We start from the raw sequence: 57,671 nt of genomic DNA, 5'->3' as shown, positions 1-57,671 counted from the left end.
TGAATAGGTTACTAAAAAGGTTTTCATCATCTGAACTAGTTGCTTTTCCTTTTAAGTCCATTAAAAGGTTGGCTACTGTTAAGTTTTTAATGTCTTCAGAAGAAATTCCGTATTTGGTAGCAAAGTCTTTTACTTTGTCTAATAAGTTTCCTTTTACATCATCACTTCCTAAAATAGCATCTTTTACATCTTGAATGTTATCACTGTGCTGTACTAGTCTATCAAATCCTTTAGCTTTTGTGATTTGTCCAATGATTTGATCGAAGAACATAGTTTCACCACCAACAATATCAATATTTGCAGCTTTCAATGCGTCACCAATAACTTGTGCTTGTGCATCTGCAATATCTTTCTGAACATTAATATGAGCTAAGTCTACTTTTAATTCTTTTTCTAAGCGTAACTTGAATTCTTCGTGTTCTTTACCAACACCGTCAAGTTTCTTCATAGCTTCTGCTTTTTCTTCAATTCCAGCAGCTTCAGCTAAAGCAATCTCTTTATCACCAGTTGCTTTTGCTAGTGCTTTTTCTTTGATTACTTCTGCTTCAGCAATACCTTCTTCTTTAAGAGCTTCTGCTTTGGCTAAGGTTCCAGCTGCTTCTGCTTTTGCTTTTTTCTCAATGATTGTAGCTTCTACTAATCCTTGACGCTCGTTAGCATCTGCTTTAGCATGCATTACTTGTGCTTCAGACATACCAATAGTAGCTTCTTCTTTTGCTTTAGCTTCAGCTAATGTTTTTCTTGCTTCTGCTTCTTTTTCACTAGCTTCTTTTTGAGCTTGAGCATGGATGTTAATTTCTTCTGCTTTTTGCTTAGCAGCTTCTTTTTCTGCTTCTGCTAATTTAATTCGCTTAATTAATTGCTCTTGAGCAGACTTCTCAGCTAAAGTAATAGCAACTTGCTTTTCACGATCGGCTCCTTTAAAAGCTTCGATGTCTTTCATGTTTTCTTTTTCTTCTACAACACCTTTTTCTAACATTACTCTATCGCGAATTACATCTTGAATGTTTTTCTTTTCAACCTCTACAACTTTCTCTTTTTCAATTTGAGCAAGTGTAACAATACGCTCACGTTCTGTAGCTTCTAAAGCTCTGTCTTTTTCAACTCTTTCCGTTTCAACAGCTTCTGTACGTATTTTGTTTTTCTCAGCAACAATGATTTGACGTTGCATATTTTCTTCTGCAACTTGTACTTTTTCTTCTGTAGCTATTCTTGCTGTTTCAGATTTTAAACGTTCTTCTTCTGCAACTTTTAATGTTTCTGCTTCTTCACGTGATTTTATATTAGCAATTTCACGTTTTTGTTGTTCTTCTTTTTCGGCTAATTGCTTGTCTAACTCTAAAATAGCTTCTCTAGCTTCTACGTCTTGTTTACGAATAGTTTTTTCTTCGTCACGCTTAATTAAGTTAGATTTTATGTTTTGTGCAGCAGTTAATTCGGTAATTTTCTTAATACCTTCTGCATCTAAAATATTATCAGCTTTTAAGTAATTTACAGGAGTTTGCTCTAAATAGTCAATAGCACAGTCATCTAAAGCATATCCATTTAAATCTGTACCAATAATATCCATAATAGCTTCTCTAAATTCTCTACGAGCTTCGTATAATTCTATAAATTCGAATTGTTTACCTACGGTTTTTAAAGCTTCCGAAAATTTAGCCTCAAATAAATTATCTAAGGTTTCTTTTGCTGATGCTCTTTCACATCCAATTGTTTGTGCAACGTTAATGATGTCGGCAACTGATTTGTTGACTCTGACAAAGAAAGCTACTTTGATGTCAGCTCTCATATTGTCTTTACAAATTAACCCATCGCTTCCAATACGTTCTACCTCAAGCTTCTTTACGGAAATATCCATAATCTCTTGTTTGTGAAGTACAGGGATTACCATACCAGCATTAAAGAAAACTTTGGTTCCTCCAAATCCAGTTCTAACAAGTACTTTTCCTTGAACTATTTTTTTATACATGGATATAATCCAGAATAATAGTCCTAGTATAACAATAGCAATAAATGCTATGATTACCATTGAAGAAGTTTCTAACATAAGTTTAGTGTTTTAATTGATTGTTTCTAGTTTTTTTATGATGTAATATTTGAGATCTTTTGATTCATCAATAACTACTGCTTTTTCTCCAGTTTTTATTGTTTCTCCTGAATTAGATTTTACATAAATCTTTATAGGGTCTCCTTTTACCATAATCTCAAGTTGACCTATTTTATTATCCTTTACTGAAGCAGTAATTTTACCTTCTCTTCCTAAAAAGTCAATAACTTCTTCTCCTTTATGGTTAATCATTCTATAAACCTTTACGAGAGGTTTTGTTAAGAATTTAGCAACAAAAAGGCTTGCAAAAAAGATTGGGATTAGTAAAATAAACCCAATGAAGGTTGGAAAGCTTAAGTAATGATTTAGGTTTATAGATATAAACCACATAACAACGACAACAATCGAAATTAAGAACATGAAAGGCAATTCGTCAAATCCGAAGTATTTTAAAAATTTTATAAAAAAACCTTCTGCTGCGTTATTATCTGGTATGTCTACATCTATTTTGCTATCAACATCAGCATCAATATCCACATCTGAATCTATGTCAAACTCTACATCAAAAAAATCTAAATCAATACCTGTAAGTATCGTTAAAATCCAATACAAAGAAAGTATGATTAATAAGATGCTCAATGTAGCATTAACAGGTGAGAATGCATTGTTTAATAGCTCTTCCATTTTAATTTTTTTTACATTTATTTAGTTCTAAGAATTGTTAGTCTCGTCACTTTTATCCATTCCTAATTGCTTTTTAAGCTTTTCTAAATCGCTCATAGCACTAGCTTCAGTTGTGTCTACAATAGCGTCTAGTTCTTCGTCTATACTCTTAGATTCATTAGCAATATCTCCATAAGCTTCTGCTAATGCTTCTTCTTGTTGTACTTTTTCTTTCATACGCTCTAACATAGAAACTGTACTAGAGCTATCGATTTCAGCCATTTGCTTGTTTAAGTTTTTAGTAGCATTACTAACCTTAACTCTGGCTTTTAAAGTTTTTAACTCATTTTCCCATTTACTGATGTTCGATTTTATTTCAGAAACATTTTTCTCTAATTGAGCAACTGATTTGTTAAATCTTTCAGCTTCTTCTGTAGTTCTGGTAATGTGGTTTGTAGCTTCTTCTTTTTTAATTAAAGCTTCTTTTGCTAAACGATCAGCTTCCGCCATATCTAAATCACCATTTTGAGCTTTTTTCAAAATAAGCATCGCTTTGTTTTGATAGTCTTCAGCTTTAGATGTGTATTGTTCTTTATCGTTATTGGCTCTAATAGCCATCGCTTTAACCTGAGCCAATGCTTCAAGACTTTTGTCTAAGTCTTTTTTCATGTCTCTTATTCCTTGCTCTGTTAGTTTAATAGGATCTTCCATTTTATCAATGGCAGAGTGAGCTTCGGCTTTTCCTATGTTAAATAATCTTCTAAAAATGTTCATAATAATATTTTTTAATATTTTGAATATGTAATAATTTGTTCAGAATATTCGCTTAGTAATAAACTCAAAGAGTTTAAACTAGCTTCTAATTCGTTTAAGTCTAAATTTTCTAACTGTAAAGTGTCTCTAAAAATTACACGCTCATAGCTGTCGTCTAAAACAAAGGCACCATGAACAATGTCTCTGTTCTTTTTTAGTAAACTCTTAAAAATTTCTTCGTTTGGTTGATTAACTTTAAAGATGAATTGTTCAATAATAACTATTGGGTAAGCAACTCCTATAATTAAGTTTTTGATTCCAAAACTTTCTTTTTCAATAACAAAAATCCCCTCAGTTTCGTCTTCCTTTATAATGTTTACATTAAGCTCCTGTAAAAAGTTTTTTGTTTTTAAATAGTGATTGTTCATTAGCAATGAAATTAGTAGTTTATAATTTTGTTTTCTTCTCTTTTTAGCGCTTGTAATATTACAAAAAAGATTTGAAAACAAGTCCGGTCATACATATAGTAAATAGTATCATAGTTGTTAAAATTTGGTTAGTTGTTTCTTTGTTTATTTTGATTTTTAACTAAAAAAAATAGCAAACATCAAAAATATTAGCTAATATTGTTAGTGTAAAGATAGGTAAAATAATTTAATTTGCAAATAAAATTAGCAAAATATGTCGTTTTTTGGAAAAAATATAAAAAAAATAAGAGGGGTTAAAGGATTGAGTCAGCAAGTTTTTGCTGAGATTTTTGATCTAAAGCGCGCTACTTTAGGGGCTTATGAGGAGGGTAGGAGTGAACCTAAGATAGATACGATAATAAAGATTGCTAATCATTTTAGTATTAAGGTGGATGATTTGCTAACTTCTGAATTAACTGTAAATAAGTTGTTGCAGTTTAAGGATGATATTACGTTGCAAGCTGATGATATGGATAAAGAAGTGTTTGCTTCTGTTCCATGTATTACTGAAAAAAAGGTTAGTGATTATATTAAGTATTACAATAAAAAAGCATTTGTGGGTGATTTGCCTGTTTTGAACTTACCTATTAATACAGAGAAAGTATTTAGGGGGTATACTGTCAGGAATTTAGAAATGACAAACCATGATAAAGGTTTGTTTCCTAAAGATGTTGTTGTTGGGGAGTTTGTTCCTAAAAATGTGATAGAGAAGTTAAATAACGGTGTATTGGCTTTGGTGTTGGTAAACGATGAACTTATTTTAAGAAGATTATATGTAACAAATGATGAAATTGTTTTAAGGGCAGATCATAAAAATATAGAAGATAAAACTTATGCATTATCTGATGTAAAAGAGTTATGGCGTATCCGTTATGCTTTTTTTAAAAGATTACCAGAGTTTAATGATGTATTAGAGGAGAAATTATTGTTTTTGGAACAGGAGTTTACAAAACTTAAAAATAGGCTGTAATTGAAAGAGTATTATAAGTATAATTTTTTCAAGCATACCTATTGTGAGTTTGAGAAAAAGGAAATCGATTTTTTTAAAGGAAAGTCTGCACATTATCAAAGTAAATCGGGAAGCTTGTATTATTATACGGAAGATGGTGTATATCGATATTCTAATCATTGGGGTAGAGTAGCTAATTGTAGATGGAAAATAAAAGGAATTGAAAATTATAGAAACCAAAACTATTATGTTGGTTATGCTAATTGGAAGGATTTTTATCCATTAAATGATGTTGATAAGGTTTTTTATTTGGAAGTAGACTTTGAAAATAAGCAAGTAAAAATCCAAAGAATAGGTAGGGAAGTGAATGAAAATATTTTTTTAATGACTTCAGAATTGGTTCATAAACGCTTAAAGCAAATTCAAACTTTATTTAAAGAGTATAAGTGGGCGAAATACTACGATGAGGATATTGATGTATTGCGAAAAGAAATAATATTAAACTTGATGAGTTCAAATAAATCCTTGCAGTTACTTAAGCAAGATTTGAAAAGGGAATATCATTAAAATTCAGTAAATTTGTGTTTAGATTTTAACTTTAATAAATCTAAATGAATATACCACAAACCAGTTTTCCTCGAGTTGTAATTATAGGAGGGGGATTTGCAGGATTGGCTGCTGCTAAAGGATTAGAAGATCAAGAACTTCAGGTAGTTTTAATAGATAAGCATAACTATCATACATTTCAACCATTATTATATCAAGTTGCTACAGGAGGGTTAGAGCCCGATAGTATTGCTTTTCCGCTTCGGAAACGTTTTAATGATGTAGAGAATTTTTACTTTCGTTTGGCGGAAGTAACTAATGTCGATGCAAAATTGAATGTGATAGAAACTTCGATAGGAAGTTTAGAATACGATGAGTTAATTATTGCTACAGGTTCAACTACAAACTTTTTTGGAAATATGAATATTGAAAAATATGCAATGGAAATGAAGTCAGTTCCCCAAGCATTGAATATTCGTAGTTTGGTGTTAGAAAATTTTGAAGAAGCTTTATTGGAAACAGATCTTGAAAAGAGAAGGGCTTTGATGAATTTTGTTATTGTAGGTGGAGGTCCAACTGGTGTCGAATTAGCTGGAGCTTTGGCGGAAATGAAGAAAGGGATTTTGCCTAAAGATTACCCAGACTTAGATATTCGTCAAATGAAGATAAATCTTATTCAAGGCACGAATGAGTTATTAAGCGGAATGAGTAATAAGGCATCACAAAAGTCAGAGGATTTTTTAATTAAGCTAGGAGTTGATGTATGGAAAAATCTTAGAGTGATAGATTATGATGGTGAAACAGTAACGACTAACGGTAGTGATCATTTTAAAGCGGAAACGGTTATTTGGGCAGCTGGTGTAAAAGGTGATGCTATAGATGGTTTAGAACAAGATTGTTTGATAGAGAGAGCGAATCGTTTTAAGGTTGATGAATATAGTAAGGTAGTTGGATATGAAAATGTATATGCTATAGGTGATGTTGCTTGCATGCAAACAAAAGATTATGAACGTGGGCATCCAATGATGGCACAACCAGCAATTCAACAAGGTGAGCTGTTAGGAAAAAATATCTTAGCTAAATTAAAAGGAAAAAAACTAAAACCTTTTAAATATAATGATAAAGGTTCTATGGCGACTATTGGAAGGAATAAAGCTGTAGTCGATTTACCTAAGTGGAAGTTTCAAGGAGTTTTTGCTTGGTTTGTATGGATGTTTGTACACCTGTTCTCTTTAATAGGTTTTAGAAATAAGGTAATTGTTTTTATGAACTGGGTGTATAGTTATATTCGTTTTGATAGGGAAACTCGCTTGATAATTCGTCCGTATAGAAAACAAAATAAATATTCATTTGTAAAAGAAGATGCCTAAAGTATCAAAAAACATCAAGTGTACTAAATGTGGAGTGTTTACTGAAAACTCTGATTTTTGTAAAAATTGTGGAGGATTAATTTCTTTTAAGAAAAAGCAAGAAATAAAACAAGAAGGAGAAAGGCAGAAGCGAATTGATGAAGCTAAATATGAATTAGAGAATCCTAACTTAGCTGAGCGCTTAAAGCAGCATCCATTTTTTCTTTATAAGATAGTGGGTTGGATATTGTATTCAGTGTTTTTGGTAGTAAGTGCTATAGGAGCTATGCTGGCTTGGTTTATAGCAATGGTAGCAGCTGGGTAAGGTGAGAAAAGCACTTCATATATATTTTGTGTTTTCACTGTGTTTAGGAGCAATTGTTTATTTAGCTTCTAAATATGAAGTTGAGTTACCAAGAGTTATTCGGTTTTACCTAAATGATTTTCTTATTATACCAATAGTATTGTCGTTTAGTTTGTATGTACTTAGATGGAGTAGAGGAGATAAGAATTATGAAATTCCTATTTGGGTAATTTTTTACATGTGTGCTATGTATTCAGTCTTATTTGAATTTGTGTTGCCTAAAAGCCACTCTAGATATACAGCAGATGTGATTGATGTAATTCTTTATTTTTTGGGAGGTTTAGTTTTTTATGGACTTCAAAAGAAATCAGTATCCAGAGGCTAAAAGTGAGGGCTGTTTGTAGAGTGAAAGTGTGTGCTATATAGGAATTATAAAATAGATGAAAGGAACTGTGAATTTTTCGAATAAAACAATAACTAGAATAGGTAAGGCAATAGATTATGTGGAGTCTAATCTAGATAAGAAACTAGTATTAGAAAGAGTAGCAAAAGAAGCGCATTTTTCTCCTTTTCATTTTCATAGATTATTTAAAATTGTAACCAACGAGACGTTAAATGATTTTATTGTTAGAAAAAGAATTGAAAAAGCGGCATTTTTTTTATTGAAGCAAAAAGAAAAATCAATAACAGAAGTTTCTGAAAAAGTAGGTTTTACAAGTTTGTCTTCGTTTTCAAGAGCGTTTAAGAGCTTTTACGGAATGAGTCCTGCGGAATTTAAAAAAGAAAGTGCTAATAAATATAGCAAGATATGTAAAACAGAAAGCAAGAATGGGCAAATAGAAACTAGGTTTGAGCAATACATTTGTAATATAAATGAAAATTTAAATTGGTTAAAAATGAATGCAAAAACAGAAGTAAAAGTAGTTCCAGAAATGCAATTGGCTTACTTGAGTCATAAAGGAGGAATGGATTTAATAGGAAGTGTGTACAATCGTTTAATTCAATGGGCGGCTCCTAAAGGTTTAATGAGTCAACCAAATTTAAGGATGGTGACAATTTATCATGATAGCCCTAAAATAACATCTCCAGACCAGGTGAGACAGAGTGCTTGTATGGTTTTAGATCGTAAGGTAACTACAGAAGGAGAGGTGAATTTAAAAACTTTACCGGCAACCAAATGTGTGGTTTCTAGAGTTGAGGTTGTGGGAGAACAATTTCAAAAAGCATGGGAAAGTAGTTTTGTGTGGATGAGCGAGCATGGTTATAGAAAAGGGGATCAAGATCCGTTTGAGATTTATTATAACAATGCAGAAGAGCATCCTCAAAAAAAATGGATTGTAGATTTATGTATACCAGTAGAATAAAAAACAAAGCCTTTCACTAACAATGAAAGGCTTTTTTATTAGAATGATTTTCTGAAATCATCAATCTTAGCTTTAGCGTCAGTGTCTATTTCTTTGCCGTCTTCAGTAAACCATGCGTGAGTATCTCCAATATAGTTCATGCCTAAATAATTTGCACTTTCAATAAAAGGCATGGTGAATCCGTCTTTTAAATCATTGGCTCCAGAATTACTAATCATAGCCATGTTTTTGCCACGTAACTGTCTTCCAAGTTCTTTTTTATAATGAAGAAGGTCAGATAGCCTGTCAAAAAAATGTTTTAAAGTCCCGCTCATAGAGTACCAATAAACAGGGGTAGCAAAAATGATTGTGTCATATTTTTCAATAATGGTTTCCATTAAAGGAATAAAATCATCATTTGCGTTACTAAAATTATATTCAAATGCTCCGATATTCTTGGTTTTTAAGTCTATAATGTCAAAATCACTATTTTTATTTAAGTAGTTGATAACAGTGTTTGTGTTACCATTGCTTTTTGAGCTCCCTTGTATAATTACAGTTTTATTCATTTTTGTTTGTTTTATGTGTGATAAAGCTCACAAATTTTATTAAAAACCAATTAAGAATCTTATTGTTAAAAATGATAATAACCAAGAAAAAATCAATGATTAAAGGGGATATTTTTTGTACTTTTATCGTATAAAAAGCATTATCTATGAATACAGACATGTTTAAGTTTTCAGAAGAGGTTGTGTTAAGCGATTTTGAAACGAAAACAGTAGAGGGGGAAGCGAAAAAAAAACTTAAAAAATTAAGGAAAGAAATAAGTAAATTACAAGATACTATGTATGCTGAAGGTAAGTATAGTATGTTAATTTGCTTACAAGGAATGGATACCGCTGGGAAAGATAGTTTGATTCGTGAAGTATTTAAAGATGTAAATGCCCGTGGAGTTGTAGTGCATAGTTTTAAGGTGCCAACAGAGTTAGAGTTGAAACACGATTTTTTATGGAGACACTATATCGCACTTCCTGCAAAAGGAAAAATAGGAGTTTTTAATAGGACTCATTATGAAAATGTGTTGGTAACAAGAGTGCATCCTGAATATGTTTTTGGAGAAAATATCCCAACAGTTAAAAGTTTAGATGATTTAAATGACGATTTTTATCATTCAAGAATGGATCGAATAAACCAATTTGAAAAGCATATTTCAGAAAACGGAACAATTATCTTGAAGTTCTTTTTAAATGTGTCAAAAGAAGAACAAAAAAATAGGTTATTACGTCGCTTAAATATTCCTGAGAAGAATTGGAAGTTTTCTTCGGGTGATTTGAAAGAACGTAAGCTATGGGATAAATATCAAGCATGCTATGAAGATTTGTTAAAAAGAACATCAACATATTATGCGCCATGGTATGTTGTCCCTGCTGATGATAAACCAACAGCAAGATATATAGTTGCAAAAACAATTAGTGAAGAGTTAAAAAAGTATGGGTTTAAAGAACCTACATTAGCTCAAGAAGATTTAGATAAGATAGACGAGTTTAAAGCTCAATTAAATAATGAATAATTCTCTTAAAATTAGATGAAGTTAAACTTAGCAAAACCAATCGTATTTTTCGATTTAGAAACAACTGGAGTTAATATTGCAAAAGATAGAGTTGTTGAAATATCAATATTAAAAGTGTTTCCAAACGGAAATAAAGAAAGTAAAACATGGTTGGTAAATCCTGAAATAGAAATACCAAAAGAATCATCAGATATTCACGGAATAACAAACGAAAAAGTAGTTACAGAACCTACATTTAAAGAGTTAGCACCAAAAATCAATGAGATGATTGCTGGATGTGATTTGGCAGGGTTTAATTCAAATAGATTTGATATCCCTCTTTTAGCAGAAGAGTTAATGCGTGCTGGAATTGATTTTGATATGAAAAATCGTAAAGCAATAGATGTACAAGTAATTTTTCATAAAAAAGAGCAAAGAACATTAAGCGCAGGATATCAGTTTTACTGTGGTAAAGAATTAGTAGGAGCGCACGGAGCTGAAGCTGATACGAATGCAACCTATGAGATTTTAATGGCGCAGATAGAAAAATATGATGATATAGATAATACAGTAGAGGCTTTAAGTGAATATTCAGCGCATGGAAAACGAGCAGATTTTGCAGGTTTCGTTTTGATGAATGATAAAGATCAAGAAATTTTTTCTTTCGGTAAATATAAAGGACGAACAGTAGAAGAGGTTTTTAAAGAAAATCCTGGATATAATGCATGGATTCAAAATGCAGATTTTCCACTATACACTAAAAAAGTCTTGAGAGAAGTGAAAGAACGTATGTCTTCACCTAAAAAGAAGATGACAGATGAAGAGAAACTACAAGCACTGCAACAAAAATTTAATTTAAGGTAATCTTTAACACTCGTTTAAGATATAAAATCTTGATAGTTTTTTAATTTAGGAATTATAAAAGAAAGGAAAAATGTACACGGAATATAATAATTTACCAAACGATTCACGAGTTTGGATTTACCAAGCAGATAGAGAGTTTACAGTTGAGGAAGTAGAACATATTTGTGCAAAAGCAATACTTTTTATTGAAAATTGGACACGTCATGGAGATGATTTAAAAGGATCATTTACTATAAAATACAATCAGTTTTTAGTGTTAGCTGTAGATGAAGGTTTTAATAATGTATCAGGATGTTCTATAGATTCTTCAGTTCGTTTCGTACAAGAATTGGAAAAAGAAATGAATGTAGATTTAATGAATAAAATGAATGTAACTTTTAAAGTTGGTGAAAACATTAATATAGTAAAGTTACCAGAGTTTCAGCAATTTGCTAAAGAACAAAAAATAACTTCAAATACCATAGTTTTCAATAATATGGTAAATACCAAAGAGGATTTTGAAACGAATTGGGAAGTAACAGCTGATAAAAGTTGGCATAAGAGGTTTTTGGTATAAGAATTGATTTCATGTAGTAAGAGATTTTTAAATATGATGAAGAAAGTACTAGTTTTTTTAGCGTTTGTTTTTGTTCAAGTAGTAAAAGCGCAACAAGTAGATCCGTTATTGGCAAAAGATAAGGAATCGCAAACAATTTGGGTAGATAGTATCATGAAATCAATGTCCATTGATGAGAAAATAGGGCAGTTGTTTATGGTGCAGGCTTATTCTAATAAGGACAAAAAGCATGAAAAGTTTATTGCAGATATGATTAACAAGTATCATGTAGGTAATTTAATATTTATGCAAGGAACACCTGAAAAACAAGTAGTCCTAACTAATAAATATCAAGAAATCTCAAAAGTTCCTTTAATGATAGGTTTTGATGGAGAATGGGGATTGGATATGCGACTTAAAAAAACATATCGTTTTCCTTGGAATATGGCTTTAGGGGCTATAAAAAATCAAGAACTTTTAGAAGAAACTGGTAAGAGAATAGGAGAGCACTGTAAACGAGTGGGGATTCATATGAATTTTGCACCTGTGGTTGATATCAATACAAATCCTAATAATCCAATAATAGGAAACAGGTCGTTTGGAGAGCGTAAAGAAAATGTAACAGAAAAAGCAATTGCATTTACCAAAGGAATGCAAAGTGTTGGGATTTTAGCAAATGCCAAACACTTTCCGGGGCATGGAGATACGGCAACAGATTCTCATCATACTTTACCAACAATCAATTTTAATGAACAAAGAATAGATTCAATAGAGTTATATCCTTATCGTGAAATATTTAAAGAAGGAGTTGCCAGTGTAATGACAGCGCATTTAAGTATTCCAGCTTTTGAACCAAACCCTAAGTTACCAACATCCTTATCAAAAAATGTAGTAACAAATTTATTACAAGATAAACTAGGTTTTCAAGGCTTGGTAATTACAGATGGGTTGAATATGAAAGGAGCGGCTAACTATTCAACTTCGGCTGAAATAGACTTAGCAGCAATTTTAGCGGGGAATGATATTTTATTAATACCGCAGGATGTTCCTGGATCAGTAAAATTATTGAAAGAAGCTTTAGAAAAAGGTGATTTAACAGAAGAAAGATTAGATTTTTCAGTAAGAAAAATATTGAAAGCAAAGTATCTAGTAGGTTTGAATAAATTCGAGCCAATTTCTACAGATAACCTTAACAAAGATTTAAATTCAATATCAGATGAGGTATTGCATAGAAAATTGATAAAGAGTTCAATTACAGTAGCAAAGAATGAAGCTGAGATTTTACCAATAAAGAATTTAAAAGATAAAAAAATAGCCTATGTTTCTTTAGGAGATGCAAAAGGAAAGCATTTTTCTAATATGCTTAAAAACTACACTAAGGTAGATGTGGTTTCAGATAAACATTTGAGTGTTTTAATGCAAAAACTAAGAAAATATAACTTGGTAATTGTAGGTTTTCATAAATCAAATAAGCATCCTTGGAAAAGCTATAAATTTTCTAATAAAGAATTAGTTTGGTTGCAAGAGATAGCGAGAACTAAAAAGGTGATTTTAGATGTGTTTACAAGTCCTTATAGCTTATTAAAACTAAAATCTTTTACTAACATAGAAGGAGTTGTAGTTTCATATCAAAATAGCAAGTTGGCACAAGAACTTTCAGCACAGGCATTATTTGGAGCATTTGATTTGAGCGGTAAATTACCAGTATCAATTAATGAAGAGTTTAAAGAAGGGGAAGGAATTTCGGTAAAAGGATTAAATGTTTTTGAATACACAATTCCAGAAGAAGCAGGAGTGTCTTCAGAAAAACTTTCTATCATAAACAAAAGAATTGATACTATTTTGCAAAAGAAAATGGCTCCAGGGGGTCAGGTTTTAATAGCAAGAAACGGTAAAGTATTTTATAACAAAAGTTTTGGATATCATACGGGGTTAAAGAGAAGAAAAGTAAAGAAAACTGATATTTATGATCTTGCATCATTGACTAAGATTTTAGCTTCGTTGCCAATGATTATGAAGGCAGAAGAAGATAAGAAAATTAGTTTGTACTCAAGTTTAGGAGATGTGTTGCCAAGGTATCACGAGTCAAATAAGGATACTTTATTATTGAAAGAAATACTTTCTCATTACGGAAGATTACAATCGTGGATTCCTTTTTATATGAATACAAAAGATGAAGAAACTGGAAAAAATTCATCTAAATATTATAGAAAGAAAAGATCCAAAAAATACAATATCAAGGTTGCTAAAAATTTATATTTAAGTAAAGCGTATAGAGATACAATTTATAAGCATATTGTTGAGGTAGATCAAAGAGAAAGAGTTGGCTACAAGTACAGCGATTTAGGCTATTATATTTTTAAAGAAATTATAGAGAAAAAATACAAAACACCTCTAAATAAATTGGTTGATGAGGAGTTTTATCAATCATTAGGAGCGAATAGAACAACATATTTGCCGCTTAATAAGTTTAGTAAGTCAGAAATAGTACCTACAGAAAAAGATACTTATTATAGAAATCAATTAGTGCATGGTTATGTTCATGATATGGGAGCAGCAATGTTAGGAGGAGTTGGAGGACATGCAGGTTTGTTTGCAAATGCAAATGATGTAGCTAAAATTATGCAAATGTTCTTGCAAAATGGAGAGTATGGAGGTAAAAAATACCTTGAGCCAGAAACTTTAGAAAAGTTTAATAAAAGGTATTATGCAGACAAAAAAGTACGTAGAGGATTAGGTTTTGATAAGCCTCAAATAAGACCTGAAGAAAAGCCAACTTGTGGATGTGTTTCTGAAAAAAGTTTTGGTCATAGTGGTTTTACAGGAACTTATACTTGGGCCGATCCTGAATCGGGAATAGTTTATGTGTTTTTATCTAACAGAGTGTATCCAACAATGAAAAACTCTGGCTTGGTTAGAAGTAATATGAGAACTAAAATACAAGCAGATATTCAGAATGCAATAATCCATTAAAAATGGAAGCATATAAAACGTTACGAGCTTATATAAAGAAAGAAGGAATTGCTACTCAGAGAAAAGTTTTAAATCGAGAAGAGTTCTTAAAAAGAGCTCATAGCGTTGATACCAATATTTATTTTATAGAAAAGGGAAGTGTTCGAGTTTTCTTTGTTGAAGATTTTGAAGAGCATACTTTTTATTTTGGATATAAAGAATCTATCATAACAGCGTTAGATTCTTTTTTTTCGGGTAAAAATTCTCAATTAGAAATAGAGGCTTTAAAGAAAACAGAAGTAAGTTATTTGTCTAAGGAAGAGTTTTTAAAGTTTATATTTTCTCGCCAAGAGTATCAAGAATTGTGGTATAAGGTTTTGGAGGAGATTATAGTGCATCAAGCAGAGCGAGAAAAAGATTTATTAATTTCATCTCCTGTAAAAAGATATCAAAGAGTTCTAAAAAGAAGACCAGAGTTGTTTCAAGAGATTCCAAATAAATACATAGCATCTTATTTAAGAATGAGCCCAGAAACATTGTCAAGGGTGAAGAAAACGTTGATTTAAATCAATGTATATGTTTGTAAGTTGCCGTTATTTTACAAAAAAATAAATGAGTATGATAATGGACGATTTTAAAGTACAATTATTAACAGAAAAAGAAAGTATTCTTTTTTTTGAATTAATTAATAAGAATAAAAATAGGTTAGAAGACTTTTTTGCTGGAACAGTAAAGTATACACAAACATTGCAAGATACAGAAGAGTATTGTAAAAAAATAGATGTACGAGTAGAAGAGAAAACTTATTATCCGTATTTAATAATAGATAAGAAATTAGGTAAAGCGATTGGTTTTATAGATTTTAAAAATATAGATTGGGATGTTCCTAAAGCCGAACTAGGAGCTTTTATAGATGTGTCCTATGAAGGAAAGGGGGTTATAACTCAGAGTTTTAATTATATACTAGAGAATACAGTAAAAAAGCATCAGTTTAAAAAGTTGTTTTGTAGAATTTCAAAAGAAAATACAAGAAGTATAAATCTAGCCTTACGATGCGGGTTTGAACAAGAAGGAGTACTTAGATGTGATTATAGAACAACCAAGGGAGAATTGGTTGATTTAAACTATTATGGAAGATTGTTTTAAACGCAATCTTAGGTTTTGAAATAGTGGCCAAACTCACTAAACCTTGTTGTTTTTAATGGGTTTTTAGAAAAATGTTCAATGATTTTAGCAATCGCTGGATTTCTTAAGCTTTTTCTTGGGTAAGCCAAACCAACTTCTCTAAAATAACGAGGCCCTTTATATTTTTTTACTTCAAAACCATACCACCCATCAACAAACGATTCAGGTAAAAAAGTAACGCCTAATCCAGCCATTAGCATGGTTAATGTTTCGGTTTTGGTTGAGCAATTGGCAACTGTAACCATTTTGTTTGTTTCGTGGTTTAAAATAGATAAACATTGCTTGTGAGCTTCACAAGGAGGGCAGTGAATAAATGTTTCTTTTTCTAAATCCTTTAAGCTAATAAGGTCTTTGTTTATTAAAGGATTGTCGTTAGGGATACAAAGAACATAGTCTTCTTTCCAAAGAGGTAAAAACAAATCTTCTTCCTGCTTCCATTCCCTTACTAATAAATTAAGTTCATTTTTTCTATCAATTTCATTTACTATCCATTCTACGGAATCACAAATATTAGATGAAGTTCTAAAAAATTGTTGTTTGTGTTCTTGAGGCAAACTCTCTGCGATACCAATTTGTACTTTGTTTTCAAATTTTCTAACCTTAAAACTATGACTCAAATTATCTATTTCACTAACCAAACGTTTAGCAATTGGATATAAATAATGAGCCTCGGTTTTTAATTCAACACCTTTTTTATGACGCTCAAACAAAGTTTTTCCAAGTTCTTCTTCAAGTTGTTTAATTCCATTAGAAATGTTGGGTTGAGAAACAAAACATTGAGAAGCAGCTCGAGTTAGATTCTTTTGTTCGTAAACAGCGATGAAAAATTTAAGTAGTCTAGTATCCATAATAAATAATTATGATAAATATAAAAAAATAGTATTTTGATGACCTTCTCTTTAGTTATAGATTTGCTTCAGATTATAGTCATATTTTATTTCAACTTGCAAGTTAATTATTTACTAATTATTATAAAAAATAATTATGATGAATAGAATTTTTAAGAAAAGAATAATAACCGTATTAATTTTAAGTATGATGTTTAATGTAAAAGCGCAAACAAAAAAAGAGGATGCCATATATAGAGTAAATTATGTAGAAGGGATAAATAAAGTTAGTTTTTTAAGTGAAGGAACTAGAATAGCAGCAAACTTATTTATACCTAAAGATTTTGATATTAATGGAAAATTTTCTGCCATAGTTTGTATAACGCCAGCAAGTGGAATAAAAGAACAAACAGCAGGGATTTATGCTGAGAAATTAGCAAAAGAAGGCTTTGTAACTTTGGCTTTTGACCATAGAACTTATGGTGAAAGTGGAGGATACCCAAGAGCTATGGAAAATGCACCTATGAAAGTAGAGGATATCAAAAATGCTATTTCATTTGTAAGAACAATACCAGGAGTGGATATAGAAAAAGTAGGGGAGTTGGGAATTTGTTCAGGAGCAGGATATAGTATTCAAACAGCAATTTTTGATCAGCGAGTAAAATCAGTAGCAACGGTGAGTGGTTTTGTTGATTTTATTGATTACGGATTAGGAGGAGCTACTCAATACAGCGATGTTTTAAAAGGAGATAAAATAGCTCAGTTTCAGCAACAAATAAAAATGGGGAACGAAGCAAGGCAGAAGTTTTTTGAAACAGGAGAAGTTGTCTTGGTTGATGGAATTCCTGTGAAAAATTCTGGAATGGGAGAGTTTTGGGATAGAGCTGCTGATTATTATAGAAATCCAAAAAGAGGTGGTCAATTTGCTACTTATTCACCTTTAAGAGCAGCAATGTCTTTAGATACCCGTTATTTTTTCAACCCAAGTGAACAAATGGAGTTAATGGCTGATAGACCATTCTTAGCAATAGTAGGAGAAAAAGCTTTGTCAGCTTATTTTAGTGAAGTTGCAGTAAATAGAGCTAAAGGACAAAAAGAATTATTTACAATAAAAGAAGCAACGCATTTTGATTTATATGATCAAGAGGAGTATGTTAATCAAGCTGTGGTAAAATTAAAGAACTATTTTACTGAAACTTTAAGTAATATTTAAAAGAGTAAATTAGTTTTTAAAAAAGAGCTGTTGTTGAAAACAGCTCCTTTTTGCTACAAAAGAATTAAAATTATGAGCGGTTTTTAATTAAATTGACAGTTTCCTTTATTACAAACCAGCAGAAATAACCAATACCAACAGAGAACACAACATCGCCAATAACGCGCAACCATTTAATAGTTTGCACTGTTGGAGTGTATAAAAGTTCAGCATCTCTGGCGTAAGAATATCCTTTTGTTATAGAGGTATATGCTTGGATAATACCTAAAGGAAGTAAACTCAACACCACCATAAGAACTAATCCGATATTAAGTAACCAAAATGCATTTTTAATAAGCTTTTCGTTCCATAAGCGTTTTGAGTATAAGCGTAAACAAGTAATAATAAAGCCCATTCCAAGCATACCATATACTCCAAATAAAGCAGTATGAGCATGCACAGAAGTTGTATTTAATCCTTGTATATAGTACAGAGCAATTGGTGGGTTAATTAAAAATCCAAAAACACCGGCTCCAACCATATTCCAAAAAGCAACAGCTATAAAGAAGAAAATTGGCCATTTGTATCGTTGGATCCATTCGTTTTCTTTTAGTAAATTCCAGTTTTCTCTAATTTCAAAGCCCATTAAAGTAAGAGGAACTACCTCTAAAGCACTAAAAGTAGCACCTAATGCAATAGCTTGTACTGGAGTTCCTGAATAGTATAAATGATGTAGTGTACCAATAATACCTCCAGCCAAAAAGATAGTTGCAGAAGCTATAGAAGTTTTTCCAGCTGTTTTTACTGATATTATTTTCATTCTTGAAAATAGGTAAGCAATCGTAACAGTAGCAAAGACTTCAAAGAAACCTTCAACCCATAAATGTACTAACCACCATCTCCAGTAGTTGATAACAGGTAAGCTGCTATTTTCTCCATACATTAAACCAGAAAAGAAAAACATTCCTATGGCAATAACTGCTACAAGCAAAATGGTTAGTAAATGTTTATCATCATTCTTTTTCTTAATTCCATACACAATATGTCTTCCCACCATGAACATCCATAAAATTAAGCCAACAGCAAGGAATAACTGCCAAAATCTACCCATATCCATATATTCATATCCTTGGTGTCCAAAGAAAAAATTGGTAGATAATTCTAAAAATTGATGTACTCCAAGCCATTCACCAAGCATTGAACCTAAAACAATAATTAAAGCGGCAATAAATAAAAAGTTAATACCAAAAACTTGATACTTCATTTCTTTACCACTAATCATAGGAGCTAAAAATAAACCAGTAGCTAACCAAGTAATGGCAATCCAAAAAACAGCCAGTTGCGTATGCCAAGTTCTAGAAATAGAGTAAGGCAAAAATTTTGATAGTTCGAATCCAAAAAAAGACTGCCCTTCTACAGTATAATGAACGGTAATTATCCCTAAAACTACTTGTAAAGCTATTAGAAGAGAAACAACAAAGAAGTATTTTAAAACTGCTTTTTGTGATTGAAATAAAGGCATATTAACAAGTGGGTCTTTACTAGGGCTTGTTACAGCTTCACCTTTCTCGTGATTTCTTATGTAATAATAAGCAAGAATTCCGATGAATAATAAAAGAAGAATGATAGAAAAACCAGACCAAATTTGAGAGTCAGCGGTAATAGTATTATTAATCAAAGGTTCGTGTGGCCAGTTTGATGTGTACGTGTAGTCTTTATTTGGTCTATTAGTACTTGCTGCCCAAGAAGTCCAAAATAAAAAAGCATTAAGTTGTTCAAGTTTTTCAACGTTTGTTAATGCTCCTTTTTGTATCGCATATTGTTCGTGACCTTCAGAAAAAATAGAGCTGTAGTAAGTAATATTGTTTTTAATAGCAAGTAATCGATCTTGTGAAATACTAATACTTTCAGTTTCTTTATTATAAGTATTTGTTTTTATTTCTTTAACCAATCTAGCTTTTAAAGCACCTTGTTTTTCTACATCTAATTTTTCGAAATCATTATTGTAATCTTTTTTAGCCCAATAGTTTAATAAAAACTCAGCTTCTCTGTGAATCCAATCAGCAGTCCAATCGGGAGCAACGTAACTTCCATGTCCCCAAATAGAGCCTACTTCCATTCCTCCAATAGATTCCCAGACATTTTGACCTATTTGTATATCTGCTTTAGTATAGATTATTGAATTTGTATTTTTTACAACTACTTTTTGAGGGATAGGAGGTTGTTTTTGGTAGATCTCAGTACCTACCCATATAAGAGCAGCAAATGAAGATGCTACTACTAGTATAAAAATTGTCCAAATTTTTTTCATTAGTTCTTGTTGTTTAATTTGTTTTCAAGAGTTATGGCTCTTTTAAAAAGAATATTGTTTTCTAAGTGAATATGTTTGTGTAAGTCTTCTTCAAAGTCTTTTAGTAAGGAAAAAGCGATTTTATATGTATTGCATGCGTCGCTGGGAATTTTGTAGTTATTTGTTAATTCTGAAATTTTTCTAAATCGCTCACCTTCATTATCATGGTCGCTATGCATAGCTTCAATAGGGTTTGATACGGAGCTAAAAGGAGGGGTGTTTAGATGTTCATTGTTCTTATATGAATTTGCTATTTTTTTTATGTAAGGAAAAAGAATTAATTCTTCCTTTTTCATGTGAATAGTTAAGTCATCTAAAGCTTCTTTAAAAAGTAAAGCTACTTCATAAAGTTCAGGATGATTTTTACCATGAACAGAACTAATCTTATTCAGATAGGCTAATATTTCAGGACCTTTTCTTTCTATGTAGGTATGGTGATTTTGATATATATAATCACTCAAGAAATCTAGTTCCCAGTTTTGAAAATTTTCATGATTAGCATTTATACTTTTCTCATTGTCATTTTTAATTTTTGAAATTAATATTGATAAATCAATTTGTTTTTTTTCAGATACTTCTTGTAAACTTCTGTTACCGTTGCAGCAAAAATCAATACCATAAAGCTTGAAAGTTTCTGCTGTTTTGTAGTTTTCAGATACTATATCTGAAACTAGCGTATTAGGATTTATATTCATTGTTATATGTTATTTGTATACCTATTAAAATGAGTGTTGTTATTTTTAGTAGTTCTAATAAGACATAGACTAAGTGGTCGTAATTTTTATCTACTGAAATGCCTTGTATAATTTGTATAGCTCTTGAATCTAAAACTGGTAAGAGGTAAATACTTTGTATTACTAAGATGAAATAGGGAGGTAGTAGTTTTCTTAACAAGTTGAAGTTCTTGCTAATTAATATTGAAATAAGAATTATAAAAGCTAAACTTATTTCTACTGTGTTTAAGGCTTTAAAAACTAAACGTCCAATAGATAGTCCAATTTCAGTAGTTACTCCCTCTGCTTTAAATTTTAACCATGCTTCCATAAAACTTATAGAAGCTATAAAGCCAATCCAAATAAAGATGCAAACAATTTGTATCGTTGTTATTTTTTTTAGGTTAATCATTTTATAGCGGATATTTTTATCCTTTTTTATTTTAAAGAGTTAAACTTTTCTATTATTAATTATGTAACCTTATAAAGGATGTTTTTGTCCTTTATGTTTTTAAAAAAAGGAACAGCCTTTTTTAGTTTATCTTTTTAATTGTAGAATTTTATTTTCACCAGTTTCTGATTTGATTAAATCATATATAGTTGTTGTTTCTAGCATTGTTTTTAAATCTCTTCTAATGTCAATAAATTTATGATGAATAGGGCATGGGTTTTTTGCATTACATTCTCTTAAACCTAAACCACATCCAGTATAAATTTCATTACCATCAATAACTTTTACAATTTCGCTAAGTTTAATAGCTTGAGCTTTACTTTCAGAGATTAAAAAACCACCATAAGGGCCTTTAATAGAGTTTACAATGTTGTTTTTTGTTAGTTTTTGCAAAATCTTAGCTGTGAAAGCTTCTGGCGAATTTGTAGCCTTAGCAATCTCTTTAACACCAGTTTTATTGCCGTTAAAGCTTTGCTTGGCAATATATAATATTGCTCTCATGGCATATTCGCAAGATTTTGAAAACATATAAAATATTTTTACAAAGGTAGTGTAATTTTTATAACGGATACAAATATCTTTTATAAAATATTTTGTAACTCAAAAGAAACTTTAATTTGTAGTTTCAGTTTTGCACATATGGGTTTTAGTGTATAGCAAAACCAATAATAAAGAAAGTACAAAATAAGATAGTGCTATTTCCCAGTTGAAAAATAAATAAACAATCCAACTTTGTAATGCATAAAAAGTAGGAAATAAAATTGTGTTAATACTAAAACGAAAAGTGTCAATAAATTCAATTTCAGTAACTTTTTTGCCTATCTTTTTCCATAGATAATATGGAATTAGACTATTTAAAATCACTAAATAATATAAAGGATTAAAAGTGTTTTTAGAAGATTGTTTTAGAGGTGGTAAATTCCCGTTTTTTATTATTTTATTAATCTCTTTTACTTGAGTAAAATCAACTTGAGCATTATTTAGTTTTTCTAGAATAGATTCATAGTTTTCATCATCTTTAATATGAACTACTAAGTTTTCTAATTGTGAGCTCACTTTTTCTTTTAAAACTTTAGCTGAGGCATTTAGATTGTCTTTTTTATAAAAGTCGTTAGATACAATAGGTTCACCAAAGTTTACAGCTACTTTTGATGGGTATTGAGAAGAATTCTGATAAGTAATACCTACAGGGATAATATAAATTTTTGTGTCTGGGTAATTATTTAGAGTACCAAATATTATTCTGGTAAAGCCTTTACTAAGAGGTCTGACAGTTCTTTTTCTATTATGACTTCCTTCAGGAAAAATAAGTAATGCTTTATTGTTCTTTAAAAGTTGTTGGCATTGATCAAAGATTGCTTCATTTTTAGAAAGCTGTTTTATGCCATCTCTAATACGATAAATAGGCATCATGCCTAATAAATTAAAAAAGTTAGAAACAGATTTACTTGTAAAAACACCAGCTTGTACTAAAAAATGTGTTTTTCTTTTAATATGAGTTGCTATAATTAAAGGATCAATTAAACCGTTTGGGTGATTAGAAGCTAATAAAATAGCACCATCTTTAGGAATGTTTTTATTTCCAGTAACTTTTATTTTATTAGAATAAAAAAGCAAACCAGTTTTGATTAGTACTTTAAAAAAATAGTAAACGAAGTATCTCATTAATTATAGTTTTTTTCTACCCCAATAAGTTGCTAAAGCCATTCCCGAAAAAATATCCCATACACCCCAAAAAGCAGCTAATAGTGCCATACCACCAAGGCCATCGAAGAAGCTAAATACTAGGAGAAGTCCCAATCCACTATTTTGAATACCAGTTTCCATAGAAATTGTTTTCGTGTCTTTATGATTAAGTTTGAATGATTTTGCAGCTACATAACCAATAATAAATGCAAATACATTATGAAAAATTACTAAAAATAATACTAAATGAATATAGTTTTTAAATATATCAGCATTATCATAAAGAGCAATTACAATTAAAAGTAAAAAGAAAACTACAGAAAAAGGACGAAGTATCTTATTAATTTTTGTAGCCATTTCTGAATGAAAATGATTGACTAACATTCCTAAAATTATTGGGATTCCTAATATTAATAATACAAGTTTAAATAATTCAAAAGGATTTAAAGAAACACTTTTTAAAATAGCATTAGTAGGCTCATATAAGCTTCCCCATATTTGTAAGTTTAAAGGGGTCATAATTAAACATAATAAAGTAGCAAAGGCAGTTAGACTAACAGATAAAGCAGTGTTTCCTTTTGCCATTTTACTAAAAAAATTTGAAACATTTCCTCCAGGACAAGCAGCAACAAGCATCATACCAAGAGCAAAACTAGGGTATGGTTTGATTAGGTAAATAGCTATAAAAGTTAGAAATGGAAGTAAAATAAACTGAGATAATAACCCAACTAAAACAATTTTAGGGTTCTTTAATAATCTTTTAAAATCTTCAATTTTAATATCTAAAGCAATACCAAACATGATAATAGCTAATGCGATGTTTAACATCCATAAAGCATCAGTATCAAAATTTATTTTAATACTGTCTATTTGAAAATTATTAGTTTTTAAAGGCATATTCTATAATGTTTGAACCCATTTTTAAAGCTTTTTCGCGTACTTCTTTAGGATTATTATGAACAGATGAATCTTCCCATCCATCACTTAAGTCACTTTCATAATCGTAAAATACAATTAAACGCCCTTTGTAAAAAAGACCAAAGCCTTGAGGTGGTTTTTTATCGTGTTCATGGATTTTAGGTAACCCATTAGGGAAAGAAAATGTTTGGTGATAAATAGGGTGGTTATTAGGTATTTCTTGAAGTTTTAAAGAAGGAAATACTTTTTTAAGCTCTCTTCTAATGTATTTATTTAACCCATAATTATCTGAAATATGTAAAAAACCTCCAGAAATTAGATAGTTTTTAAGGTTTTCAGCATCTTCATTGGAGAAAAAAACATTACCGTGTCCAGTTAAAAATATAATTGGATAATTATTTACTGTTTCATCATCTAAACTTACCGTTTGTATGTTTTTATCAATTAGGGTTTTTGTGTGAAGGTTAGAATATTCAATAAGATTAGGCAATGCAGTTGGATTTGCATACCAGTCGCCACCTCCTTGATATTTTAAAACAGCTATTTGTTGAGGAAAAACGATGAAGGAGTTTATTAAAAATAGAATAGCTAAAGCCTTTTTCATTGTGTATATTATGTAATGAAGAGCAATATAATAAAACAACAATAAAAAACACCAATATGACTATTGGTGTTTTCTTTTTCCCCTTACTGAAGTTATTTTATAAATTAAAAATCCCCTTATTATTTTCAATAATTACATAACTTCTTGTACCAAATATATAATAGGGTAAAAATAAATGAGTTCTAAATCGTCCAATTTGGACGATTTAGAACTCGTTTTTTATAAAAAGCAATGTGTTTGTGTTTAAGGATTAAGCATGGTTATAAAATAAAAACACCAATAGTCATATTGGTGTTTTTAGGACAAACCTTTTCTTTTTCATTATTGAGTTTGTTACTCAATAAATATTTTAAAGAATATTTAAATTCAAAATAGAAAACCCCTTCACAATTTTCACTTTGGATTTCAAATTTCTCGTTATACAAATATAAAGGCTATTAAGAATTTAAGGGTTCGAAAACATCCAAATTGGATGTTTTCGAACCCTTTTTTTATAAAAAGTAACAAATTTAATTAACTGCTACTGTGATGTTTTTGAATTCAACAGGAGTATACCCAGTATGTTTTTTAAAAACAGTATAAAAAGTAGATTTTGAGTTAAATCCAGATTCTAACCCAATAGAAGTAATAGTGTAGTTAGAATAATCTAAATCGAGTAAAAGGCTTTTAGCTTGTTCTACTCTCATTTCATTTAGATAATCAGTAAATGATTTACCAGCAATATTATTAATGATAAGAGAAAGTGTGCTAGAACCTAATTCTGTATCTAATGATAAATTTTGTAAAGTATATTTAGGTAATAAATACTTTTTACTCTTTTTTATAAAATCATCTATTTTTAAAAATTGCTCTTTATGTTTTTCAGAAGAGGTGTCTTCTGTTGTATTTAAATTAATCGCATTAACATCAATATTACCATTCAATTCAATAGATAAAGACTCTCTAATATGTTTACGTTCTTTTAGTATTCGAATTTGTCTTAGTCCTTGATATCCTAGCCAGTATATAAGGATGGTTGTGTAAATTCTTAAAGGGTAATATGAAAATAAAAAACCTGAAAAATTCATTTTAACTTTTATAATCAAAGCTAAAATCCACAATGAGTATCCAACAGTAGTCAATTTAAAGAAAGTGTGTATCCATTTTAAATTATCAAATGATAATATTTTAGGGAAAAGTTTTTCCTTTTTATATAAGATATAGAAAGAGTATATGAAAATGCTTAGTGATACTACTAAACTAAAAATTTCTTCAAAAGAAGTATATCGTTCGTATAAATAATCTAAATCATTTTGAGTAAATGTGCTATTACTATAGTTAAATACAAAACTTACTTGAGCTACAACGATTATTAAAAATAAAGGAATTATAACTTTTAGTAGTTTATAAGACTTATCTGCTAAATTCAAATAATTGACTAAAAACATATAAAGAAAAGGCATGGCTAAAAAGTGCCAGGGTATTTGAATATAGTCTAAAGCAAACCTATGTTGAAATAAATTCTTTTCTAAAGCCCAAGACTGGAAGTTGTTTAAAGAAATAGCTAGTATTAATAAATTTAAATATAGCATACTTTTTTCTCTTCCATTTTTAGAGCAAAAAAGAATTATACTAAAGGCAAAACCATGTAATGCGCTAATAAGTAAGAAAAAATTGAAAAAGTCAGCAGTATTCAATAGATGTATATTTATTTAGAACTTTAAATATACAAAAAATGACTTACTGATGGATAAAGGCAATATTTTGTACTACGCTTAAACCAGCTGTTTCAGTTCTTAGTCTATTTTCTCCTAATGAAATAGGAGTGAAGTTCTTATTCAAACAACTATCAATTTCTTTTGTAGAAAAATCACCTTCAGGTCCAATTAGAATAGTATACTTTGAATTTGGTTTAACAATGTTTTTTAAAAATACTTTTTCTGTATTTTCTTCACAATGCGCAATAAAGGTTTGTTCAGAAAAATCACTCTTAATAAACTCAGAAAGTTTTATAGGTGAATTAAGTTTTGGGAGTGTAAATTGAAGCGATTGCTTCATAGCAGATTGAATTATTTTAGATAACCGTTCTATTTTAACTACTTTTCGTTCAGAATTATCACAAATTATAGGAGTAATTTCATCAATACCTATTTCTGTAGCCTTTTCTAAAAACCATTCTAAACGATCGTTGTTTTTAGTTGGAGCTATTGCTACATGCAGATAATAATTTCTATGGTTAGTTTTTTCTTCTTTTTTTATAATAGTAGCCAAACACTTTTTATCGTTTGGAATTACTATTTCAGCAAAGAATAAATAACCATTACCGTTGGTAATGTGTAAAATATCTCCTTCTTTTTTCCTTAAAACACGAACAATATGTCTGCTTTCTTCTTTTTCGAAAGTGATTTCTTTAGTATCGGGAGTAATATTAGGGTTAAAAAATAGCTGCATTATAAATCTAACTTGTAAGTTCTTCTTCTTTTGTGTACTGAAGGATTAAAAGTTTTCCATATTTGTTGTATGGCAATATTATCTTCTAATTCAGGAGTTCTTATGCAGTTTTCAATATTTTTTTTAGCGAAAGTTTCTGCATAATGTTCAAAAATTATAGCAGTTACTCCTTTGTTTTGATACTCAGGATGTACTCCAATTAAATAGAAAATAACATCTTTAGAATTACGTCTAGCATTTAACAAATGAAAAATACCAAAAGGAAATAGTTTTCCATTGGCTTTTTGTAAAGCCTTAGAAAAAGAAGGCATCACAATAGCAAAAGCTACTAATTTATTGTTCTCATCTAGAACAAATTTTATGTATTCAGGATTGATAAAACTAATGTACTTTTCTTTAAAATGCTTTATTTGTGCATTAGAAATAGGTACATAAGTAGAGAGTTTAGAATATGTTTTGCTAAATAAGTCGAACATTTCATCAACATAAGGCATAATGTCTTTTGTTGAAGTAAAATTTAAGGCTTTTAAATTATACCTTTTTCTAATTATGTTACTTGCTTTTTTATATTTCGCAGCATTCACATTACTAAAACGAAATTTATTTTCTAAATATTCTTTCTCTTTTTTAAAACCTAACTGTTCTAAATGTTTTGAATAATATGGATGATTATACCAAGTAATCATAGTCCCTATGTGATCAAATCCTTCTACAAGAACTCCGGTTTTGTCTAAGTTATTAAAACCAACTGGACCTTCCACATACTCTAGGTTATTTTGATAACCAATTTCTTTAACTTTTTCAATTAGTGATTTAGTAACATTGATATCATCTATGACATCAAACCAACCAAAACGCATCTTTTTTATGTTTTGTTTTTCAACCTCATATGTGTTGATGATTGCAGCAACACGTCCAACAATTTCATCATTTTTTAAAGCAATAAAAAAACGAGCGTTTGCATGTTCAAAAACAGGGTTTTTGTCTTTGTCAAAACTATTTAGTTCGTCGTTGATAATTGGAGGTACCCAATATTTATTATTCTTATAAAGAGAAAAAGGAAACTTAACAAATTGTTTCATTTCCTTTTTGGTATTTATTTCTTTAATTTCAATCATACAGCAAATGTATCATTTTTATTTATCCTTCTTCTTTTCTTTTTCTTCTTCCTTTTTTAATTCTTCTTCTAGCTTTTTTATTTCTTTAGCAAGCTTTAAACGCTCTTTTTCTTTACGTTTAGCTTCTTTTTCCTTTTCTTTTTTAAGATCTTTTTCAAGCTTTAAGCGTTCTTTTTCTTTCTTTTTAGCGGCTTTTTCTGCTTCTTTAGCTTTGTTTCTAGCATCTTTTTCAGCTTTCTTTTTAGCTTTTTTTGCCGCTTTCTTTTCAGCCTTAGTAGTTTTCTTTTTTTGTTTTTTATCTTCCTTAGCAATAACATCTACTAAAGATTTTTGACGTTGTCTTCTTGGTTTTTCAATTGTTATTTCTTCTTTCTTCTCACCATCATCAATAACAATAGTTTGCTTTTCTTTTTTCTTAAACAGTTTTTTTACTTTACTAAATAAGCGTCCAAAGAACCCTTTGTTTTCATCGTATTTAGTTTCTTTTTGTTCAACAATTTTATTACCAAATTCATCTACTTCTACAAATTCATCTTTATGTCTGTTTATTCTATAAGAAACTCCTACACCAGTATAAAATCCAATTTCGCTTTGTTGACGCATTATTCTAGCAGTGGCATTAAGTTGTAAATTTTCGCTATATAAATAAGCTGCTCCAAAGCCAATATTGCTTTTTCGTTGGTACTTTTCAAAAGATCCTTGTAATTCAGCAAAACCAGACCAATAATCATTAAAATTATAAGTTCCAGTTATAATGTATGAGAATTCAGAAAAATCACTTCCTATATAATCATAATATAAGTTACTTATTACATTCAATTTGTCAGAAAATTCATTTTGTAATAAAACCCCAACTTTTGGTGTTACTCCACCTTTTTTATGATAATCATTTAAAATGCTGCCAAAATTCAAGCCAGCATAAACACCTACGTGTGGAATCCATCTTTTCCAATCAAAAGAGTGTCTAGCTTTCCAGCTTCTAATTTCCTTGCTTTTATCATCATATTTAGGTGTATACACTAAATATTTTGCTCCTAAAGTTAAATTACCAAATCCTGTTTGAGTATATGAAGATTCAAAAACATTTTTGAATGCGTTTTTATCGTTTTGTAAACTTGTATTTAAGTTGAATTCTAGTTTTTCGGAAAAGAAACTTGTTCTAAATAACAAATTCAATCCTATAGCTTGAGGATTACTAAAAGTAGGTGTAGCATTAATTTTTCTAAAAAATAGACTTGATTCAAATTGATATACACCAGAACCTACACTGTATGGACTTTCTGAGAAACCTGGACGGTTAGAATTTATAACCGTCGTGTATTGTGCGTTTACAAGTAAGGTTGAGCAAAAAGCAAAAAACAAAAAAAGTTTCTTAATCATGTTATAAATTCAAGTTATAGAAATTATACAAACATACGTAAAAATACGAATTACCGTATAATTTAAGTTTTGTAAAGTCTTAACGCTTCCTTTTGCTTCAAATTGTTATTTTTGATAGATTTTTTTATTTACAAGAAATAGATGATACATATAAATGAGGCTGGACCTATGAATTTTTTAAGAACTTTACTAATAATCCTTGTAGCATATTATGCTGTTAAGTTTGTTGTGAGGTTGTTTGCTCCATATTTAATTAAAAAAGCTGTTGATAAAGTACAGAAAAGAGCTGAACAACAATATCAAAATCAACAACAAAAAACAGATGTTGAAGAAGGAAAAACAATTATAGATAAAAAACCAAGAAATAATAAACAAAGCAATGATTCGGTTGGAGAATATGTTGACTTTGAAGAAATAGACTAGCTATGAATTTTAAAAAAATACTGCCATTTGCAATAGCAATAGCTGCTTTTGCTGTTATATCATTGTTATATTTTAACCCAGTTTTAAGTGGGAAACAAATTAAACAGAGTGATATTACTCAGTTTATAGGAATGTCTAAAGAAGTTTCTGATTATAGAACAGAAAAAGGAGAGGAACCTTATTGGTTGGGAAATGCATTTAGTGGAATGCCAGCTTATCAAGTTAGTGCTTATTATCCGAATGATTTTGTAAGATATATTGATAAAGCTATTCGATTTTTACCAAGACCTGCTGATTACTTGTTTTTATATTTCTTAGGATTCTTCTTATTGTTAAATGCATTGAAAGTAGATTGGAAACTAGCTATATTAGGTAGTTTGTCCTTTGGTTTTTCTACATATCTAATTATTATTTTTGGTGCAGGACATAATGCTAAGGCTCATGCAATAGGGTATATGCCATTAGTAATCGCAGGAGTATTATATGTTTTCCAAAGAAGATATTTACTAGGTTTTGTAATTACTTCTTTAGCTATGGCTTTAGAAGTGTATGCAAATCATCCTCAAATGACTTATTATCTTGTTTTTTGTTTGTTAATATTAGCTATTGTAGAATTTATTGAAGCATTTAAAACAAAAACATTACCAGTTTTTGCTAAACAAGCATTAGTATTGATTGTTGCAATGTTTATAGGTTTAGGAGTTAATTCTACGAGATTATTGGCAATGAAACAGTATGGAGACTTTAGTACTAGAGGAAAGTCAGAACTAACTATAAATGCTGATGGAAGCCCTAAAGAAAAAACTACAGGACTAGATAAAGCCTATATTACAGAATATAGTTATGGAATAGGAGAAACATTTAACCTATTAATACCTCGCTTTATGGGAGGTGGAACTATTGAAAAATTAGGAGAAGACTCTAATTTTTATCAAGTTTTAGAGCAAAATGCTGGTAAAAGTGTTGCAAAAGATTATTCAAGTCAAGTGCTTACTTATTGGGGAAAACAGCCTATTGTAGAAGCACCAGCTTACATAGGAGTAATTTTATTCTTCTTATTCTTTTTAGGAGTATTTTTAGTAAAGGGAAGATTGAAATATTGGTTAGTTTCTGCTACTATTTTTTCTATTATATTAAGTTGGGGTAAAAACTTCCCAGTAATAACAAATTTCTTTATCGATTATGTGCCTTTGTACAATAAGTTTAGAGCAGTTTCATCTATTCAAGTAATAGCAGAATTATGCGTACCATTATTAGGTGTTATAGCTTTAAGAGATTTCTTTTCAACTAAAATTTCTTCAGAAGAAAAAGAAACGGCTGTTAAAAAAGCTTTTTATGTGATAGGAGGTATAACTGCGGCATTTGCTTTATTTGGTTCAAGTTTGTTTGCTTTTGAAGGGCTTAGAGATAACCAATATCAACAATTACCAGAATTGATTGATGCTTTAATTTCTGATAGAAAGGATATGTTGTTTAATGATAGTGTAAGATCATTCTTATTAGTTTTAGCAACTGGGGGTTTATTATGGTTTTATTTAAAAGGAAAATTAAAACAAATTCCAGTTTTAATAATTATTGGTGGGTTAATAGTATTTGATTTGGTTTCTGTAGATATTAATTATGTAAATAAAGAAGATTTTACATCAGCAAGAAGAGTATTAAAACCATTTTCGCCAAACCAAGCTGACAAGGAAATTTTAAAAGATAAAGATTATTATAGAGTAGCTAACTTTAGTGTAAATCCAATGCAGGATGGAAGAACTTCTTATTTTCATAACTCAATAGGAGGGTACCATGCAGCAAAAATGAAGAGATATCAAGAGCTGTTTGATTACCAAATAGCTAAGAATAATATGGAGGTGTTGAATATGTTAAATGCTAAATATATTATTATTGGTGAAGACAAATTTCAAGAAAATAAAGATGCCAATGGAAATGCTTGGTTTGTTGAAAAACTTAAAGTTGTTGATACAGCAAATAGAGAAATAAAGGCTTTAGATAGTTTAAAAACGAAAAAAGAAGCTGTGTTAAACTCAAAACATTTAAAAGGAGAGTTATCTTCATTAAGGTTTCAGAAAGACTCTGTTTCATCGATAAAATTAGTTAAGAATGATGTAACAGAATTAGTGTATAAAACAAATACAAAAGAAAATAGTTTTGCTGTGTTTTCTGAAATCTATTACAAGGATGGTTGGAATGCCTACTTGGATGGAAAACAAGTTCCTTATCACAGAGTAAATTATGTGTTAAGAGGAATGGAGATTCCAAAAGGAAAACATGAAATAGTATTTAAATACGAACCTACGGTTATAGCAACAGGAAATGTAATTACACTATTTTCATATGCATTATTACTTTTAGTTCCAGTAGGCTGGGTAGCTTTTAAGAAAAGAAAATAATAATATTTTAATTAATCAAGAGTTTTTAAAAAAGCAGAAGGAGTAACACCTACTTGCTTTTTAAAAGCTCTTGAAAAAGCAGAGGCATTTGTATATCCAACTTCTTGTGCTAAACCTTGGATGGAATATTTTCTATATTGGCCATCGGTTCTTAATTTGTTAATGATATAATCTATTTTACGTCTAGTAAAATATTGTTTAAAAGACTCCTTGTAATGTTTGTTAAATACAAAAGAAACGTAAGTAGAATTGGTTTCTAGATCTTTAGTTATACTTGAAATTGAAAAATTAGAATCTAGGAATTCAAAATTTTCATTAATATCTTTAATCTTATCAAGGATTTTATTTTCTAAGGCATCATCAATATTATACTCCTTTTTCTCTACTTCAATAGGTTGTTGTTGATTATTGATTTTTGTAATTAATTTTTCTTTTTTGTTTTTTTCTTTCTTGTAAACATAAAGAAGAACAAAGGCAAGTATGATAAGTAATATGAAAAAAGAAAGAATCAGTTTACGCTCTTTATTTTTCCCATTTTCTTTTATTTCTGAGTTTAATTTCTGAGCTTTATTAAAATTATTATCGTAAAATAAATTAAAGGTTTTATCCTTGTTTTTTCTAGCTAACTCGTATTGTTTGAGGTTTAAAGAAGAATATTTGTATGCACTATCAATTTTATGAATCTTATTGTATTGATTAGATAGGATATCATACATTGTAATAAGCTTACTCGTTTTACAATATTTTTTATCTTTTATTATTTTAGAGGCATAATGTATTGCTGAGTCTGAAACATTCAGGTTATGAAAACAAATGGCTTTTTGAAAATATTCGCGATGTTTATATTCGCAACCATTATTGATGTTTTTATAATTATTGATTAATTCTATAGCTTTCTTGTATTCTTTTTTGGCTAATAAAATTTCAGTTTTTCTAAAATTATAAAATAGTTTAGAGTCTTTATGTATTGGAGTTAATAGTTTAGATGTATTATAGGCTTTATCGTAATAATATGTTGCAGAATCTAATAAAACTTTGTTAGGATTGGTATTTTTACCGTTTAAAGCGATATAGGTGTTTCCAAGGCAATTATATACATTAGCCTGCCATTGAATAAAGAAATCGTCATTGTAATAGTCTTTTACAATTGGATTTTGAATTTCAGCAATAGATTTTAATAATAAAACCTTTGCTTTATCATGCATGCCAAGTTTGTTTTTTATAACTGCTTTGCTAAGCTTTAATCCTAATTGATTTCTAAAGTTTAGTTGATCCTTTACAGGATGGTTTGATATTTGGTTTTCTTTTTCAATAAGAATAGCATAAGCATCTTCATATTTTTCCTGATTTTTTTTAATCCAAAACAATCTATTTAAAGAAGATATTTTTCTATCTATAAGGCAAGGTTTTTCTAAACTCTGATTCAATGAATCTACAAAGTTGATAACCCCTCTAATTATTTTTTCAGATTTTTCATAGTTTTTTTGAATATAGTAGCCATAAGCTCTTCCAGTTTTAGCTTCTAATTTTTTACAAATATTGTTAGAGTTTTCTAGTTTGTCGCAGTAAAAAAATAAGCTATCAATATTAGAGTTTTTAAAGAAGTCTACTTTGCTTAAATTAATAGAGTCTAATTGTCTCGTTTGAGAGTAGACTTTTTTGTTGAAAAAAAGAATAATGAAAAGAACAAAGTAAAAATTTTTATGCATTCTAAAATATGTAAATATAATAATGCTTTTTATGAAAAGCGTATAAAAACAAGTCCAAATATAATGCTTTTTATAAAAGGAAGGGTACAATGTTTTTATGATTCGAGAAAGAGTAATATGTTTGTATCGCTTCTGTTTACTGCTATACACAGAAGATGAATAAGAAAGAGTTCATAACATTGTTATGAAAAAGTAAAAAAGTGGAGATTGATCTCCACTTTTTTTATTTTATAATAAATTCAAGAGTTTTAAACTGATTATTCAAAGAGATTGCTATTGTAAAAAATAAAATAATAATACATTTGTTTCAAATTATTATTTATGTACTCTAAATTACCAGAGAAAAGATATAATCACACCTTAGAATTTTTAAAAAAGCATGTTTCAGCTCCAGCAGTTATTTTAGACTTAGGAGTTCGTAATCCTTTTTCAGAAATAATGGAGAATAATGGTTATACAGTTTATAACACAAATGGCGAAGACTTAGATTTATTACCAGAGATAGTAAAAGAATATAAAGTAGATGTTGTAACAGCTTTCGAGATTTTTGAGCATTTATTAGCACCGTTTAATGTACTTAGAGAAATTGAAGCTCAAAAAATAGTAACAACTATACCTTTGAAATTATGGTTTACTAATGCCTATAGAAGTAAAACGGATATGTGGGATAGACATTATCATGAATTTGAAGATTGGCAGTACGATTGGTTATTAGAAAAAACAGGTTGGGAAATTCTGGATAGAAAGAAATGGACAAGTCCAATTAATAAAATAGGATTTCGACCAATTTTAAGAAAATTCACTCCTCGTTATTATGCTGTTTACGCAGAAAAAAAGAAGTAGCAGTGAGGATAGGAATGATTTTAGATAAAATATTTCCCCCAGACCCAAGGGTGGAGAATGAGGCCATTGAGTTAATCAATAATGGTCATGAGGTTTTTTTATTTTGTCTAACATATACAAATCAAAAGAAAGAAGAAGAGGTTAATCAAATTACGATAAAAAGGTATAAGAGTAATAAGCTAGAATATAAATTATCGGCATTAGCTTACACAATTCCATTGTATTCTATTTTAATGGAAAAGAAAATAAATCATTTTTTAAAAGAAACTAGAATTGAAGCCATTCATATTCATGACATGGTAATTGCAGAAGCTGTTTTTAAGGCCAATAAAAAACTAGGGTTACCAATTGTTTTAGATTTGCATGAAAACAGACCTGAAATAATGAAGTTTTATCCTCATTTAAAAAGATTTCCTTCTAATGTGCTTATTTCTCCCAAAAAATGGAAAGAAAAAGAAGAATCCTTTATAAAAAAAGCTAATCGTGTTATTGTAGTAACAAAAGATGCTAAGGAAGAAATTGTAGAAAGAACAAAAATTGATTCAAACACTATTTCAGTAGTTCCGAATACAGTTAGATCTTCATTCTATGAAAAAAGTCTAGTTGAAGTTTCTGAAAATAAAAAGAAAGACAATTTTGTATTATTGTATATAGGAGATACAGGAGAAAGAAGAGGTTTGAAAACCGTTGTTAGAAGTTTGCCTAAATTAGCAAAGGCTATAAAAAATATAAAATTAGTTATAGTTGGTAAAGTAACGAATGAATTAAAATTAGAAGTGGATAAATTGAAAATAACTAACTATGTTAATTTTCAAGGTTGGCAAAATGAATCTACTTTTGTAAAGTATATTCAAGAAAGTGATGTTTGTTTATCACCATTGCACAGAAATATTCATCATGATACAACTTATGCTAATAAATTATTTCAATATATGAGTTTAGGTAAACCTTTAATAGTGAGTAATGCCACAGCTCAGAAAAAATTAGTAGAAGAATATAATACAGGTTTAGTTCATAAAGAAAAAGACGTAGAAGATTTTGAAAATAAAGTTTTAGAATTATATAATAATCCTTTATTAAGAGAGCAATTAGGAAAGAATGGAAGAGGTTTTGTTCAAAACGAATTTACTTGGGATAAAACATCTAAAGAGCTAATAAATTTATACGCTGGTTTATAATTGAAAGTATTAATTGTAACATATTATTGGGTGCCAGCGGGAGGTTCTGGTGTTCAACGCTGGTTGAAGTTTGTAAAATATTTACGAAACTTTAATATTGAACCAGTAATCTATACTGTAGATGAGGCCAATTACCCTATTATAGATTCATCTTTAGAAAAAGATGTTCCAGATAGTGTAGAATTGTTAAAGAATAGTATTTGGGAGCCTAATGATGTACTTTCACGTTTCAAGAAAAAGAGTACGAAAACAAGTGCAGGTTTTTTAAATCCTAATCCAACTTTTTTTGGAAAAATAATGCAATATATCAGAGCTAATTATTTTATTCCAGATGCAAGAAAGTTTTGGATTAAACCTTCAGTAAATTATTTAAAAAATTATTTAAAAAATAATTCCATTGATGTGGTAATTACTACAGGACCACCACATAGTTTACATTTAATAGGATTACAATTAAAAAAAGATCTAAATATAAAATGGGTAGCTGATTTTCGTGACCCATGGACAGATATAGATTATTTTCATCAATTACCGCTAACTGAAAAAGCGAAAAAGAAGCATTTTGAATTAGAAAAGGAAGTATTGAAAGAGGCCGATGCTAGTTTAGTAATAGGGAAAACGATGAAAGAAAACTATAAAGAATATTCAAAAAATATTCATGTAGTTACTAATGGATATGATACAGAACTTGATGCAGTAAAGGGAGAGGAAATAGTATTAGATAAAAGTTTTTCAATTACTCATATAGGTTTGATGAATGCAGATAGAAACCCTAAGATATTATGGGAAGCATTATCTGAGTTGTCAGAAGAGTATTCAGACTTTAAAAACGATTTAGAAATAAAGCTAATAGGAAAAATTGCGAGTGAAGTTGAAAGCAGTTTAAAAAACTATAAATTTCAAAATGTAACTAAAATAAGTTATGTCCCTCATCAAGAGGTGCAGCAGTATCAAAGGAAATCTCAGGTGTTATTGCTGGCGGTAAATAAAGTACCTAGTGCTAAAGGTATTATTACAGGGAAAATTTTCGAATATTTACAAGCAAAACGTCCTATCTTAGCAATTGGACCAGAGGATGGAGATTTAGCTGAAATTTTAAATAAAACTCAATCGGGAACTATAGTTAATTTTGAAGCAAAAGAAAAAATAAAGCAAGTGGTCTTAAGTTTGTATCAAAAGTACAAACAAAATGATTTGAGAATATCTTCTCTAGGTATAGAAAAATATCATAGAAAAGAATTAACCAAGCAATTATCAGTAATACTAAAACAAGTAGTAAGTTCTTGAAAAAAATAGTAACTATATTAGGAGCCCGACCTCAATTTGTAAAAGGAGCAGTTTTAAGCAGGGTTATAGGGAAGTATAATGAAGTAGAAGAAGTGATTGTTCATACAGGACAACATTTTGATGAAAACATGAGTGCCGTTTTTTTTAATGAAATGCAAATTCCTAAGCCTAAATATAATTTAAATATAAACGGATTAAGTCATGGAGCAATGACTGGTCAAATGCTTGAAGGAATTGAAAAAATTTTAGAAGAAGAAAAACCAGAAGCAGTTGTAGTATATGGTGATACAAACTCGACTATAGCTGGTGCTTTAGCTGCAAAAAAAATGCATATAAAAGTAGTGCATGTTGAAGCAGGATTGCGTTCTTTTAATATGCAAATGCCAGAAGAGGTAAATAGAATTGTTACAGATAGAATTGCGAACTTGTTAAGTTGTCCAACAGCAGTAGCAGTAGAAAATTTGAAGAAAGAAGGGTTTGATAACTTATCAATAACTGTAGAGCAACATGGTGATATAATGAAAGATGCAGTAGAGTTTTATGGTAAGTTTTCAAATGAAAAATCGACTATTATAAGCGATTTAAAACTAAATAAAGATGAATTTGTGTTAGCTACAATTCACCGACAAGAAAATACCGATGAAAAAGAAAAACTAACAGAGGTTTTTCAAGCTTTAGAAAAAATAAATGAGTCTAAAAAAGTGGTATTGCCTTTGCACCCAAGAACCAAAAAGAAACTTGAGTTTTATGGTTTAACACCAGCTATTACTTTCATAGAGCCAGTAGGTTATTTTGATATGCTAGAGCTATTAAAAAATTGTAGTTTAGTTGTTACTGATAGTGGAGGATTACAAAAAGAAGCTTTTTTTAATAAGAAGCATTGTATTGTTGCAAGAGAAGAAACTGAGTGGGTGGAGCTTGTTAATAATAATTATGCTAAGTTAGCAGGAACAAATTATACAAATATTATTGAAGCATATGAGAATTTCTTAACAGCAAATAAGAGCTTTGAAGAAAAATTATATGGAGATAATGTTGGAGAAAAGATATATCAGTCAATAAAAAAATTAATTCAAGAATAAATTGGGAATTGTATTTAAACAATCATTTAAAAACACAATTATAATCTATTTAGGTTTTTTAATAGGAGGAATCAATACAATAGTTTTATATTCAAGATTTTTAAAAGATGAATATTATGGACTGGCAATGTATGTGTTTGCAGCATCTAATTTATTATTGCCAATAATAGCTTTAGGAGTTCATTACACTATTATTAAGTTTTTTTCAGGGTATAAGACAAAAACAGAAAAAGATAATTTTTTAAGTTCAGTTTTATTTCTCCCTTTACTAGTTGCATTACCAGTAGGTTTTTTCTGGGATTTCTTTCATAATCAAATTATGGATTATATTTCAAAAAGTAATGTTGAAGGAAATCAAATTGTAGAAAGTTATACGATATACATATATATTATTGCTGTAGCTTGTGCTTATTTTGAAGTTTTTTATTCATGGGCAAAAGTCCAAATGCAATCAGTTTTTGGAAACCTTTTAAAGGAACTTTATAATAGAGTAGCTATAATGATTATGCTGTTTGCTGTAAACTTTGAGCTCATAACTAAGCAAGAATTTCTATATTATATGGCTATAGCATACATTTTAAGAACATTTTTAATGATGTTGTATGCATTTAGGTTATATAAGCCTAAAATAACCTTTTCGTTGCCTTATAATTTTAAAGAAGTATTACGTTATACATTTTATATAGTATTGGCAGGAAGTGCAGGTGCAATTGTATTAGATATTGATAAAATAATGATACCAGGAAAAGATGGTTTTGCTACAGCTGCTTATTATGGTGTAGCGCTTTTTATAGGAACATTTATAGAAGCTCCAAGTAGAGCAATGGGGCAAATTTTACAACCTCTTACATCTAAATCTATAAACGATAATAATGTAAAGGAAACCGAAAGTTTGTATAAGAAGAGTTCAATTAATTTATTGGTTATTGGAGGATTGTTTTTTGTTTTGGTAAATTGTAATGTAGCTGAATTGTTTAGAATTATGCCTAATAAGAACTATGGAGAAGGAGGAATATTAGTGGTTTTATTAATATCTATTGGTAAGTTATTTTTGATGTCTTTGGGAAGCAATGGTGCAATTATAACCAACTCTAAATTTTATAGAATTGTAATGCCAATAGGAGTAGGATCTGCTTTTTTGGTGTTTTATTTAAATAAATTCTTTTATAATTATATAGGGATGGGAACCGAAGGTTTAGCATTAGCTACCTTATTAACTATTTTATTCTTCAATATTTTTAAATTATGGTTTGTAAGTAATAAGCTAAGAATGTTTCCTTATACAAGAAAAACATTACAAATACTTTTAGTAATTGTAGCGATGTTTTTTGCTTTTTATTTTTGGAATTTTTCAGTCCCTGAGTTTTCAGCTTTCGATTTTCCATTGGATCCAATAGTTAATATTATCTTGAAGAGTATTTTGATAATTGTAGTTTATGTATTTATTGTAATAAAGCTATCAATATCTAGTCAAATTAATAACCTAGTAGCTAGATTTATTAAATAAAAAAAGACTGTATTCACAAGAGGAATAAGTCTTTAATAAGGGAAAAAGAAATAAGGGGAATATTTCGGCGGCAAATATATAGTTGTTTTTGTATGTTTTTGATTAACATATGTTTATAAAAAAAGAGTTTTTATAAAGTTTTTTTAATTCTACTTAATTGAACAGGGGAGATGTTAAGAAATGAAGCGATGTGTTTTTGAGCAATCAAATTATCTATTCCTGAGATTCTTTTCCTCAGTTTTAAATATCTTTCTTTTGCAGTATACATAGAAATGTCAAGGATAATATTTTCAGCCTTTAAATAGGCGTCTTCTAAGATTTTTACATAAAAAGTACTCATCTCATGGTGTTTCAAAGTGAGTTCTTTAAATTTTTGAAAACTACCTCTATAGCCAGTTACTTTTGTTAAAGCTTGATAATTAAGTTCAGAAGGGATTTCTCTCATCATGGCTGAGGCTCCACCAGTAGTTTGACCAGAAGTAAAAAAAGTTCTGGTAGCTTCTTTTCCAGTCTCTGTTTCAAGATAAGATCTAACTATTCCTGTTTTAATAATGAAAAAATCAGTAGGATATTCATTAGTTTTTACTAAAAAATCTAAAGGTTCCAATTCGGAATAAGTAACTAGATTTTCAAAAATAGAGATGATATTACTAGGTATACCGGTAAATTGATAAAGAAATTGCTCAATATCATTTCTCATAAATATATATAAATTAACAAGTTAGCCCCTTTTGAGAGTAGCTAAATTTAATGAAAATTATGAGATAAAAAAAATAGACGCAAAAAATCAGACTTATATAAGGGGATAAGTCTGACTATTGAAAAAAAAGTATTAATTAGGGGATTTTTTTTTCAAGTATGTAACTTGTTAATTACGTTACGAATGTAAAAGAGATTTAAAATTTACGCATTAACATATGTTAAGAAAAGAGTTATTTATAACTATTCTTTTTAATACGACTTAATTGAACAGGAGTAATATTTAAATAAGAAGCGATATGGTATTGATTGATTAAATTATCAATATTCGGAAGTCTCTTTTTAAGCTTTTCATATCTTTGAGAAGCATCTAATATTGATAGCTCAAGTATTTTTGCTTCCTCTCTCATATATATGTGTTCTAAGACTTTGTAATGAAAAATAGAAAGATCATGATGTTTTAATGATAAATTATAAAATGATTGGTAATTACATTCTAAAACTTCACAATCGGTTAAGCATTCATAAATTAAATTAGAAGGAGTATTTGTAATTAAAGCTCCTAAGTTACCTGTTGTAGTTATTGGGACAAATATAGTTTTAGTATATTCTTTGCCTTTTTCATCAACTAAAAAAGATCTGACAACACCAGATTTTAAAATATAAAAGTTTGTAGGAGTTTGATTTAAATCAACAAGTTTATGGTCTTTGGAAAAACTTTTGGAGAACATTAATCTATTAAACTCTTCAAAAGAATTCTCTGAAACTTTATCATAAAAATTAAAAACAAAGTTTCTGAAAAAAGACATAAGTTGCTGTTAAGTTGTGGTTTACTTCAAATTTACATTAATTTTTTCTAAAAAACTAATAGCATTTGGACCTTCCATAAAAAGTAAGTCAAGAATAGATAAATTGGGTATAAATCCGTATTTGTCATCAAACATTTGAACATAAGTATCTAGTTCAATTTCCAAACCTTTTTTAGCAAGAGCTAAATTTCTATAATCAATGGTTTCTGGTGTTAAATTATAATTTTCAGTTTTATCAAAAGAAGTATCCATTTGTAAAGCATCAGCAATAAATAAATGACAATCAATATTTACATCTTGTAAAAAAGTGTATTTTTTAGTGAAAATTTTTGATAAATCATCTTCAAAAAACTCAAAGTAAGGTGAAGATCGATAAGCTGATTGTAAGGATTTAAAATGTTGTGATTGCCAAGGAAAATCATTTTCAATTAAAGTATCCTTAGTTTTCTTTCTACCAACTTTTGTTTTATGTTTTACAGGTACATTTAAGGCAAGTTTACCATTAGCTCCATATATATAGCAACGATTACGATATGTTTGTTTTTGATAATTATCATGTATTTCAAAACAAATCGAGTCTGATTGATATATTGCTGCATATTGTGAAATAGGAGCAAAGTATGTAGGAATAAATAATGCCATTAAGCTTTGTTCTTTTTACCTTTCCTAAAACTATAAACTGTGTATCCAGCAATTAAAAGAATTACAACCCATAAATAAGAAGTAGGTTTACCAGATCCACCAACTGTTGTAAACATTCTATCCCAACGTATTGATTTTATTTTAGCACCAAAGTCAAGAATAGAAATATTAGGATCCCAACTTAACCATATCATAACAGGTTTACCAACAACGTGGTCAATTGGTACATATCCCCAATTTCTAGCGTCTAATGAGTTTTGACGGTTATCTCCCATCATCCAGTAATAATCTTGCTTAAAAGTGTATGTTTTGGCTTTTTTACCGTTGATATAGATGTTGTTTCCAAATATCGTTAAATCGTTATTTTCGTATCTTCTAATAATTTGTTCGTAAAAAGGAATTGTATTTTCATTTAATTCAACCGTAGCTCCTTTTTTAGGAATGTAAATAGGGCCGAAGTTGTCACCAGACCAAGCATATTTTGGGCTGTGAGGGAAAACAGATTTGTCATAAAATCCTTTAGGTTTTAAAAATTTTGTAACACTTTTTATAAGTAGGTTTTTACTTAAAGATTTTGCTTCATCATCTGTTAAATTGAAATAATAAAAAGCACGATCATTAGACATTTTACCTTCTCCATTTTTGTTATATTCATTTATAACACTCATAGGCAAATCTTTACCGTCTGTATCAACTTTAAAGTACCATTGTGGTTTAGCTCTGTCTGGTAATACAGTTTTTTTACCATTAATGTAAACATAACCTTCTCTAACTTCTAAAGTGTCTCCTGGTATACCAGTAGCTCTTTTTACATAGTTTGTTCTTTTGTCAATTGGTTTGTATGTTGACTTTCCAGATCTATCTCCCCACATTAAAGCCAAAGTATCCGCAGGCCAGCTAAATACGACAATATCATTACGTTTAATTTTTTGAAAACCAGGTAAACGCATGTATGGTAATGAAAGTTTATTTAAAAAGCTATCTTCATTTTTGTCATCAGATAAATAAGATTTTATACCTAAACCAGGTATAGTATCATGAGCCATTGGTGCAGCAACAACAGTATTTGGTACTCGAGCTCCATAGTGAAATTTACTTACAAATAAATAATCTCCAACTAATAGTGTTTTCTCTAAAGAAGAAGTAGGGATTGTATATGGTTGCATAAAATATGTGTGCACTAAAGTAGCAGCAATAATCGCAAAAGAAATAGAGCTAACCCATTCACCTAATTCAGATCTAGGTTCTAAACTTCTATTTTCAATATATTTAGCTTCAGTTGCATAATTTATGTAGTAAATATACAGTCCTAAAGTTAAGATGACTAGAATAGTATCTTTTCGCTGATTAAAACCAAAACTTCTACAAGTTTCTACCCAAATAATAGGGAACATTAACAGGTTTACAATAGGAAAGAATAACAAAATGACCCACCATTTAGGTCTGTTTATAATTTGCATTAAAATTATAGCATTGTAAACAGGAATAGCAGCTTCCCATGCTTGTCTTCCAGCTCTAACATAAAGTTTCCAAGTTCCTAAAAAATGAATTACTTGAAGTATTAAGAAGAATATAAACCATTCAGTAAATGTCATAATGTATATATTTTGGTTTCCTTTTAAAAGGAATAAAATTCAATAGTATTAGTGTCTTTTTTCTGTATTTGTTACCTAATTAACCTAAGTTTAACACATCTCTCATAGTATAAACTCCAGTTTTAGAAATTAACCATTCAGCAGCTACTACAGCACCTAAGGCAAAACCTTGTCTATTATGAGCTGTATGTTTTATATCTATAGTATCAATTTCTGAGTTATAAGTTACTGTATGTGTACCAGGAACTTCAGGTGTTCTAATAGCGGAAATAGGAATATTATTTTCCGATGTTTTTTGATCTAACTCCCAAGCTGTTTTGTCAGAATTTTCAATAATTCCTTCAGCAAGAGTAATAGCAGTTCCACTCGGGGCATCTAATTTTTTAGTATGATGAATTTCCTCAATAGAAACATTATATTGATTTAACGTATTCATCATTTTAGAAAGTTGTTTGTTTAATTCAAAGAATACATTAACCCCCAGGCTAAAATTTGAAGCGTAAATAAAAGCTCCTTCTTTTTCATTACAAAGCTCAACAACAGAATTGTAATGTTCTAACCAACCAGTAGTTCCAGAAACTACAGGTATTTTATTGTTAATACAGTTTGTTATATTATTAAATGCAGAAGAAGGTACACTAAAATCAATAGCAACATCAGCATCGGTAATGTTATATTCTTCTTTTCCAGAAGTTTTGATTACTATTTCATGACCTCTTTGTAAAGCAATTTTTTCAATTTCTTTACCCATTCTACCATAACCAAGTAAGGCTATTTTCATTTTTAAAAAGAATATTTTAAAGTTAAACCAACTTTTGGCGCTTCAATAAGCATAGGATCTGGTTGAATTGTAGGATTTATAGATAAGCTATCATCAGTGTCAAATTGCAATAAATGAGCATTAACACTAGCTTCTACAATTTGTAAAACATATAGTAAAACACCTGTTAAAAGTGAAAGATCTCGGTTTTCACGTAATGTTTTTTGTGCATTTTCTAAACCAGTAGTTGAAATACTTGGGTTCCCATTTAAGCCATCAAACTCATCAGGAAGTCCTTGACTACGAAGCTTAAAAGCGGTTCTAAAACGATCGTATTCATTACTATTGTCAACGTAAAAGTAAACACTAGCTCCTATGGCAGCCCAAACAATGGGGGCTTTCCAATATTTTTTATTATAAATTTGACCACCTCCAGGAAAAATCGCTGAATAAAAAGCTGCTTTTGAAGGTGATAAAGGATTGTATTTATCGCTACCTAATTGTAATTGTTTAGCTCTAATAGCTGTTGAATCTTTTTGCGCAAATGAAGTTTGACTAAAAGAAACACATAAAAAAACGAATATGATAAGTCGAATGTTCAATTACTTTAAAAGGTTTTTGATTCTATTAAAATCTTCTTCAGAATGAAAAGGAATAGATATTTTTCCTTTTCCACGATTATTTACACTAACATCAATTTTATGTCCAAAATAATCGCTAATTTCTTTCACACTGTCAGCAACAAAGCTAGGTAAAGCTTTCTTTTTGCTAGCTTTAGCTACTTTACCAGCTTTTAAATTCTTAACTAATTCTTCTGTTTGACGAACAGATAATTTTTCACGAACTATTTTTTCGTAAATATTTAATTGATCAGAATTACTATCAACATTGATAAGTGCTCTACCATGTCCCATAGAAATAAAACCATCACGCATTCCTGTTTGGATAATAGGATCAAGTTTTAATAAACGTAAATAGTTTGTAACAGTAGAACGCTTTTTACCAACACGAGTACTTAACTCTTCTTGAGTTAATTGAATTTCATCAATTAATCGTTGGTATGAAAGTGCAACTTCAATAGGGTCAAGGTTTTTACGTTGAATGTTTTCAACTAATGCCATTTCTAGCATTTCTTGATCGTTAGCTAAACGGATATATGCAGGAACAGTTTTGTTTCCTATCAATTTAGAAGCTCTAAATCTACGTTCTCCAGAAACTAATTGAAATTTATCACTAGATAATTTACGAACTGTAATAGGTTGTATTACACCAAGTTCTTTAATCGAATTTGCTAATTCTTGTAAGGCCTCTTCATCAAAATAAGTTCTAGGTTGATACGGATTTACATCTATAGACTTAATATCTAATTCAACAATTGTACCTACTAGTTTATCTGCGTTTTTATCTTCTGCTGAATTTACTTCTGCAGTTTCTTTTAATAATGCTGATAAACCTCTACCTAAAGCCTGTTTTTTTGTTGCTTTTGCCATTTACAATAATTATGCGTTTTTGTTTATAATTTCGTTCGCCAAATTTAAGTAATTTACCGCACCTTTACTCGTAGCATCGTATGAAATTATACTTTCACCATAACTAGGTGCCTCACTTAAACGAATATTTCTATGCACTATTGTCTCAAATACCATAGAACTGAAGTGTTTTTTAACCTCTTCAACTACTTGATTAGAAAGTCTTAAACGAGAATCAAACATCGTTAATAATAAACCTTCAATATCTAAGTCAGGATTGTGTATTTTTTGAACACTTTTAATAGTGTTTAGTAATTTTCCTAAACCTTCTAATGCAAAATATTCACATTGAATAGGGATAATTACAGAATTTGCCGATACTAGCGAATTTAATGTAATTAAACCTAAAGAAGGAGCACAGTCAATTAAGATATAATCATAATCATCTTTAACTTCTTCTAATGCTTTTTTAAGCATGTATTCTCTTTCTTGTTTATCTACTAATTCAATTTCAATAGCAACTAAGTCAATATGCGCAGGGATCAAATCAACATTAGGAGAATCTGTTTTTAAAATAGTATCTTTTACAGGAATAGCATGTTCTAAAACCTGATATGTACCCAATTCAACACTTTCAACATCTAAGCCTAAACCAGAAGTAGCATTCGCCTGGGGATCGGCGTCAATTAACAATACTTTATTTTCTAAAACACCTAATGATGCTGCTAAGTTTACAGTAGTAGTAGTTTTACCCACTCCACCTTTTTGATTTGCAATTGCTATTATTCTACCCATTATAATATGAAAAGTTTGAAAGAGGTAAATTTACAATTATTTATCATTTTTGAAAGGGAAAGATGTTAATAAATGTAACTGTTTGATTTTATGGAGTTAAAAAGAAAAAGCAGGAGATGCAAGTTTATAGCTTTGTAATATATTAGATTTGAGAATATTATCTGTTCAGATTTATAGATGTAATTGATATAGTAAATGATTCTCCTTTTTCAATGCTGTAAATTGGAGTTAAAATACCTGTTCTACTTGGTAAACTCATTTGAGTTAAGACATCGTTAGAGTTTAAATTATTGAATTACTGAAATATTAGGGAATGTAAAGCTAAATGAATTGAAATTTGTGAGGTTAAAGATAGTTTTTTGTAGTTTTAACAAAAAATTGAATTCATCTACTCTTTTTATCTTCTATGAGAATTATTAGCTTATTGTTAACTATTTTACTATGTTGTTTTTCATCTTTCGCTCAACAAGAAGAAAAACCGAATCAGGCTTTATTAGCTAATACACTTAATGTGCATATAGATTACCTGAATTTTATAACTAAAAAAAATGGATATGGTCGTAAGTTACTCAACTACTTAACTTTTAACCAAAATCTTAATGAGAAAGTAGCCAAAAGTTACAAGTCTTCTATTGAAAAATCTTCAAAATATCAATTAAGAGTCCCTAGGTTTAATAAACCTGCTAAAATGTTTTCTTATGATTTGAAGAAAAAAGAATCTTTATTGAAAGAAGCGAGATTATTACAAGAAAATATTCCAATAACTGACCGGTCTAAAATAATATCGTTATTTGATTCGATTAAAAATAATATTGAAAATTTTGCTGTAGCTCATAAAAAAATATATGACTTAACTAAAGACGCACCTCTTGTGTCTAATAATCAAAAAATAATTAATAGTGTTTATTTAAATTTAGCTAAGCTCGATAATGCTGAAGAGTTGATACGTAAATTAAATTATGAATTTGAAAACTTAGTGCATAATGTGTATAGAAAATACTTTCCTGTTACGAGTAATAATAATTCTTGGGTGTTAAGTGTCAAGAAAATGGAAATGGCTATAGATACTGCTCGTTTGTACTTGAAAAAAATTAGAAAACAGGAGATTTCGTCAACTAAATTAGTAGATACCGTTGGTTTAAGTAAACTGTTAGATCAATTAAAAAACAACAGAAATAGAAATTTGCAAGGTATTCATCCTTATACTTATGAAACTGTACATTCAATACATGATGACTATGATATGTTTGGAAGTGTTTTAAGAAAATTTATAAAAGGGATAAGTTGTAGTAGTTGTTTGTCTAATAAAAAATCTAAAAAAAGAGATGTTAGTAGACTATACAATTATGCATATTATGATTTGAATAGTGCTATTGCTTACTATAATAACTTTGCTAATTCTAGCATTGAAACGAAATATATGAAAGTAGCGCCGCAATTTTTGCTACATAAAGTAATTGATTTTGGATGGTATGATATGGAGCCTCAACCAAATCACCCAACGCCAACAATTGAAAATTTATTTATAGAATCATATGCTTTTAATCATACAGTGTTGTTGTTAGATGTATCTCGTAGTATGAATCACTACACAAAATTACCATTGATTAAAAATTCTGTAAAGCAACTTTCTTTGCATTTAAGAAAAAATGATCGATTATCGGTAGTAATATATTCTAATGATGCTAAGGCTATTATGACAGATGTTTCTTTTACAGATTCAAAGTCAATAGATTTACTCGAAAAACTGAGTTCTAGCGGAAAAACAAACGCGGCAAAAGGTTTAGATTTGGCTCTTGAAATAGGACGTTCAAAATTCATTGCTAATGGTAATAACAGGATTATATTAGCTACGGATGGAGATTTTGCATTAACTCAAAAAAGTTTTGATCAAGTAAAAAAAGGAGCTAAAGAAAATATAGTACTTTCTGTTTTTGGGTTTGGTAAAAGAATTGCTAATGAAAAACAATTGAAAAAATTAGCAGAAGTAGGGATGGGGCATTATCAAAAAATAACTATTAAAAATAGTTTGGAAGCAATTATAAAAGAATTAACAGCTGTAAAACGTAAAGAGTTCTAAAAAAGAAAATATAGTTTATGGTATTAGTTTTTTTACAGTGGAGTAGAAGAGAGATACTAAGAGATAAATAAAAAAGCCACAAATGGAAATTTGTGGCTTTTAATATATAATTTTGAATGTCTTATCCGTTAAGCATTACAGGCATAACTAACATAGTAACTAATTCTCCTTCTTCAGTGCCATCAATTGGAGTTAAAATACCAGCTCTATTTGGTAAACTCATTTCAATTAAAACATCGTTAGAGTTTAAGTTGTTTAACATTTCACTTAAAAAACGAGAGTTAAATCCAATTTGCATATCATCACCTTGGTAATCGCAATTTAAACGCTCATCAGCTTTATTTGAGTAATCTAAATCTTCAGCAGAAATATTTAGTTCAGTTCCAGCCATTTTTAATCGAATCTGATGTGTAGTTTTACTTGAGAAAATAGAAACACGACGAACTGAATTTAAGAAAGAAGCCCTGTCAACAGTAAGCTTGTTTGGGTTTTCTTTTGGGATTACAGCTTCGTAATTTGGATATTTACCGTCAATTAATCTACAAACTAAAACCGCATTTTCAAAAGTAAATTTAGCATTAGTTTCATTGTATTCAATAACAACATTGTTGTCAGAACCTCCTAAAATTCCTTTTAATAAATTTAAAGGTTTCTTAGGCATGATAAATTCAGCAGATTTATCAGCAGTAACATCAGTACGAGTGTATTTTACTAATTTATGAGCATCTGTGGCAACAAAAGTTAATTCTTTTGAATTAAATTGAAAAAAGACACCACTCATTACAGGTCTTAAATCATCGTTACCAGCAGCAAATATTGTTTTAGAAATTGCAGTAGCTAAAATATGAGAAGGAATCTCAGTGCTGCTAGGAGAAGGTAATTCAACAGCTTTAGGGAACTCTTCACCACTAAAGTAAGCCATGTCGTATTTACCTTGCTCAGAAATAATTTCAATTGTACTATCTCCTTCAGCCTTAAATGTTAAAGGCTGTTCTGGAAATGTTTTTAAAGTATCTAGTAATAAACGAGCATTAATGGCAATAGCACCAGTGTCAGTACTCTCAACTTCAACAACAGAAGTCATGGTAGTTTCAAGATCAGACGACGATACTTTAAGTTCGTTTTCATTTAGTTCAAACAAGAAGTTGTCTAAAATAGGTAATGTGTTATTGCTATTTATAACTCCTCCTAAAACTTGTAGTTGTTTTAATAATTGAGAGCTAGATACGATAAATTTCATTTAGTATAGTTTCTGTTTATTAGATTTACAAATATATCTTAATTTGATGATTTTAAAAATTATTTTTTTAATAGTTAAAAATGATTAATTAAACTGATAATTTAACTGTATTGAACCATAAAAATTTCCTCTCGGAACTCTAATGCTTTTTAGTTTTTTTGTGTGAAAATGGACTGAGTATCCAAAGTTAAAACGATTGGCAGTAAAGCGTATTCCTATTTCGTTTGTAAACCTAAAAGGTTCAAGTTCAAATGTAATAGGGCTATTGTTATTAAGAAAACTACCTTGAATAGAAGCATCGTAGATAGCGTAAGTTAGCATTGGTTTGATAAAAAGAAAAGATTCAATTTCGTTATTAGAGCCAGTTTTGTCATTGTTAAGGTTAGCGTTAAAAATAATAGAATTGGTGATTTTCTGTAAAGGTTTTAATCCAATACGTAATAGTAAACCACTAGAAAAGTCTGTATAAACAGTTCCTAATCTGGCATTGTTTACCCAGTTAACGTCTAAAGTTCTAGATTTGTCAATTACTAATTTTTTTATATAACTTCCAGAAAAGTTTAAAGCAAAAGCATCAGCAATTTGATATTTCCATCCAATAGCTTTTTTATAGCCATAAATATCATGGATAAAATCTTGTAGATCCTTGCTAAGAGCGGAAGGCCCGATAATTCCTGTTTGAATTGAGGTTTTTAGGATAGATTCGTTTTTATAAAACCGATTAATACCAAAACTTCCAAATAGATAGCCAGCAAAAGGTCGATCATGATTCATGAATTGGTTAACTGTAGCTTTGTATGGTGTGTACATATGATGACCTAATTGAATCTCATATGATTTTTTTACAAGGTTTTCATCTTCTTTTTTGCTAAGGTATCTGTAAGTGAAAAACATTCCATTAGTGTAATATCTGTCTTGTGATGTTGATACAAATAGATCATTATCGTTAAGAAAACTAAACTCTTTGGAGTATTTTCTTTGAGAATAAAAATTAATTGAAATTAAGGAGAATAAAAAGAAGCTAATTTTTTTCATAACTGCTAATATCGTTTTATTTTAGCAAAACGAGGGTTAATTTATTCATAATTATAATAGTTTTTTTAATGAAAGAAAAGGCGAAACTTACACTTGCTGATTTTGAAAGTGTTTCAACAAATGAAGAGTTGTTGAAGGTGATCAAAAAGAAGAAAATTTCTATAGATAAAGTAGAGGTTAAGTTGGCTTATGAAAAAGAGTTAAAAGAACTTCAAGTAGAATTGGTGAAATTGCAACAATGGATAGCGAAAAATAACAAACGAGTGGCTGTTATTTTTGAAGGGAGAGATGCAGCAGGTAAAGGAGGAAGTATCCGTCGTTTCATGGAGCATTTAAATCCAAGATCTATGCGCTTAGTGGCTTTAAATAAACCAACGGATGTAGAAAAAGGGCAATGGTATTTTCAAAGGTATATTAAAGAATTACCTAATCCAGGAGAGATTGTTTTTTTTGATCGTAGTTGGTATAATAGAGCAGTTGTAGAACCGGTAATGGGGTTTTGTACAAAAGAACAGTATAAGACTTTTTTAGTGCAAGTTCCAGAGTTTGAGCATATGTTGTATGAAGATGGAGTTATAATTATAAAGTTTTGGTTGTCTATATCAAAAGATGAACAATTACGTAGGTTTGATGCAAGAAATGACAATCCTTTGAAAAGATGGAAATTTAGTCCAGTAGATAAAAAAGGGCAAGAGTTGTGGGATAAATATACTTATTACAAAAATGAGATGTTTAGTAAAACACATACAACATATAGTCCTTGGATAGTTGTAAAAACAAATGATAAAAAGAAAGCGAGAGTTGAGTGTATAAGACACGTTTTGTCTCAGTTTAATTATGAGGAAGAAGAGGAGTCTAAAACGGTATCAAACCCTGATCCTAATATAGTAATGCGTTATTATCGTTCAGCAAATCATTTAGATTAAAATATGGAAAAGTTAACACAAAAAGATGTAGATAAGTTAAATACGAATAGAGGGCTGAAGGCAGTGTTGTCAAAACCTTTTAATTTGGAACGTGCATTACGTTACGTTGATTATGAGCGAAAATTAAAAAAATTACAAGTAGAATTAATTCGTTTACAAACTTGGGCAATAAATAATAATGAACGAATCATAGTGCTTTTTGAGGGAAGAGATGCAGCAGGAAAAGGTGGCGCAATACGTAGAATTACAGAACGAATTAATCCAAGGCATATGAGAATTGTGGCATTACCTAAGCCAAATGAAGATCAAAAGTCTCAATGGTATTTTCAGCGTTATGTAGAGCAGTTTCCAAAAGCGGGAGAGATTGTGTTTTTTGATCGTAGTTGGTATAACAGGGCTGTGGTAGAGCCTGTAAATGGCTTTTGTACTCAAGAGCAATATCAAATATTTATGAATCAGGTAAATGATTTTGAAAGAATGATTTTAGAGTCAGGAATCAGGTTGGTAAAAATATATATGTCAATCAATAAAAAAGAACAGGCGAAGAGATTTAGAGATATTAAGAATAATCCATTAAAGCAGTGGAAAATGACGCCTGTAGATATGAGAGCGCAAGAATTGTGGGATGATTATACTGAGTATAAAAGAGCAATGTTTTCTAAAACGAATACCAAAACATCACCTTGGAAAGTGATACGAGCTAATAGAAAAACCATAGCTCGTATTAATGTGATTAACCATGTTTTAAAGAGTATTCCGTACGATAAAAATACAGAAGTCTAAATTATAAATGGTTTTTTATAGTTTCAAAAATGTAAAATACCTCACCGGCAATTTGTTTACTAGTGTTTAAGTAGGTTTCTTCCATTAAATCTGTGTTGTCAGAAATTTTAGGATCTTTGAAAGGAAGGTGAAACCTAGAGATAGCGTCAGGGATAAAAGGACAGTTTTCATCAGCGCTATCACAAGTTGTAATTGCTATATAGGGAAAGCTGTTACTTGAATGATCATATGTTTTTGAAAAACCTAAAATAGACTTTTTAGTTCCTTGAAAAGAGATTAAATAACGAGGGTTCTGATGTGAAAAATCTATGATATTAAAGTTGAAGCCAGTTTTTTGAAGACATTTTACAGTGTTTCTATGAAAAGCGGTAATTTCTGTACCACCAGAATACGTGAAAATGTTTTTTAAATTAAAATATTCTATAGCGTAAAAGCTCCAGACTTGAGCTAGTTGGCTTCTTCTTGAGTTATGAGTACAAATAAAGTTTAAATTAATTTTTTCTCTATCATTAAATTCATCAATGATAGTATGAGCGATATCGTCAATTAAATTTAAACGGTCATTATTAATAATAGTTTCTTTTCGAGCTTCTTCAAAGAAAGTTTTTGTACTAATATTTTTAGTCTTTATCATTTATTTACAGTTCTTTTGTAAAATAGAATTATGTGCAAAAATACACTGTAAAGCTCTTTTGTAGAATTAAGTAAAGGTTAAGAATGTGTTTAGAAATAGGTAATAAAGTGGCGGTTTTGGATGCTGATATTAGAGGATTCGTAATAAAAAAAGAAGGAAATAGTTTTTTTATTAAAGATGATGAAGGGATGGAGTATTGTTTTTTAGCTTCTGAATTGGTGAAAATTGAAGCAGATCAAAATCAGTTGAGTAAATATATTGATATAAATAATCCATTATTAAAAGCAAAAATTAATCAGAGAACTAAAAGTAAGAAATCGTCTTTTATTAAAGATAAAAACGAAGTGGTTATGGAGGTTGATTTGCATATAGAAAAGATTGTGAAATCTGTTAGAGGAATGGATAAATATGATATTTTGTCAAAGCAAATTCAATTGGCAAAGCAAAAATTGGAGTATTGTATATCAAAAGGAATATCAAAACTAGTGTTAATTCATGGAGTTGGAGAAGGTGTTTTGAAAAGTGAGTTACAGTATTTGTTGAATAATTATAATGTACGATATTATGATGCTTCTTATCAGAAGTATGGGCAAGGAGCTACGGAGGTGTACGTATATAAAAATGTGAATTAATTGTAATTTTGCGAAATGAAAAATGTTTATTTAGATAATGCGGCAACAACGCCAATGTTGCCAGAGGTTGTGGAGGTTATGAGGCAATCAATGATAGGTAATTTTGGTAATCCATCGTCTACTCATCAGTTTGGAAGAAAGGCAAAAGCAGCCGTTGAAACAGCTCGAAAAAATATAGCAAAACAATTTAATATTTCGTCAAGTGAAATTTATTTTACAGCAGGAGGGACTGAGGCGGATAATTTGGTTTTGTATAATGCTGTTTTGAATATTGGTGTAACAAGAATAGTGACTTCTAAAATTGAGCACCATGCAGTTTTACATACAGTTGAATATTTGCAGAAATGCTATAATGTAGCTGTAGAATATATTGATGTAGATGAGAAGGGGAATGTTTTATTAGATGAATTGGAGGAGGTTTTAAAAAGGTCGGAGGAAAAAACTTTGGTGAGTTTAATGTATGTTAATAATGAAATAGGGAATTTATTGCCTATAGATGATGTTGCTTTATTATGTGAGAAGTATCAAGCGTATTTTCATTCAGACACGGTTCAGGCAATTGGACACTATAAGATTGATTTGAAAAAAACACCAATAGATTTTATTGCTGCAAGTGCTCATAAATTTCATGGTCCTAAAGGAGTGGGTTTTGTATATGTGAAAAAAGGAATTCTTCTAAAGCCAATGTTACATGGAGGTAATCAAGAAAGAGGAGCGAGGTCTAGTACAGAAAATGTACATGCGGTTTTAGGTATGGAGAAGGCTTTGAGTATTTCGTGTGGAAGCCTTGAAGATGATAAGGGATCTATAGAAGAGGTGAAGAGTTATTTGATAAGTGAGTTAAAAACTCATTTTAAAGGTGTGGAGTTTAACGGTGAATCTTCTAATATGAGAAAAAGTAGTTATACAATATTAAATGTGCGCTTTCCAGTGAATGAGAAGATGTTATTGTTTAATTTAGATTTGGCTGGAGTCGCAGTTTCTGGAGGGAGTGCTTGTCAGAGTGGGACAAGTAAAGGTTCGCATGTTTTGAGTGCTTTTTTATCGGAAGAAGAATCGAAAAAAACATCAGTTAGATTTTCGTTTAGTAAGTTGACAACGGTACAAGATATAGGTTTTGCAATCGAAAAAATTAAAAATAGTCTAAAACTTTAAATAAGCCTTTTTAAGGCTTTTTTTTGTTTTTTAAATAATAAACCCTATATTTAGAAAAATATTAACTTATATGGTTTTAAAAAGAGAGCTTTTTATTTTGTTTTTTTATTGAAATTTAATTTGTTATTTATTTTTTCTATAATATGACTTTTTGTAAAAAAAAGTATCTAAAAATTTGAAAAGTAGTATTTATAATTATCTTTGCACTACTTACAGTTGTCCCCCCAAACTATTAGTATTAATATTTTAAAGTGTTGATATTGTTAGTCTTGGGGATTTAAAAATTCTCAAACATTTTATAAAAAAAGATTAAAATTCCCAAATTTTATTTGGGATAAGGTTATATATATAATAATATGAGGAAAAATTACCCCGACACTTCAAAGAATGGACCCCTGTTTTTTGTGTTCTTATTATTTCTGCTTATTAATAATTCGTTTGGTCAAACTACTTGTACGAATTATTCAGATACTACTCCCCAGAATATTAATAATAGTAACTATAGAACAATAGCTTCTGTAAATGTTAGTGATTCGTTTACTATTACAGATGTAAATGTACTAGTTAATATAAATATTAATTGGAATGCAGATATTGATTTAAGACTTAGACATCCTGATGGGACTATAGTTCTTTTGTCTTCAGGTAATGGAGGTAGTGGAGATAATTATTCGAATGTTACTTTTGATGATGAATCAGGGAATGTTCTTCCAACCGGGAATGTGAATTTATCGGGTAATTATCGACCAATAGGAAATTTATCTGATTTTGATGGTAAAAATTCTACAGGATTGTGGCGTTTGCAAGGAAGAGATACTTTCTTAGGAGTTGATGATGGTATTATAAATTTGTTTACACTAAATTTATGTCAGACTGTAGTTATTGCAAACCCTTGTACAGATGGAGCAATAGTAGGAACACCTACAGCTAATGATCCAGATGGAGATGGTATTAATAATGAATGTGATTTAGATGATGATAATGATGGTATTACTGATGTGGAAGAATACTGTACTAATGCAACAACAGCATTGCTACCTTCTGCAAATGCATCAGGTGATCGTCAAGTAACAGTAAATCATACGGATACAGGTTTTGCTAGGTTAGATTTAACTGAGTTAGATAACTCTTTTCAAATGACGGTAAATGGAACTCCAGTGCATCCATCGATATTAGAATTTGAGAATGGAGCATTAGGTACAGGAGAAGTCTATTTTAGATTTCAATCTGATAACGCGTTTATTTCGAGCCCTTGGAATCCAAATGTTAATGGGTTACCGCGTTTAAGGTTAACCATTGATGAAACAGGAGTAATTACATTGTTAGGTACAAGAACAACAACTTCTACAACATTAGAGCCAATGGTGGCTCAAGACGGAACACCATTTAATACAATTACTTGGACACCTTTAGCAAATAATACTTTTATAATTATAAATCAAACAGGACCAGGGCCTGAAGAATTAAGAGGTAGTTTGTTGGCAAGTAATATTTGTGATACAGATGGGGATGGAATCAGTAATGAATTAGACTTAGATTCAGATAATGATGGGATTTACGATATTGTCGAGTCAGGTGTGTTGGCTGTAGGTGGAGTTGCAGATGCGAATAATGATGGAGTAGTTGATGGAGCAAACACTGGATCTGGGGCCAATGGTTTATTCAATACTATAGAAACGAATGATACGTTTGGAGCTAATTTAAATTATACGGTTTTAGATTCTGATTCAGATGGAGAAACAAATCCATTTGAAGTTGATTCTGATGCAGATGGGTGTTTTGACGCAATAGAAGCGGCAGGTAGTTTTGTTGCTGCAGATTTAACATCAGGTAGGCTTTGTACGTCTTCAGCTTGTGTAAATGCTAATGGTGTACCTACAAATGCAGGTAGTCCACAAGCGATAACAACTGCAGTAAGGATAGGTGATGTTATTTCTAGTATACCTATAACACCAAGTCCCGCTTCAGTATGTGAAGGAAGTAATATAACATTAACAGCTGCTCCTATAGGAGTTAGAAATTCAGCGGGAGCTATTCCTGCTGGAGATTATATATATAATTGGTATTTAGGGGCAAGTAGTACTCCTTTACCAAATTCACCACCTTATAGTGGAACAAATACAGCTTCTTTAACAATAACAAATGCAACAACAGCTTTATCAGGGAATAGTTACCGTGTAGAAGTTACTACTATAAACAATAGTTGTATAGAACAAGATAATATATCTATAACAGTTCAAGCGCAACCTGCTAGTGCCGGTACTAATGGAACTTTAGAAGTATGTCCTGGGGATACACCAACGACAGCTCAGTTATTTGGAGCTTTAGGAGGTAGTCCAGCGGGAGGAGGGACTTGGAGTAATGTTGGATTAGTTTATACATATACACAAGCAGCTACAAGTCCATGTACAATAGACAATACAGCTACTGTAACTGTAACAGAAATAGACACGACTGATCCAACAGCGAGCAATCCAGCAGCAGTAAATGTTCAGTGTTCAGGAGATGTACCAGCAGTAAATATTGCAGATGTAACTGACGAGGCAGATAACTGTGGAACTCCAACGGTTGCTCATGTAAGTGATGTAAGTGATGGAAACTCAAATCCAGAGGTAATCACTAGAACTTATAGTGTAACTGATGCGGCAGGAAACAGTATTAATGTAACACAAACAATCACCGTAAATGACACGACTGATCCAACAGCGAGCAATCCAGCAGCAGTAAATGTTCAGTGTTCAGGAGATGTACCAGCAGTAAATATTGCAGATGTAACTGACGAGGCAGATAACTGTGGAACTCCAACGGTTGCTC

The 57,671-nt window shown here is 30.0% G+C and carries 55 protein-coding genes (1 of these 55 running past the window's edge); 26 read left to right on the top strand and 29 right to left on the bottom strand.

All coding sequences use genetic code 11. The annotated features are described in order from the left end of the window. The 4 genes in view from MHN29_RS10955 to MHN29_RS10940 are tightly spaced (at most 30 nt apart) and all read right to left on the bottom strand, a layout consistent with a single transcriptional unit that may run on beyond the window. A protein-coding gene (locus MHN29_RS10955; protein ID WP_235275852.1) for a flotillin family protein crosses the window boundary here: on the bottom strand, positions 1–2,029 show its 5' portion. 44 nt of this gene lie to the left of the window's left edge; 2,029 of the gene's 2,073 nt are visible here — the first part of the coding sequence; it begins with the start codon at positions 2,027–2,029; its stop codon lies off the left edge, out of view. 30 nt (positions 2,030–2,059) lie between these two features. Then, the gene (locus MHN29_RS10950; RefSeq protein WP_235275713.1) at positions 2,060–2,731 is read right to left on the bottom strand and encodes an OB-fold-containig protein; all 672 of its coding nucleotides are present in this window, start codon (positions 2,729–2,731) and stop codon (positions 2,060–2,062) included. Positions 2,732–2,758: 27 nt separating this feature from the next. Next, positions 2,759–3,484 (bottom strand): PspA/IM30 family protein, encoded by a 726-nt coding sequence (locus MHN29_RS10945; RefSeq protein ID WP_235275712.1) that lies wholly within the window; start codon positions 3,482–3,484, stop codon positions 2,759–2,761. A gap of 11 nt (positions 3,485–3,495) precedes the next feature. After that, positions 3,496–3,891 carry a molecular chaperone Tir gene (locus MHN29_RS10940; RefSeq protein ID WP_150900735.1) on the bottom strand — a complete coding sequence of 132 codons (396 nt, stop codon included), beginning with the start codon at positions 3,889–3,891 and terminating at the stop codon, positions 3,496–3,498. 253 nt (positions 3,892–4,144) lie between these two features. Between MHN29_RS10940 and MHN29_RS10935 the strand changes: the two genes are divergently transcribed. Genes MHN29_RS10935 through MHN29_RS10910 form a run of 6 tightly spaced genes read left to right on the top strand, consistent with a single transcriptional unit; the run spans position 4,145 to position 8,442 of the window. Continuing rightward, positions 4,145–4,900, top strand: a complete 756-nt coding sequence (locus MHN29_RS10935; protein WP_235275711.1) for a helix-turn-helix transcriptional regulator — start codon at positions 4,145–4,147, stop codon at positions 4,898–4,900. Further along, positions 4,901–5,446 carry a hypothetical protein gene (locus MHN29_RS10930; RefSeq protein WP_235275710.1) on the top strand — a complete coding sequence of 182 codons (546 nt, stop codon included), beginning with the start codon at positions 4,901–4,903 and terminating at the stop codon, positions 5,444–5,446. Positions 5,447–5,490: 44 nt separating this feature from the next. Next, the gene (locus tag MHN29_RS10925; RefSeq protein ID WP_235275709.1) at positions 5,491–6,795 is read left to right on the top strand and encodes an NAD(P)/FAD-dependent oxidoreductase; all 1,305 of its coding nucleotides are present in this window, start codon (positions 5,491–5,493) and stop codon (positions 6,793–6,795) included. Next, on the top strand, positions 6,788–7,099 hold the full coding sequence (locus tag MHN29_RS10920) for a Zn-ribbon domain-containing protein (protein WP_235275708.1): 312 nt from the start codon (positions 6,788–6,790) through the stop codon (positions 7,097–7,099). Before MHN29_RS10925 ends, MHN29_RS10920 begins: the two co-directional genes overlap by 8 nt. 1 nt (position 7,100) lies before the next feature. Further along, positions 7,101–7,463: a hypothetical protein gene (locus MHN29_RS10915; protein ID WP_235275707.1), complete on the top strand. Its 363-nt coding sequence runs from the start codon at positions 7,101–7,103 to the stop codon at positions 7,461–7,463. Between the two features lie 55 nt (positions 7,464–7,518). Then, positions 7,519–8,442, top strand: coding sequence for a GyrI-like domain-containing protein (locus MHN29_RS10910; RefSeq protein ID WP_235275706.1), 924 nt, complete (start codon positions 7,519–7,521; stop codon positions 8,440–8,442). A gap of 38 nt (positions 8,443–8,480) precedes the next feature. Here MHN29_RS10910 and MHN29_RS10905 read toward each other — a convergent pair whose 3' ends face one another. Continuing rightward, positions 8,481–8,990: a flavodoxin family protein gene (locus tag MHN29_RS10905; protein ID WP_235275705.1), complete on the bottom strand. Its 510-nt coding sequence runs from the start codon at positions 8,988–8,990 to the stop codon at positions 8,481–8,483. A 146-nt stretch (positions 8,991–9,136) separates the two neighbouring features. Here MHN29_RS10905 and MHN29_RS10900 point away from each other — a divergent pair, with 146 nt between their 5' ends. The 6 genes from MHN29_RS10900 to MHN29_RS10875 all read left to right on the top strand — a co-directional run bounded on the left by MHN29_RS10900 (position 9,137) and on the right by MHN29_RS10875 (position 15,467). Continuing rightward, entirely contained in the window at positions 9,137–9,991 is an 855-nt protein-coding gene (locus MHN29_RS10900) for a PPK2 family polyphosphate kinase (RefSeq protein WP_235275704.1), read from the top strand. A 15-nt stretch (positions 9,992–10,006) separates the two neighbouring features. After that, a complete protein-coding gene (locus tag MHN29_RS10895; protein WP_235275703.1) occupies positions 10,007–10,834 on the top strand; it encodes a 3'-5' exonuclease in 828 nt (275 codons plus the stop codon). A 70-nt stretch (positions 10,835–10,904) separates the two neighbouring features. Further along, positions 10,905–11,390: an ABC transporter ATPase gene (locus MHN29_RS10890; protein ID WP_235275702.1), complete on the top strand. Its 486-nt coding sequence runs from the start codon at positions 10,905–10,907 to the stop codon at positions 11,388–11,390. 36 nt (positions 11,391–11,426) lie between these two features. Further along, a complete protein-coding gene (locus MHN29_RS10885) occupies positions 11,427–14,342 on the top strand; it encodes a glycoside hydrolase family 3 N-terminal domain-containing protein (protein ID WP_235275851.1) in 2,916 nt (971 codons plus the stop codon). Positions 14,343–14,344: 2 nt separating this feature from the next. Beyond that, a complete protein-coding gene (locus tag MHN29_RS10880; protein WP_175578742.1) occupies positions 14,345–14,887 on the top strand; it encodes a Crp/Fnr family transcriptional regulator in 543 nt (180 codons plus the stop codon). A 46-nt stretch (positions 14,888–14,933) separates the two neighbouring features. Continuing rightward, complete coding sequence (locus tag MHN29_RS10875; RefSeq protein WP_235275701.1) at positions 14,934–15,467, top strand: GNAT family N-acetyltransferase; 534 nt, start codon at positions 14,934–14,936, stop codon at positions 15,465–15,467. Positions 15,468–15,475: 8 nt separating this feature from the next. On the opposite strand, the gene MHN29_RS10870 is transcribed toward MHN29_RS10875, so the two are convergent. Next, positions 15,476–16,354 (bottom strand): LysR family transcriptional regulator, encoded by an 879-nt coding sequence (locus MHN29_RS10870; protein WP_235275700.1) that lies wholly within the window; start codon positions 16,352–16,354, stop codon positions 15,476–15,478. Positions 16,355–16,490: 136 nt separating this feature from the next. Here MHN29_RS10870 and MHN29_RS10865 point away from each other — a divergent pair, with 136 nt between their 5' ends. Beyond that, positions 16,491–17,546, top strand: a complete 1,056-nt coding sequence (locus tag MHN29_RS10865) for an alpha/beta hydrolase (protein WP_235275699.1) — start codon at positions 16,491–16,493, stop codon at positions 17,544–17,546. Between the two features lie 70 nt (positions 17,547–17,616). On the opposite strand, the gene MHN29_RS10860 is transcribed toward MHN29_RS10865, so the two are convergent. From MHN29_RS10860 to MHN29_RS10810, 11 genes are all read right to left on the bottom strand, one after another. Next, positions 17,617–19,836, bottom strand: coding sequence for a nitric-oxide reductase large subunit (locus MHN29_RS10860; protein WP_235275698.1), 2,220 nt, complete (start codon positions 19,834–19,836; stop codon positions 17,617–17,619). Next, positions 19,836–20,570: an iron-sulfur cluster repair di-iron protein gene (gene ric / locus MHN29_RS10855; RefSeq protein WP_235275697.1), complete on the bottom strand. Its 735-nt coding sequence runs from the start codon at positions 20,568–20,570 to the stop codon at positions 19,836–19,838. Before ric ends, MHN29_RS10860 begins: the two co-directional genes overlap by 1 nt. After that, entirely contained in the window at positions 20,554–21,000 is a 447-nt protein-coding gene (locus MHN29_RS10850; RefSeq protein ID WP_235275696.1) for a hypothetical protein, read from the bottom strand. The genes ric and MHN29_RS10850 overlap by 17 nt, the downstream gene beginning before the upstream one ends. A gap of 126 nt (positions 21,001–21,126) precedes the next feature. Further along, the gene (locus MHN29_RS10845) at positions 21,127–21,567 is read right to left on the bottom strand and encodes an Rrf2 family transcriptional regulator (RefSeq protein ID WP_235275695.1); all 441 of its coding nucleotides are present in this window, start codon (positions 21,565–21,567) and stop codon (positions 21,127–21,129) included. 84 nt (positions 21,568–21,651) lie between these two features. Then, positions 21,652–22,704: a lysophospholipid acyltransferase family protein gene (locus tag MHN29_RS10840; protein ID WP_235275694.1), complete on the bottom strand. Its 1,053-nt coding sequence runs from the start codon at positions 22,702–22,704 to the stop codon at positions 21,652–21,654. A gap of 3 nt (positions 22,705–22,707) precedes the next feature. Continuing rightward, complete coding sequence (locus MHN29_RS10835) at positions 22,708–23,622, bottom strand: bile acid:sodium symporter family protein (RefSeq protein ID WP_235275693.1); 915 nt, start codon at positions 23,620–23,622, stop codon at positions 22,708–22,710. Then, positions 23,606–24,247, bottom strand: a complete 642-nt coding sequence (locus tag MHN29_RS10830) for a DUF4159 domain-containing protein (RefSeq protein ID WP_235275692.1) — start codon at positions 24,245–24,247, stop codon at positions 23,606–23,608. The genes MHN29_RS10835 and MHN29_RS10830 overlap by 17 nt, the downstream gene beginning before the upstream one ends. 509 nt (positions 24,248–24,756) lie before the next feature. After that, entirely contained in the window at positions 24,757–25,818 is a 1,062-nt protein-coding gene (locus MHN29_RS10825) for an AraC family transcriptional regulator (RefSeq protein ID WP_235275691.1), read from the bottom strand. A 148-nt stretch (positions 25,819–25,966) separates the two neighbouring features. After that, a complete protein-coding gene (locus MHN29_RS10820) occupies positions 25,967–26,677 on the bottom strand; it encodes a 16S rRNA (uracil(1498)-N(3))-methyltransferase (protein WP_235275690.1) in 711 nt (236 codons plus the stop codon). Then, the gene (locus MHN29_RS10815; RefSeq protein ID WP_235275689.1) at positions 26,677–27,795 is read right to left on the bottom strand and encodes a GNAT family N-acetyltransferase; all 1,119 of its coding nucleotides are present in this window, start codon (positions 27,793–27,795) and stop codon (positions 26,677–26,679) included. The genes MHN29_RS10820 and MHN29_RS10815 overlap by 1 nt, the downstream gene beginning before the upstream one ends. A gap of 18 nt (positions 27,796–27,813) precedes the next feature. After that, on the bottom strand, positions 27,814–29,175 hold the full coding sequence (locus MHN29_RS10810; RefSeq protein ID WP_235275688.1) for a transporter: 1,362 nt from the start codon (positions 29,173–29,175) through the stop codon (positions 27,814–27,816). Positions 29,176–29,316: 141 nt separating this feature from the next. On the opposite strand from MHN29_RS10810, the gene MHN29_RS10805 reads away from it, so the two are divergent. Both MHN29_RS10805 and MHN29_RS10800 read left to right on the top strand, forming a co-directional pair. Next, complete coding sequence (locus MHN29_RS10805; RefSeq protein WP_235275687.1) at positions 29,317–29,598, top strand: DUF4834 family protein; 282 nt, start codon at positions 29,317–29,319, stop codon at positions 29,596–29,598. Positions 29,599–29,600: 2 nt separating this feature from the next. Further along, positions 29,601–31,997: a YfhO family protein gene (locus MHN29_RS10800; protein WP_235275686.1), complete on the top strand. Its 2,397-nt coding sequence runs from the start codon at positions 29,601–29,603 to the stop codon at positions 31,995–31,997. A gap of 11 nt (positions 31,998–32,008) precedes the next feature. Here MHN29_RS10800 and MHN29_RS10795 read toward each other — a convergent pair whose 3' ends face one another. Continuing rightward, positions 32,009–33,706: an AraC family transcriptional regulator gene (locus MHN29_RS10795; RefSeq protein ID WP_235275685.1), complete on the bottom strand. Its 1,698-nt coding sequence runs from the start codon at positions 33,704–33,706 to the stop codon at positions 32,009–32,011. Positions 33,707–34,027: 321 nt separating this feature from the next. Between MHN29_RS10795 and MHN29_RS10790 the strand changes: the two genes are divergently transcribed. From MHN29_RS10790 to MHN29_RS10770, 5 genes are read left to right on the top strand one after another with little or no spacing between them, the layout of a single operon-like run. Beyond that, positions 34,028–34,549 (top strand): methyltransferase, encoded by a 522-nt coding sequence (locus MHN29_RS10790; RefSeq protein ID WP_235275684.1) that lies wholly within the window; start codon positions 34,028–34,030, stop codon positions 34,547–34,549. Between the two features lie 14 nt (positions 34,550–34,563). Beyond that, positions 34,564–35,727 (top strand): glycosyltransferase family 4 protein, encoded by a 1,164-nt coding sequence (locus MHN29_RS10785; protein WP_239176078.1) that lies wholly within the window; start codon positions 34,564–34,566, stop codon positions 35,725–35,727. Next, positions 35,728–37,014, top strand: a complete 1,287-nt coding sequence (locus tag MHN29_RS10780) for a glycosyltransferase family 4 protein (protein ID WP_235275682.1) — start codon at positions 35,728–35,730, stop codon at positions 37,012–37,014. Continuing rightward, entirely contained in the window at positions 37,011–38,096 is a 1,086-nt protein-coding gene (wecB, locus tag MHN29_RS10775; protein ID WP_235275681.1) for a non-hydrolyzing UDP-N-acetylglucosamine 2-epimerase, read from the top strand. Before MHN29_RS10780 ends, wecB begins: the two co-directional genes overlap by 4 nt. A gap of 1 nt (position 38,097) precedes the next feature. Beyond that, a complete protein-coding gene (locus MHN29_RS10770; protein ID WP_235275680.1) occupies positions 38,098–39,603 on the top strand; it encodes a lipopolysaccharide biosynthesis protein in 1,506 nt (501 codons plus the stop codon). Between the two features lie 130 nt (positions 39,604–39,733). On the opposite strand, the gene MHN29_RS10765 is transcribed toward MHN29_RS10770, so the two are convergent. The 8 genes from MHN29_RS10765 to MHN29_RS10730 all read right to left on the bottom strand — a co-directional run bounded on the left by MHN29_RS10765 (position 39,734) and on the right by MHN29_RS10730 (position 46,372). Continuing rightward, positions 39,734–40,303, bottom strand: coding sequence for a Crp/Fnr family transcriptional regulator (locus tag MHN29_RS10765; protein ID WP_235275679.1), 570 nt, complete (start codon positions 40,301–40,303; stop codon positions 39,734–39,736). Positions 40,304–40,535: 232 nt separating this feature from the next. Then, complete coding sequence (locus tag MHN29_RS10760) at positions 40,536–41,111, bottom strand: Crp/Fnr family transcriptional regulator (protein ID WP_235275678.1); 576 nt, start codon at positions 41,109–41,111, stop codon at positions 40,536–40,538. Between the two features lie 21 nt (positions 41,112–41,132). Further along, positions 41,133–41,753 (bottom strand): WbqC family protein, encoded by a 621-nt coding sequence (locus MHN29_RS10755; protein WP_235275677.1) that lies wholly within the window; start codon positions 41,751–41,753, stop codon positions 41,133–41,135. Next, positions 41,753–43,348: a signal peptidase I gene (lepB, locus tag MHN29_RS10750; protein WP_235275676.1), complete on the bottom strand. Its 1,596-nt coding sequence runs from the start codon at positions 43,346–43,348 to the stop codon at positions 41,753–41,755. The genes MHN29_RS10755 and lepB overlap by 1 nt, the downstream gene beginning before the upstream one ends. Positions 43,349–43,427: 79 nt before the next feature. Then, a complete protein-coding gene (gene dapB / locus MHN29_RS10745; protein ID WP_235275675.1) occupies positions 43,428–44,129 on the bottom strand; it encodes a 4-hydroxy-tetrahydrodipicolinate reductase in 702 nt (233 codons plus the stop codon). 2 nt (positions 44,130–44,131) lie between these two features. Continuing rightward, positions 44,132–44,710: a DUF5683 domain-containing protein gene (locus MHN29_RS10740; RefSeq protein WP_235275674.1), complete on the bottom strand. Its 579-nt coding sequence runs from the start codon at positions 44,708–44,710 to the stop codon at positions 44,132–44,134. Continuing rightward, the gene (locus tag MHN29_RS10735) at positions 44,711–45,598 is read right to left on the bottom strand and encodes a ParB/RepB/Spo0J family partition protein (protein ID WP_235275673.1); all 888 of its coding nucleotides are present in this window, start codon (positions 45,596–45,598) and stop codon (positions 44,711–44,713) included. A 9-nt stretch (positions 45,599–45,607) separates the two neighbouring features. Continuing rightward, complete coding sequence (locus MHN29_RS10730; protein WP_150900772.1) at positions 45,608–46,372, bottom strand: ParA family protein; 765 nt, start codon at positions 46,370–46,372, stop codon at positions 45,608–45,610. A 406-nt stretch (positions 46,373–46,778) separates the two neighbouring features. Between MHN29_RS10730 and MHN29_RS10725 the strand changes: the two genes are divergently transcribed. After that, entirely contained in the window at positions 46,779–48,452 is a 1,674-nt protein-coding gene (locus MHN29_RS10725) for a VWA domain-containing protein (protein ID WP_235275672.1), read from the top strand. A 121-nt stretch (positions 48,453–48,573) separates the two neighbouring features. Here the strand turns inward: MHN29_RS10725 and dnaN are convergent, their stop codons facing one another. Together dnaN and MHN29_RS10715 are read right to left on the bottom strand one after the other, a co-directional pair. After that, positions 48,574–49,692, bottom strand: a complete 1,119-nt coding sequence (gene dnaN, locus MHN29_RS10720) for a DNA polymerase III subunit beta (protein ID WP_235275671.1) — start codon at positions 49,690–49,692, stop codon at positions 48,574–48,576. A gap of 84 nt (positions 49,693–49,776) precedes the next feature. Next, positions 49,777–50,727: a lipid A deacylase LpxR family protein gene (locus tag MHN29_RS10715; RefSeq protein WP_235275670.1), complete on the bottom strand. Its 951-nt coding sequence runs from the start codon at positions 50,725–50,727 to the stop codon at positions 49,777–49,779. A gap of 68 nt (positions 50,728–50,795) precedes the next feature. Here MHN29_RS10715 and ppk2 (MHN29_RS10710) point away from each other — a divergent pair, with 68 nt between their 5' ends. Next, positions 50,796–51,653 carry a polyphosphate kinase 2 gene (gene ppk2, locus MHN29_RS10710; protein ID WP_235275669.1) on the top strand — a complete coding sequence of 286 codons (858 nt, stop codon included), beginning with the start codon at positions 50,796–50,798 and terminating at the stop codon, positions 51,651–51,653. 3 nt (positions 51,654–51,656) lie between these two features. Continuing rightward, a complete protein-coding gene (ppk2, locus tag MHN29_RS10705) occupies positions 51,657–52,436 on the top strand; it encodes a polyphosphate kinase 2 (RefSeq protein WP_235275668.1) in 780 nt (259 codons plus the stop codon). Position 52,437: 1 nt separating this feature from the next. Here ppk2 (MHN29_RS10705) and MHN29_RS10700 read toward each other — a convergent pair whose 3' ends face one another. Further along, complete coding sequence (locus tag MHN29_RS10700) at positions 52,438–53,070, bottom strand: hypothetical protein (protein WP_235275667.1); 633 nt, start codon at positions 53,068–53,070, stop codon at positions 52,438–52,440. An 83-nt stretch (positions 53,071–53,153) separates the two neighbouring features. On the opposite strand from MHN29_RS10700, the gene MHN29_RS10695 reads away from it, so the two are divergent. The 3 genes from MHN29_RS10695 to MHN29_RS10685 form a co-directional block, all read left to right on the top strand. Then, positions 53,154–53,702 (top strand): Smr/MutS family protein, encoded by a 549-nt coding sequence (locus MHN29_RS10695; RefSeq protein WP_235275666.1) that lies wholly within the window; start codon positions 53,154–53,156, stop codon positions 53,700–53,702. 15 nt (positions 53,703–53,717) lie between these two features. Then, positions 53,718–54,857 carry a cysteine desulfurase family protein gene (locus tag MHN29_RS10690; protein WP_235275665.1) on the top strand — a complete coding sequence of 380 codons (1,140 nt, stop codon included), beginning with the start codon at positions 53,718–53,720 and terminating at the stop codon, positions 54,855–54,857. 356 nt (positions 54,858–55,213) lie between these two features. Continuing rightward, the coding region (locus MHN29_RS10685) for a proprotein convertase P-domain-containing protein (RefSeq protein WP_239176077.1) at positions 55,214–57,671 on the top strand (2,458 nt) is incomplete at its 3' end.

This window comes from Tenacibaculum sp. Cn5-46 (assembly GCF_022347705.1).
GTDB classification, from domain to species: domain Bacteria; phylum Bacteroidota; class Bacteroidia; order Flavobacteriales; family Flavobacteriaceae; genus Polaribacter; species Polaribacter aiptasiae.
This window is presented reverse-complemented; position numbering and strand designations above follow the sequence as displayed.

Excerpts from the sequence above, each read along its gene's own strand:
- MHN29_RS10905 (WP_235275705.1), bottom strand. The coding sequence starts at position 8,990 with ATGAATAAAACTGTAATTATACAAGGGAGCTCAAAAAGCAATGGTAAC.
- MHN29_RS10870 (WP_235275700.1), bottom strand. The coding sequence starts at position 16,354 with ATGGATACTAGACTACTTAAATTTTTCATCGCTGTTTACGAACAAAAG.
- MHN29_RS10945 (WP_235275712.1), bottom strand. The coding sequence starts at position 3,484 with ATGAACATTTTTAGAAGATTATTTAACATAGGAAAAGCCGAAGCTCAC.
- MHN29_RS10715 (WP_235275670.1), bottom strand. The coding sequence starts at position 50,727 with ATGAAAAAAATTAGCTTCTTTTTATTCTCCTTAATTTCAATTAATTTT.
- MHN29_RS10725 (WP_235275672.1), top strand. The coding sequence starts at position 46,779 with ATGAGAATTATTAGCTTATTGTTAACTATTTTACTATGTTGTTTTTCA.
- MHN29_RS10760 (WP_235275678.1), bottom strand. The coding sequence starts at position 41,111 with ATGTCTTTTTTCAGAAACTTTGTTTTTAATTTTTATGATAAAGTTTCA.
- MHN29_RS10830 (WP_235275692.1), bottom strand. The coding sequence starts at position 24,247 with ATGAAAAAGGCTTTAGCTATTCTATTTTTAATAAACTCCTTCATCGTT.
- MHN29_RS10865 (WP_235275699.1), top strand. The coding sequence starts at position 16,491 with ATGATGAATAGAATTTTTAAGAAAAGAATAATAACCGTATTAATTTTA.
- MHN29_RS10820 (WP_235275690.1), bottom strand. The coding sequence starts at position 26,677 with ATGCAGCTATTTTTTAACCCTAATATTACTCCCGATACTAAAGAAATC.
- MHN29_RS10695 (WP_235275666.1), top strand. The coding sequence starts at position 53,154 with ATGTGTTTAGAAATAGGTAATAAAGTGGCGGTTTTGGATGCTGATATT.
- MHN29_RS10795 (WP_235275685.1), bottom strand. The coding sequence starts at position 33,706 with ATGCATAAAAATTTTTACTTTGTTCTTTTCATTATTCTTTTTTTCAAC.
- ppk2 (WP_235275668.1), top strand. The coding sequence starts at position 51,657 with ATGGAAAAGTTAACACAAAAAGATGTAGATAAGTTAAATACGAATAGA.
- MHN29_RS10815 (WP_235275689.1), bottom strand. The coding sequence starts at position 27,795 with ATGATTGAAATTAAAGAAATAAATACCAAAAAGGAAATGAAACAATTT.
- MHN29_RS10950 (WP_235275713.1), bottom strand. The coding sequence starts at position 2,731 with ATGGAAGAGCTATTAAACAATGCATTCTCACCTGTTAATGCTACATTG.
- MHN29_RS10825 (WP_235275691.1), bottom strand. The coding sequence starts at position 25,818 with ATGCTATATTTAAATTTATTAATACTAGCTATTTCTTTAAACAACTTC.
- MHN29_RS10785 (WP_239176078.1), top strand. The coding sequence starts at position 34,564 with ATGATTTTAGATAAAATATTTCCCCCAGACCCAAGGGTGGAGAATGAG.
- MHN29_RS10835 (WP_235275693.1), bottom strand. The coding sequence starts at position 23,622 with ATGCCTTTAAAAACTAATAATTTTCAAATAGACAGTATTAAAATAAAT.
- MHN29_RS10875 (WP_235275701.1), top strand. The coding sequence starts at position 14,934 with ATGAGTATGATAATGGACGATTTTAAAGTACAATTATTAACAGAAAAA.
- MHN29_RS10940 (WP_150900735.1), bottom strand. The coding sequence starts at position 3,891 with ATGAACAATCACTATTTAAAAACAAAAAACTTTTTACAGGAGCTTAAT.
- ppk2 (WP_235275669.1), top strand. The coding sequence starts at position 50,796 with ATGAAAGAAAAGGCGAAACTTACACTTGCTGATTTTGAAAGTGTTTCA.
- MHN29_RS10860 (WP_235275698.1), bottom strand. The coding sequence starts at position 19,836 with ATGAAAAAAATTTGGACAATTTTTATACTAGTAGTAGCATCTTCATTT.
- lepB (WP_235275676.1), bottom strand. The coding sequence starts at position 43,348 with ATGACATTTACTGAATGGTTTATATTCTTCTTAATACTTCAAGTAATT.
- dnaN (WP_235275671.1), bottom strand. The coding sequence starts at position 49,692 with ATGAAATTTATCGTATCTAGCTCTCAATTATTAAAACAACTACAAGTT.
- MHN29_RS10800 (WP_235275686.1), top strand. The coding sequence starts at position 29,601 with ATGAATTTTAAAAAAATACTGCCATTTGCAATAGCAATAGCTGCTTTT.
- MHN29_RS10920 (WP_235275708.1), top strand. The coding sequence starts at position 6,788 with ATGCCTAAAGTATCAAAAAACATCAAGTGTACTAAATGTGGAGTGTTT.
- MHN29_RS10890 (WP_235275702.1), top strand. The coding sequence starts at position 10,905 with ATGTACACGGAATATAATAATTTACCAAACGATTCACGAGTTTGGATT.
- MHN29_RS10850 (WP_235275696.1), bottom strand. The coding sequence starts at position 21,000 with ATGATTAACCTAAAAAAAATAACAACGATACAAATTGTTTGCATCTTT.
- dapB (WP_235275675.1), bottom strand. The coding sequence starts at position 44,129 with ATGAAAATAGCCTTACTTGGTTATGGTAGAATGGGTAAAGAAATTGAA.
- MHN29_RS10880 (WP_175578742.1), top strand. The coding sequence starts at position 14,345 with ATGGAAGCATATAAAACGTTACGAGCTTATATAAAGAAAGAAGGAATT.
- MHN29_RS10840 (WP_235275694.1), bottom strand. The coding sequence starts at position 22,704 with ATGAGATACTTCGTTTACTATTTTTTTAAAGTACTAATCAAAACTGGT.
- MHN29_RS10765 (WP_235275679.1), bottom strand. The coding sequence starts at position 40,303 with ATGAGAAATGATATTGAGCAATTTCTTTATCAATTTACCGGTATACCT.
- MHN29_RS10925 (WP_235275709.1), top strand. The coding sequence starts at position 5,491 with ATGAATATACCACAAACCAGTTTTCCTCGAGTTGTAATTATAGGAGGG.
- MHN29_RS10900 (WP_235275704.1), top strand. The coding sequence starts at position 9,137 with ATGAATACAGACATGTTTAAGTTTTCAGAAGAGGTTGTGTTAAGCGAT.
- MHN29_RS10810 (WP_235275688.1), bottom strand. The coding sequence starts at position 29,175 with ATGATTAAGAAACTTTTTTTGTTTTTTGCTTTTTGCTCAACCTTACTT.
- MHN29_RS10790 (WP_235275684.1), top strand. The coding sequence starts at position 34,028 with ATGTACTCTAAATTACCAGAGAAAAGATATAATCACACCTTAGAATTT.
- MHN29_RS10735 (WP_235275673.1), bottom strand. The coding sequence starts at position 45,598 with ATGGCAAAAGCAACAAAAAAACAGGCTTTAGGTAGAGGTTTATCAGCA.
- MHN29_RS10690 (WP_235275665.1), top strand. The coding sequence starts at position 53,718 with ATGAAAAATGTTTATTTAGATAATGCGGCAACAACGCCAATGTTGCCA.
- MHN29_RS10935 (WP_235275711.1), top strand. The coding sequence starts at position 4,145 with ATGTCGTTTTTTGGAAAAAATATAAAAAAAATAAGAGGGGTTAAAGGA.
- ric (WP_235275697.1), bottom strand. The coding sequence starts at position 20,570 with ATGAATATAAATCCTAATACGCTAGTTTCAGATATAGTATCTGAAAAC.
- MHN29_RS10755 (WP_235275677.1), bottom strand. The coding sequence starts at position 41,753 with ATGGCATTATTTATTCCTACATACTTTGCTCCTATTTCACAATATGCA.
- MHN29_RS10700 (WP_235275667.1), bottom strand. The coding sequence starts at position 53,070 with ATGATAAAGACTAAAAATATTAGTACAAAAACTTTCTTTGAAGAAGCT.
- MHN29_RS10885 (WP_235275851.1), top strand. The coding sequence starts at position 11,427 with ATGAAGAAAGTACTAGTTTTTTTAGCGTTTGTTTTTGTTCAAGTAGTA.
- MHN29_RS10910 (WP_235275706.1), top strand. The coding sequence starts at position 7,519 with ATGAAAGGAACTGTGAATTTTTCGAATAAAACAATAACTAGAATAGGT.
- MHN29_RS10805 (WP_235275687.1), top strand. The coding sequence starts at position 29,317 with ATGATACATATAAATGAGGCTGGACCTATGAATTTTTTAAGAACTTTA.
- MHN29_RS10845 (WP_235275695.1), bottom strand. The coding sequence starts at position 21,567 with ATGTTTTCAAAATCTTGCGAATATGCCATGAGAGCAATATTATATATT.
- MHN29_RS10730 (WP_150900772.1), bottom strand. The coding sequence starts at position 46,372 with ATGGGTAGAATAATAGCAATTGCAAATCAAAAAGGTGGAGTGGGTAAA.
- MHN29_RS10895 (WP_235275703.1), top strand. The coding sequence starts at position 10,007 with ATGAAGTTAAACTTAGCAAAACCAATCGTATTTTTCGATTTAGAAACA.